This is a genomic window from Arthrobacter sp. B1I2, assembly GCF_030816485.1.
Classification (GTDB): Bacteria; Actinomycetota; Actinomycetes; order Actinomycetales; family Micrococcaceae; genus Arthrobacter.
On the sequence record NZ_JAUSYC010000001.1, the window covers coordinates 2151308 to 2207285 of the forward strand.

Sequence of the window (55978 nt, forward strand, 5' to 3'; positions counted from 1 at the left end):
AGGCACACCACTTCACCGGGAGCAACGTCCAGGCTGATGCCTTTGAGGACCTCGTTCGAGCCATAGGACTTCCGCAGGCCGGTGATGGACACGCCCGCCGCGTGGACGGTTGCCGTTCCCCCGCGGGGATTGTTGACGACGTCGTTCATTGCTTTCCCTGCCTATCGCTTGGTCCGCGCGGAGCGGCTTTCGAACTTCCGGGCCAGGAGGCTCAGCGGGATGGTGATCACCAGGTAGAACGCGCCGGCGACCAGAAGCGGCGTCAGGCCGGCACCGAGGCTGGAAATACCGTCGCGGCCGAACTTGGTGAGTTCGTACTGCGATGCCGTCAGGCCCAGGACGTAGATCAGCGAGGAGTCCTTCGTCAGCAGGATGACCTCGTTGGTCAGCGGAGGAAGCACGATCTTGAAGGCCTGGGGGATCACGATGGTGACCATGGCACGCCAGTGCGGCATGCCCAGGGACCGGGCCGCCTCGAGCTGGCCCTTGGGTACCGCCTGGAGGCCTGCGCGCAGGGTCTCGGCGATGTAGGCCGAGGCCACCATGCCCAGGGAGATCATGACCACGATGGTCACGTTCCACTGCACGCCAAACGCCAACGGAACGCCGTAGCCGAAAGCGATGAAGACCAGCAGTGCGGGGATGCCGCGGAAGAACTCGATGTAGCCGGTGGCGATCCAGCGGTAGAGCGGGAAGCTGGACAACTTCATGAGTGCCAGCAGCAAGCCGCCGGAAAGACCGACAACAAAGCCCAGGAAGGTGTAGATGAGGGTGTTCTTGAGGCCGGACAGGAAGATGTCCGGGAACATCGGACCGATCTTGCCGAAGTTGAAGACGCTGGTGCCGATGGTCTTCCAGTCCACGGCCAGGATGATGGCAGCGAGGGCCACTACGAAGATCCCGCCCTGGACGTAGAGGCTTACCCTGGCCCGTTGGCGTGCGGTCATTGCCATAAATAGCTCACATTTCGTTGTGCGTGGCTGAGGCCCCGGACGGACTGGCTACAGCCTGTCCGGGGCCCCAACGGCGTCAATAGTGCGCAGACCTACTTGGTGGTCTGGCCGAACCAGGTGGTCTTGAACTTCTCCAGCGAGCCGTCATCGGTCAGGCGCTTGAGGGTTCCGTTGACCTTGTCCAGCATGGCCGTGTTGCCCTTCTTGACGGCGATGCCGAGCTTCTCGCCCGTAGCGAAGTCCTCAACGCTCTTGAACTTGGCATCATCCTTGGTTGCGTAGCCCAGAACCGACTGGTTTCCCAGGGCGGCGTCGATGGTACCGGCCTGGAGGGCCTGGACCAGGAGGCCGGTGTCCTCGAACTGCTGCGCCTCGATGTCCTTGTCCTTGGCGTACTGGGCGCCGGTGGTGGCCTGCTGGACGCCGACCTTCTTGCCCTTGGCGTCATCCAGGCTCTTGATTCCCGAGCTGGAGCTGGCCACCAGGGTCAGGTCGTCGTCCAGGTACGGGGTGGAGAAGTCCATGACCGACTTGCGGGTGTCCGTGATGGAGATCGAGGAGATGGACACATCGCACTGGGTCAGCGCAGTTCCGGTCTCGATGGCTTCAAAGGAGCTGTCCACGGTGTTCAGTTCCGCACCGAGATCCTTGGCTACCTCGTTGGCGATGTCGATGTCGAAACCGACGGTCTTGCCGTCCTTCTGGAATTCGAACGGCTCGTAGGGGATGTCCGAGCAAACGGTGAGCTTGCCAGCGTTGATCAGCTTGATGCCGCCTTCGGAGGCGGCGGGGGTGGAGCTTCCGCCGCAGGCCGTGAGGGTGAGGGCACCGGCGGCCAGGAGTGCTGCTGCCTTGGCTGACATTTTGGCCGCGGCCAGGGACTTGAGCTGCATATTTCTTACCTTTTGTTGCAGGGGTATGCGGGACTAAACCGGTTCATAGTGTAGCTCCGATACAGAGATGTGCATCACAGAAAACTAATATTGATTATTGGATAACTAAACCACAACAAGATTCAAGCCTTCCAAGCCCGCCGTTGTCTGTCATCCCGGACTTTCGGTCCCGCGGCGTCAGCTGCTGATGCCCAGGGACTCCAGCATCGGCCGGAACTTGGCCCAGGTCTCGGCCAGTTCCGCCTCGGGCTGGGAGCCATCGACGATGCCGCAACCGGCATACAACCGGACCGTTTCCGGCGACTCGATCACGGCCCCGCGCAGGGCGATACCCCACTCGCCGTTGCCCGCCGCATCCAGCCACCCCACGGGGCCGGCGTAAGGGCCGCGGTCCAGACGCTCCAGCTTGCGGATCAGCTCTCCAGCCACCAGGGTCGGGGTTCCGCAGACGGCCGCGGTTGGGTGCAGCGCGTTGATCAGGGCCAGGCAGGTGGGCACGTGGCCTTCCACCTCGGTGAGTTCGGCCTTGACGTCCGAGGCCAGGTGCCACACGTTGGGCAGTTCCAGGATGAAGGGCTCATCGTGCGCATTCATCGCCTCGGAGAACGGTGCAAGCTGCCTGGTCAGCGACTGGATGGCAATCTCATGCTCATGCCGCTGCTTTTCAGAGCCGGCAAGCACACGGGTTGCGTACTCCATGGGAGCCCCGTCCTCGCCGTGCGCGTCCCGGCGGTCCAGGGTGCCGGCCAGCACCCGCGCCTGGGCCGTGCGCCCTTCCACCTGGATCAGCATTTCGGGCGTGGCCCCCACCAGCCCGTCCACCCCGTACGTCCAGCACTCGCGGTACCTCGCCGCGAGTTCGCGCAGCACATCTGCGGCATGTACGCCGGAGGGAATAGTCGCCACCACGTCCCGCGCCAGGACCAGCTTCTCCAGGGCGCCGGTACGGATCTCGGCCACGCCTGCCGCCACGGCGTCCATCCAGGCTTCCTCGCTGAGGGAGCCGGTGTGCAGTGTGGCGCCGGCAGCCAGGGGGAGTGGACGTACGACGGCGCCGCCCCCTGCGCCGGGCACGTCGCCCGGGGGAGCGTTCCCGGCGGAGTCCGCTGCCGCCGTCGTGCTTCCCGCAGCGGAGGCGCCGGCGGAACCAGGGCTCAGCCAGCGGTCCAGCGCGGCGAGGGCCGTCTCCTCGGTGAGCAGGCCGTCGTCGAACGTTAACTGCGTGAGCCACACCTGGTTGTCCCGCACGCCCACCACGATCTCGGGCACGATCAGGCGGGACTCATGGGCGGAGGTTTTCGAAAAGGCGAAGGAGCCAAAGGCCACGGGCCCGGTGCCCGGCAGCTCCACGGAGTCGGTGACGTCGGCCTCCAGGACCAGGTGCCGCCACCAGATGTCCGCCTCCAGGAACCGGTCCGGCCCCGTGGCGGTGAAGCGCGCGATCTCGCCGAACCCGGCCAAGCCGGCTTCCCGGCGGGTCCAGCACAGGATGTCGTCCCGGACCAGAAACGACGGCAGCCCCCCGGGGAACGCTTTGCCATCCAGGGGGACTGTCAAGGTGCGGAACGTGCTCGTCATGATGAGACAACACTACTCCCGCGTAGACCGGGGCCTTCCCGGCGCTTTGAGCAGGCCAAAGGCGGCGAACCCGCCATGGTCAGCACCTTCGGGAACATTTGAGACAATGTCATGGTGAACCGAGCATCCTTGGATAAGCGTCCGGACGAAGTAGCCACGATGTTTGACGACGTCGCACCGAAATACGACGTCGTCAACGATGTCCTCTCCATGGGGCAGACCCGCCGCTGGCGGAAAATCGTGGTGGACGCGATGGAAGTCTCCAGGGGCCAGCGGGTCCTGGACCTCGCGGCCGGAACGGGTACCTCCAGCGAGCCATATGCCGACGCCGGCATAGATGTAGTGGCCTGCGACTTCTCCCTCGGCATGCTCAAGGTGGGCAAGCGCCGCCGCCCCGACATCGACTTCATCGCCGGTGACGCCACCAACCTGCCGTTCGCGGACGACACCTTCGACGCCACCACCATCTCCTTCGGTCTGCGGAACGTGAACGAGCCCAAGAAGGCGTTGCAGGAGATGCTCCGCGTCACCAAGCCGGGCGGACGCCTGGTCATCGCTGAATTCTCGCAGCCCGTGGTTCCGCTGTGGCGCACCATGTACACCGAATACCTCATGCGGGCGCTGCCGGCCATCGCCGTCAAGGTCGCCTCCAACCCGGACGCCTACGTCTATCTGGCCGAGTCCATCCGCGCGTGGCCGGACCAGGACCACCTGGCCGCCTGGCTGCAGGAAAGCGGCTGGGAGAACGTCACCTACCGCAACCTCACCGGCGGCATCGTGGCGGTCCACCGTGCGTTCAAGCCCGCCTCCCCGTCCAACGGTGCTGCTGCCGCCATCGCCGCGCACAAGGGCCCGGTGGCCAAGCTGCGCCGCAACATCGTCCGCTGACCTGTGAACGTACTGATTGTCGGTGCGGGTCCGGCAGGATCCACCGCCGCGTACTACCTCGCCAAGGCCGGCCTCGAGGTCACGGTGTTGGAAAAAACCAGCTTCCCGCGCGAGAAGGTCTGCGGTGACGGGCTGACGCCCCGCGCCGTCCGCGAGATCCAGAAGCTCGGCCTGCCGCACCTGGAGAACGACGGCTGGCGCCGGAACAAGGGCCTCCGCCTGATTGCCGGCGGCCGCACCATCGAACTGCCCTGGCCCGAGGTGTCCGACTTCCCGCAATACGGCCTGATCCGCACCCGGCTGGGCTTCGACGAGGAATTGGCCCGGCACGCGCAGGCCGCCGGTGCCACCATCCTCGAGCGGCACAGCGTCACCGATGCCCTCCGGAACGACGCCGGCCGCGTCACCGGGGTCCGCGCAGCGCTCCTCGACGAGTCCGGACGCAAGACGGGACAGACGCGCGAGTTCAGTGCCGACGTCGTCCTCGCTGCCGATGGAAACTCCACGCGCACCGCAGTGTCCCTGGGAATCCAGAAGCGTGACGACCGCCCCCTCGGGGTGGCCGTCCGCACGTACTTCACCTCGCCGCGCACGGATGACGACTGGATGGAAGGCTGGCTGGAGCTTCCCGGGCGCGACGGAAAACTGCTCCCCGGCTACGGCTGGGTGTTCGGCGTGGGCGACGGCACCTCCAACGTGGGCCTGGGCATCCTGAACTCCTCCCAGGAATTCGGCAAGCTCGACTACAAGCAGGTGCTCCGCGAATGGACCGCCGGCATGCCCGCAGAGTGGGGCTTCACGCCCGAAAACCAGGTGGGGGAGATCCGCGGTGCGGCCCTGCCCATGGGCTTCAACCGCACTCCGCATTACTCGCCGGGCCTGCTCCTGCTGGGCGACGCCGGCGGCATGGTCTCCCCCTTCAACGGCGAGGGCATCTCCTACGCCATGGAGTCCGCGCGCTTCGCCGCCGAGTTCATCATCGACGCCTCCTCGCGCGCGGCTGCTTCGGGCGGGACGTACGACGCCGATGCGCACCTTTCAACGTACGCGGACTATGTGCGGGACCAGTGGGGCTCGCACTTCACGCTGGGGCGGGCTTTTGCCGCGCTCATCGGGAAGCCGGCCGTCATGAAACTCGCGCTGCGCACGGGCATGCCCATCCCCGTGCTGATGCGGTTCGTGGTCCGGCTCCTTGCCAACCTCACGGACCCCGCCGCCAAGGGATTCGAGGACCGGGTAATCCGCGTCCTGGAATCGCTGGTCCCGGCCACAACCAATACATCCAATGCCCCGTCAGCTCCGAACCAGCGGTATCCGCAACAAAAAGTTAGGGTTAACCCGTGACCAAATCCGCAGACCACAGCTGGACGCACGCCGGGCACGGCCTGCCGGACTCCGAACCCAGCCTCAACACCACCGCTATCGCCACGGGCCTCCAGCTGCCGGCAGGCTTCGCGGCCATCGCGGGGGATGCTGAACTGGGCCCGGCCATCACCAACAACCTGGCCAAGGTGGAGAAGAAGCTCCGCGAAGCCATCGCCAACTCGGATCCCCTGGCTGACGCAACGTCGCGGCACCTGGTGGAAGCCGGCGGCAAGCGCATCCGGCCGCTGCTGACCCTGCTCTGCGCCCACCTCGGCGACGCGTCCCTGCCCGCAGTGGTGCAGGCCGCCGTCGTGGTTGAACTGACGCACCTCGCCACGCTGTACCACGACGACGTTATGGACTCGGCCCCCTTCCGCCGCGGCGCCCCCACCGCCCACGAAGTATGGGGCAACTCGGTTGCAGTGTTGACTGGCGACCTGATCTTTGCCCGGGCCTCAATCCTGGTATCCGAGCTCGGAGGGCGTGCCCTGGGAATCCAGGCCCGCACCTTTGAGCGGCTGTGCCTGGGCCAGTTGCATGAAACTGTGGGACCCCGCCCGGACGAGGACCCGGTGGAGCACTACCTCTCCGTGATCGCGGACAAGACCGGGTCGCTGGTGGCGGCCTCCGGACAGTTCGGCGCCATCTTCTCCGGCGCCGATGAAGCCTTCGAGGACATCCTGGTGGAATACGGCGAGAAGGTCGGCGTGGCTTTCCAGCTGGCCGACGACGTCATCGATGTCACCGGTGTGAAGGTCAAGTCCGGCAAGTCCCCGGGAACCGACCTGCGCGAAGGCGTTCCCACCCTGCCCGTGTTGCTGCTGCGCAGGGCTGCCGCTGATGGTGACCGGTCCGCCGTCGACCTTTTGACACTGATTGACGGCGACCTGTCCTCCGACGAAGCCCTTGCCGCTGCCGTTGCCGGGCTGCGTGAGCACCCTGTTACGGCCGAGTCCTGGGTGGTGGCACGCCGGTGGGCCGACGAGGCGATTGCTGCCCTGGCTCCGCTGCCTGAGGGTGTGGTCAAGGAGTCGCTGTCCAACTTCGCGCTGGCTGTGGTGGACCGCGCCAGCTGATCCAGAGTTTGTGGGGAGTCCGGTTCCTCTGGTTGATCCAGCCGTGAGGTGCCGGGCTTCTTCTTTGCCTGCTTAACGGGACAGCCCCGGTCCGCAGCAACCGAAGCTGCTGTGAACCGGGGCTATCTCTCCGTTCGCATCAGACCCGCCGGAGGCGTTTAGCGGATCCGTGAATAGCTTATGACAGCTTTGTCACAATGTGCAAGTCCTTTGTTACTGCCGCTGTCAAAGATTCTTCAGCGGGCACTGTCTTGCCGTGGCGGGGCACTTTGCGGCCTTTCCGCTGCTGGCAGGGCACATGTCTCGGCGAGTCCGTGTCGAAGTGCCCAGCGACCGCATTGTCCACATAACGGTGGCTGGCACTACTGCCTGCGGACGGGCCCGCGTCACCGTGAAGGCATGGATATTGAGGCTTTTCTCCGCCGCCGCGGAGGCGTGGCACGCACTGAAACACTCCGCAGGGCCGGATTCGCGAGGACGCGCCTGGACAAGGCTGTAGCAGCAGGATGCATCGTCCGGGTCCGGCGGGGTGTCTATGGCCTGCCGAATGAAGCCGGCGTGCTCGGTTTTGCTCTGCAGCACAATGCGTTATTGACCTGCCTGTCCGCCGCGCCTGCCTACCAGCTGTGGACCGTGGAAAAGGCCGGCGTGGTCCATCTGAGCCCTGGGCACAGGAAGGCAGTGCCGGGAACCGTAACCCACGGCCGGATCCTCCATCCTGTCCACCCATGGCTGCCGGTGGCGGGTTTGGCGGACGTCCTCATCCATGCCCAGCATTGCCTGCCTGTGCTGGAAGCCCTGGTCATGGTTCAGTGTGCGGCGCAGCGGGGTGATGTCACCCTGGAATTCCTGCGCAGCAAACTTGCCGGGAACCGCAACGCCCGCGCCAGGGCCGTGCTGAATCACGTGATTCCCCGGGCGGATTCAATCCTGGAGGTGCTGGCCAACTACCACTTCCGGAACGCCGGCCTCCATGTTCGCAGGCATGTAGAGCTCCCGGGCGTGGGCGAGGTGGATTTCCTGATTGAGGACTGCCTTGTGGTGGAAACCGACGGGGCCACCCATTTGGAAGCGAAGCAGGTCAAAAAGGACCGCACGCGCAACAACGCCACAGTCATAGGAGGACGTCTGTGCCTGCGGTTCGGCTATGACGACGTAGTCCATCATCCGGAGCGGATGGTGGCCCAAGTGCTGGCGGTGCTGGAGCAGAGCCGTCAGGGGGCCTTCAGCGCTACATGAGTCCCGCGGTCGTGGGGCACTTTGCCGCTGCTGCAACGGTATAACTGGCTGGAGTGACGGGGTGTCCGTGTCAAAGTGCCCCACGAAGGGGTGCGCCCCCAAAAGCGGGAGAGGCCTTACTCTTCCTCTTCGTCCTCGAACGCCCACTCGAACATGTCGAAGACGAACTCGGAGAAGGTGCCTTCCTCCGACTTCCACTGGCCGCGGGCGTTGTTGCGGCGGTAGACAATGGGGTCCGGGACGGTGAGGTCGCCCACGCGGAAGCCCCAGGTGAACTGTTCCTCTTCATCCTCGAGGAACATGAGGAAGCCCTCGTCATCGACCTCGAGCTCTTCCGGATCCCAGAAGTAGTGGTACGCCTCCATCAGGTCCTCGCAGCCGCCCAGGGCGAGGTAGAACTCCCGCAGGACCAGGGGGATCTGGAACTGGTGCTCCGCGAGGGCCTTGTCCAGTTCCTCGGGAGTCAGGCCGTCCGCTTCCTGCCATTCATCCTCGAGATACTTCGGAACAAGCGCGCGGAACTTCTCGAGGAACATGTCAGTCATGTTCATATCCTAGCCAATCCGGAGCCACCCAAAATGACATCCGGGACAACCCTCACAGGCCTGTATCCGCGGCCCTGCGGTGCCACCCGCGGACGGCAAGCGGCGCCTGCCAGGACCGCCGCCAGGCCAGGACCCGGAAGGTGAAAACCACTGCCGCGATACCCGCTGCCGTCAGCACGTTGAACACGCCGAACACCCACAGCACCGCCGTCAGCGAAGAACCCAAGAACGCGGGCAGCGCATAGATATCCTTCGGGTTGAACAGCTCGGGAACCTCATTGGCGGTGATGTCCCGCAGCAGTCCGCCGCCCACCGCCGTCGTCACCCCCAGCAGCACGGACGCCACCGGGTTGAGCCCGGTGGCGAGTGCCTTGAGCGTGCCGGTCATGCAGAACAGGGCCAGGCCGGCGGCGTCGAACAGGACCAGCAACGACGTGTACCGCTGGACGCTGGAGAACAGGAAGAACACCAGCACGGTTGCCAGCAGCGGCGGGGCCAGGTATGCCGGGTTGGTGAAGGCCGCCGGAACAATGCCCAGGATGATGTCGCGGATGACGCCGCCGCCCAGCCCCACCAGGGAAGCCAGCAGCAGCGACCCGACAATGTCGATTTGCTTGCGTGCCGCCAGCAGGGAGCCCGAGACGGCAAAGAAGAACACGCCCAGCAGATCCAGCCATACCGGGGAGTTGTCAAAGGCGAATGTCATGGGGCATCCCGGTATTTCAAAGAGGGCGGACAGGGCGGCTCCAACGTTACGCTAGCCCCTATGAACAGCCCCATCATGATCGCCTGTGCCCATGGGACGTCCAACACACAGGGGGCCGCGGAGGTCAACGCCCTGCGTGCCGCCATCGCTGGGCTGCGGCCGGGACTTGATGTCCGGGAGGCCTACGTGGACGTCCAGCAGCCGGACCTGGTGGATGTGGTGGCCGGACTGCCCGAGGGCGAGCCCGCCGTCGTGGTTCCGTTGCTGCTCAGCGTTGGCTACCACGTGAAGGTGGACATCGCGCGGGCCGTGAAGAGCCGGCCGGGCAGTGCGGCCGCCGCGCCGCTCGGCCCCGACCCGCGCCTGGCCAAACTGCTGGACCAGCGGCTGCGCGAGGCCGGCACCACGGACAACGACGTGATCGTCCTTGCCGCGGCCGGCTCGTCCAACCCCAACGCCGCCGTCAGCGTCGAGGAACTGCTGGGCCAGCTGCGTGAGCTGCGGTCCAACCGCATCGTGGCCGCCTATGGTGCCTCGGCGAAGCCGTCCGTGCCCGACGCCGTTGCCATGCTTCGGGAGGAACTGGCCGGGGGTGCCGGGGCGGGGGAGTCCGCGGGCGCAGTGGACGTGGGCGGCCGCGTCGTGATTGCCTCCTATCTCCTGGCCCCGGGCTTCTTCCATGACCAGCTGGCCAAGGCGGGGGCCGACGTCGTGACCGAACCCCTGCTGCCGTCCCCGGTGCTTGCTGGGATTGCGCTGGACAGGTATGACGCCGCCGTCGGCAAAGCCCGTGAAGCCGCCACGCAGGGGCGGCCCGAAACAGCCGCGGAGGCCCTTGCGAAAGCCCCGGAAGAAGTCCCCTCGGAACCCGCGGCGGATGCACAGGGAGGTGGCTTCTTCAAGGCCGTCCGGCGTTTCGTGACGAAATATTTCCCTAGGTGACTTAGCGTTTCCGGTCCTTTGTGACGCAAATCGGCGGCGACCTACAGTCGATGCATGACTGATACAGCTCTTGCCGGAGCGTCTGCGGACTCCGCTGCCCCCAAGCGCCCCGCACGCCCGTCCCGCCCCGCTGCGAAGCCGCACGGCCAGTGGAAGGTGGACGGCAAGACGCCGCTGAACGCCAACGAAACCTGGAAGCAGGAAGACGACGGCCTTAACGTCCGGGAGCGTATCGAGTCCATCTACGCCAAGGAGGGCTTCGACGCCATCCCCGGCCAGGACCTGCACGGCCGGTTCCGCTGGTGGGGCCTCTACACCCAGCGCAAGCCCGGGATCGACGGCGGCAAGACCGCAACACTTGAGCCGCACGAGCTCGAGGACAAGTACTTCATGCTCCGGGTGAGGATCGACGGCGGCGCGCTCACCACCGAGCAGCTGCGGGTCATCGGCCAGGTTTCCGTGGACTTCGCGCGTGACTCGGCCGACCTCACCGACCGCCAGAACATCCAGCTGCACTGGATCCGCGTGGAGGACATCCCCGAGATCTGGAACCGGCTGGAAGCTGTTGGCCTGTCCACCACCGAAGCCTGCGGCGACGTTCCCCGCGTCATCCTGGGCTCGCCCGTGGCCGGCATCGCCAAGGACGAGATCATCGACCCCACCCCGCTCATTGAAGAGCTGGGGGAGCGGTTCATCGGCAACCCGCTGCTGTCCAACCTGCCGCGCAAGTACAAGACCGCCATCACCGGCCACCCCAGCCAGGACGTGGTGCACGAGATCAACGATTTCGGTTTGGTGGGCATGATCCACCCTGAACTCGGCACAGGCTACGACCTGTGGGTGGGCGGCGCGCTCGCCACCAACCCGATGCTGGCCAAGCGCCTGGGCGCCTTCGTCACGCCTGAGCAGGCCGCCGACGTGTGGCTCGGCGTCACCAGCATCTTCCGCGACTACGGCTACCGCCGCATGCGCACCAAGGCCCGCCTGAAGTTCCTGCTCGCCGACTGGGGTCCGGAGAAGTTCCGCCAGATCCTCGAGGACGAATACCTGGGCTACAAGCTGGCCGACGGTCCGGCCGCGCCCAAGCCCACCACCCCCGGCGACCACATCGGCGTCCACGAGCAGAAGGACGGCAAGTTCTTCATCGGCGCCACCCCGCTGGCCGGGCGCCTTTCCGGTGCCCAGCTGGTCAAGCTCGCAGACACGCTCGAGGCCCGCGGTTCCCGGCGCCTGCGCACCACACCGCACCAGAAACTGGTGGTCCTGGACGTGGAGAAGGACCAGGTGGAGCCGCTCGTGGCCGAACTGGACGCCCTGGGCCTGTCCGCCCGCCCGTCCGTGTTCCGCCGCGGCACCATCGCCTGCACCGGCATCGAGTACTGCAAGCTGGCCATCGTGGAGACCAAGTACACCGCCGCCACCGCCGTGGCAGAGCTGGAACGCCGTTTGGCCGACCTCGCCGACTCGGGCCAGCTGCCGCAGGCACTGTCGCTGCACATCAACGGCTGCCCCAACTCCTGCGCGCGCATCCAGACGGCGGACATCGGCCTCAAGGGCATGATGCTGCCAACGCCCGACGGCGACCCCTCCCCGGGTTTCCAGGTCCACCTGGGCGGCGGGCTGGCTTCCAGCGACCGCGAGGAAGCAGGCCTGGGGCGCACCGTCCGCGGCCTGAAGGTGTACGTCGATGACCTGCCCGACTACGTGGAGCGCGTAGTCCGCACCTTCGTTGCCCAGCGGGCCGAGGGCCAGACCTTCGCCGAATGGGCCCACGCAGCAGACGAGGAGGCACTCCAGTAATGCCAAAACACGTGGCACCTGCACCTGCCAAGCGCCCTGTCGAGGAGCTCAAGGCCCTCGCCGAAGCCGGTGCTGCCGAGCTCGGCTGGGACGCCCCGGCCCGCGATGTGATCGCGTGGGTGGAGCGCAATTTCGAACTGCCCGCCGTCGCCGTCGCCTGCTCCATGGCCGACGCCGTCCTGCCCGCCCTGGTCGCGGACCAGATACCCGGCGTCGACGTCCTGTTCCTGGAGACCGGCTACCACTTCCCGGAAACCTACGCCACGCGTGACGAGGTGGCCGCAAACCTCCGCGTCAACGTGGTGGACGTGCTCCCGGAAACCACCGTGGAGCAGCAGGACCGGCTGCTGGGCAAGGACCTCTTTGCCCGCGACGCCGCCCAGTGCTGCGCCCTGCGCAAGGTGGCCCCGCTGCAGCGCACCCTGGCCGGCTACGAGCTCTGGTTCACCGGCGTCCGCCGCGACGAGGCCCCCACCCGGACTAACACGCCGCTGGTGACGTGGGATGAGAAGAACGGCCTGGTCAAGGTCAACCCGATGGCCGCCTGGACGTTCGACCAGCTGGTCCAGTACTCGGACGACAACCTCCTGCCCGTCAACCCGCTGCTTTCCCAGGGCTACCCCTCCATTGGCTGCCAGCCCTGCACCCGCAAGGTGGCGCCCGGCGAGGATCCCCGCGCCGGCCGCTGGGCAGGATCCGACAAGACAGAATGCGGACTTCACGTATGAGCACTTACCTATCCGAGGAGACTCCCCAGGTGACTGACGCCGCCGTTTCCACGCGCCTCTCCAGCCTGGACACGCTCGAGTCCGAGGCCATCCACATCATCCGCGAGGTGGTCGCCGAGTTCGAGAAGCCCGCGCTGCTGTTCTCGGGCGGCAAGGACTCCGTGGTGATGCTGCACCTGGCCACCAAGGCGTTCTGGCCCGGCAAGGTGCCGTTCCCCGTGCTGCACGTGGACACCGGGCACAACTTCCCCGAGGTCCTCGATTTCCGCGACCGCACGGTGGAGCGGCTGGGCCTGAAGCTGGTGGTGGGCTCCGTGCAGGAATTCATCGACCGCGGCGAGCTCGCCGAGCGCGCCGACGGCACCCGCAACCCGCTGCAGACGGTTCCGCTGCTGGATGCCATCCAGCAGAACAAGTTCGACGCCGTCTTCGGCGGCGGCCGCCGCGACGAGGACAAGGCCCGGGCCAAGGAGCGCATCCTGAGCCTGCGCGACGAATTCGGCCAGTGGGACCCGCGCAACCAGCGTCCCGAGCTGTGGAACCTGTACAACGGCCGCCACACCGTGGGCCAGCACGTCCGCGCGTTCCCCATCAGCAACTGGACCGAGCTGGACATCTGGCGCTACATCGAACGCGAGAACATCGAGCTGCCCGGCCTCTACTACGCCCATGAGCGTGAGGTCTTCGCCCGCGACGGCATGTGGCGTGCAGTGGGCGAAGTGTCCCAGCCGCGCGAGGGCGAGGCAGTCATCACCAAGACCGTCCGCTACCGGACCGTGGGGGACATGTCCTGCACAGGTGCCGTTGAGTCGAACGCGTTCAGCGTGTCCGACGTCGTGGTTGAAGTCGCCGCCTCCACCCTGACCGAACGTGGCGCCACCCGTGCGGATGACCGCATCTCCGAGGCCGCCATGGAAGACCGCAAGAAGGACGGGTACTTCTAATGACCACGATTTCTGAAATTCCGACAGGCTCAATCAACGAGGCCCTGCCCACCACGCTCTTCCGGTTCGCCACGGCAGGATCGGTCGACGACGGCAAGTCCACTTTGGTGGGCCGCCTCCTTCACGATTCCAAGGCCATCCTGGCCGACCAGCTCGACGCCGTCGCCCGCACCTCGGCTGACCGCGGCTTCGGCGGGGAAAAAGGCGGCATCGACCTGGCCCTCCTGACCGACGGCCTGCGTGCCGAGCGCGAACAGGGCATCACCATCGACGTGGCCTACCGCTACTTCGCCACCGACCGCCGCAGCTTCATCCTGGCCGACTGCCCCGGGCACGTCCAGTACACCAAGAACACGGTGACCGGCGCGTCCACCGCGGACGCCGTCGTCGTGCTCATTGACGCCCGCAAGGGTGTGCTGGAGCAGACCCGCCGGCACCTGTCCGTACTGCAGCTGCTGCGTGTGGCCCACGTGATCGTTGCCGTGAACAAGATCGACCTGGTGGGCTTCAGCGAATCCGTGTTCCGCGACATCGAAGCCGACGTGCAGCAGGTGGGCCGCGAGCTGGGCCTGGGCCGTGACGAATTAAATGCGGGCGGCATCACTGATCTGACCGTCATCCCCGTGTCTGCCCTCGACGGCGACAACGTGGTGGAGCGCTCCGAGCGCACCCCCTGGTACATCGGACCTGCCCTGCTCGAGGTCCTCGAGACCCTGCCCGCCGCCGACGAGCTCGAAAGCCACCTGGAGAGCTTCCGCTTCCCGGTGCAGCTGGTCATCCGGCCGCAGGGCGCCCTGGCTCCCGATGCCGTCGCCGCCGGGCTGGACGTGGAGGCGTTCCGTGACTACCGCGCGTACGCCGGCCAGATCACCGAAGGTTCCGTGAAGGTGGGGGACCAGGTGTCCGTGCTGACCCCGGGCCAGTCCCCGCGCACCACCACCGTGGCGGGCATCGACTTCGCCGGCGCCTCGCTGGGGGAAGCCGCCGCCCCGCAGTCGGTGGCCATCCGCCTGGCAGACGAGTTCGACGTCGCCCGCGGTGACACCATCGCCGCCGCCGGCACCGTCCGCGAAGCCTCCGCCGACCTGTACGCGGCCCTCTGCTGGCTCTCGCCCAAGCCGCTGCGCGAAGGCCAGAAAGTGCTGGTCAAGCACGGCACCCGCACCGTCCAGGCCATGGTCCGCAATGTCACCGGCAAACTGGACCTGGCCTCCTTCAAGCTGGAGCCGGCATCCAACCTTGAACTGAACGACATCGGGCACGCGCAACTCCGGCTCGCCGCGCCGCTGCCGCTGGAGAACTACCTGCACCACCGCCGGACCGGTGCGTTCCTGGTCATCGACCCGCTGGACGGCAACACCCTTGCCGCCGGCCTGGTCAAGGACCACCCGGGCGACCACGAGGACGAGCGCTACAGCATCTAGCGCCCACGAAACCGCGGCTTGTTCGCAAAACCTGACTATCAAGGACTGGTTTTGCGAACAAGCCGCGGTTTTGTCGTTTCGTATTCCGGGTAGGAGGCGAAGCATGGAGACCATCAGCCCAAAACTCCTCAACTGGGCCTCGATCCTGGATGAGAAGACCCGCGAGCAGGCAGTCAAGACGGCCAGCCTGCCGTTCATCTACCCGCACCTGGCGCTGATGCCCGACGCACACCTGGGCAAGGGGGCCACTGTGGGTTCGGTCATCCCCACGCTGCGCGCCATCATCCCCGCGGCAGTTGGCGTGGACATCGGCTGCGGCATGATCGCGGTCCGCACCCAGTACTCCGTGAAGGACCTGCCGAAGGACCGGAAGAGGCTCCGCGAGGACATCGAGCGGGTCATCCCCTTGTCCGCAGGGCACAACAACAGGAAGGTCCTTCCCACGGCCGAGCCGCGGGTCGCCGAGCTGAAGGCTCTGGCAGCCAGGGCCGGTTTCAACCCGGCCCAGTATGTTGCCAAGTGGGAGCTGCAGCTGGGGTCCCTGGGGTCGGGCAACCATTTCATCGAGATCTCAGCAGATGAGGACGACGGCGTCTGGCTCTTCCTGCATTCGGGCTCGCGGGGCATCGGCAACAGGATCGCCCAGCACCACATCGGTGTGGCCCAGAACGTTACCCGCAAAAACCAGATCTACCTGCCGGACCCGGACCTGGCGTACCTGGACGAGGGCACGCCGCAGTTCGATCGGTACATCGCCGAGCTGCGCTGGGCCCAGCACTTCGCCCTGCTGAACCGGGAGGAAATGATGGACCGCGTGGCCGCCCAGTTCAGCCGCTGGGTGGGCGGTCCGGTCCGGGAACGCGAGCGGATCAACTGCCACCACAACTTCACCGAGCAGGAGACGCACTACGGCAAGCCGGTATGGGTGTCCCGCAAGGGGGCCATCAAAGCCGGCAACGGCGATCCCGGACTGATCCCCGGGTCCATGGGGACGGCGTCGTACGTTGTGGAAGGGCGGGGCAACCCGGCGTCGCTGAACTCCTCCCCGCACGGGGCGGGGCGCGAATACTCCCGCAACGCCGCCCGGAAGACCTTCACGCTGGAGGAACTGAAGCGGGCCATGCGGGGGATCGAGTTCCGGGCGTCGGAGGCCTTCATTGACGAAATCCCGGCCGCGTACAAGCCGATCGACCAGGTGATGCAGGACGCCGCGGACCTGGTGACCGTGCGGCACAAGCTGCGGCAGTTGGTCAACGTCAAAGGCAACTGAATCTGCGAAACCGGGCAGCAAGGCGGCCAAATGTGACGCTAGATGAACGTGCGTGACCCCCCGTTTCCGCTTCATTGAACGGGTCTGGGCCACTCCTTATGGTGAAACAATGACTAGTTCCAAGCCCGGGATGACCCGCATCGTGGCAGGCGAACGCGCAGTCCCCGCGCGCAAACGCGCCGTCGAGGCTGCCCTGGCCATCGGGCTGGTCCTGCTGATCGCCGTCGGGGCCATAGTGGCCTCAAATATCTCCCGCAACACGGAGGCCCAGGCTGCTGAGCCCAGCCCGGCCGCGGAACTGAAGCTGGGCTACTTCGGCAACGTCACCCACGCCCCCGCCCTGGTGGGCGTCAAGAAGGGGATCCTGGCCGACGCGCTGGGCAGCACCAGGCTCAGCACCCAGACTTTCAACGCCGGCCCCGCTGCCATCGAGGCCCTGAACGCCGGCGCCATCGACGCCGCCTACATCGGCCCCAACCCGGCCATCAACTCCTTCGCGAAGAGCCAGGGCCAGTCCGTGCGCGTGATCGCAGGTGCCGCGGCCGGCGGCGCCCAGCTGGTGGTTAAGCCGGGGATCAACTCGGCCGCGGACCTCAAGGGCAAGACCCTGGCAACCCCGCAGCTGGGCGGCACACAGGATGTCGCGTTGCGCGCCTGGCTCACCAGGCAGGGGTACAAGACCAACGTGGACGGCAGCGGCGACGTTGCCATCAACCCCACGGAAAACGCGCAGACCCTGAAGCTGTTCCAGGACGGAAAGCTCGACGGCGCGTGGTTGCCTGAACCATGGGCGTCCCGCCTGGTGCTCCAGGCCGGAGCCAAGGTGCTGGTGGACGAAAAGGACCTGTGGGACGGTTCCGGCACCGGCAAGCCCGGCGAGTTCCCCACCACCATCCTGATCGTGAACCAGAAGTTCGCCGCGGAGCACCCGGCAACCGTCAAGGCACTGCTGAAGGGCAACGCGGAGTCGGTGGCATGGCTGAATGCGGCACTGCCCGACGAGAAAGCCAGCCTCCTCAATGCCGCCCTCCAGGAATCCGCCGGGGCGGCACTGCCCGGTGACGTCCTCGCCAGGTCACTCGCGAACATCACCTTCACCCTTGACCCGCTCGCCGGCAGCTACCCCAAGCTGCTGCAGGACGGCGTGGAGGCCGGCACCACCAAAAAGGCCGACATCAACGGCCTCTTCGACCTCCGTGCACTGAACCAGGTCACCGGCGGAACCGACAAGATTTCAGCGGCCGGCCTCGGCCAGGACTGACCCACCCTCTACCTAAAGGACGGCACCATGCCAGTCGTACTGGAACACCTGGGCAAGCGCTTCGGCGACGGCGCCCCGGTACTGGACGACGTCAACGCCAACATCAAGCAGGGCGAGTTCGTTGCCCTCCTCGGTGCCTCCGGCTGCGGCAAATCCACCCTCCTGAACATCATCGCGGGACTGGAGGCGCCGACGTCGGGCGCCCTGGAAGTGCCCAGCGACGGTGCCGCCTTCATGTTCCAGGACGCCGCCCTCTTCCCGTGGCTGACGGCACGGGAGAACATCGAGCTGGCCCTGAAGCTGCGCGGCGTGGGCAAGGCCGAGCGGCGGACCAAAGCGCAGGAGCTCCTGGACCTGGTCCACCTGGGCACGGCGGGGGACAAGCGTCCGCACGAGCTCTCCGGCGGCATGCGGCAGCGCGTCTCCCTTGCCCGTTCGCTGGCCCAGGACCGGCAGTTGCTGCTCATGGACGAGCCGTTTGCCGCGCTGGACGCCATCACCCGCGACCTGCTGCACGACGAGCTGGAGCGCATCTGGAAGGAAACCGGGCGCACCATCGTCTTCGTGACCCACAACGTCCGCGAGGCTGTGCGGCTGGGCCAGCGCGTGCTGCTGTTGTCCTCCCGGCCCGGCCGCGTGGTCCAGGAATGGGCCGTCACCGAGGAACACCGAACCGACGCCGGGCTTGCCGGCCAGCTGACCGGGGTCATCACCGCCCGGCTGCGGGAGGAGATTCGCCGCCATGCCAAGTAAGTCCGCACCCCTCGCAGAAGCGCCGTCCGAACCGGCCGGGTCCCAACACGTCTACGCCGCACTTACCCGCACCTCCACCGGGCACGAGGACCTGCGGGAGCTTGAATCCGGCCTGGACTCGCTGCAGTCCGACGCTGACCGCAAGCACCGCATCGACTGGAGCCGGATCCTCCTGCCGGTGGCCGCCCTGGTGGTCCTGGTGCTGGCCTGGCAGTTCTACGTCTCGCTCGGAGTCAAGCGCCGCGACCTGGTGCCGGGTCCGCTGGACGTGGTTGCTCAGATGGGCCTGCTCTGGAGCGACGGCAAGCTGCAGGAGTCTGTGTGGACTTCATTGCAGCGCGGGGTGGTGGGCTTCCTGATTTCGGTGGCCATCGCAACTCCTGTCGGCCTGCTGCTGGCCCAGGTTGCACCGCTGAGGCGCGCCTTCGGCCCCCTGATCTCGGGCCTGCAGGTCCTGCCCTCCGTTGCCTGGGTGCCGGCGGCCATCATCTGGTTCGGCCTGACCGACGCCACCGTGTACTTCGTGGTGTTCATGGGCGCCATCCCGTCCATCATCAACGGCCTGATCTCCGGCGTGGACCAGATCCCGCCGCAGTACCGCCGCGTCGGCACCGTCCTGGGCGCCTCCCGGCTCCAGATGGCGCTGCAGATTGTCCTTCCCGCCGCGCTGCCGGGTTACCTGGGCGGGTTGAAGCAGGGCTGGGCCTTCTCCTGGCGGTCGCTGATGGCTGCGGAAATCATCGCGGTGGGCGGCACTATCGGCTTCGGCCTGGGCTCGCTGCTGGACCAGGGCCGGACCTTGTCCGACATGGCCATCGTCATGGCCGCGATCCTGCTCATCCTCGCCGTCGGCATCCTGATCGAACTGCTGGTGTTCGGCCCGATTGAGAAGCGCCTCCTCCGCCGCCGCGGCCTCCTGGCCGGCAGCACCCGCTGACCCGCCCCGCACCCAAGGCACCTTCAGAGCTCGACGGCGACCTCCCGCCGTCGGGCTCTCTGCTTTCCCGGCGTTTGCCCTGGCCAAGCCGGGGCACTTTGACACGGACACGCCGCCAAGTATCCACGCGGGAGGCAATTACGGGACCAAAGTGCCCCTCGACCGCGCCTGCTGCGGGGAGAACCCGTGGCAGACTGGCGCCATGACAGCCAGCTTCGTATGCCGCACCGAATCCCCGCTGCCGGTGGAGCGGCTCTTCGACCTGGCCCGCAGCATCGACGTGCACGTGGAATCGCAGCGGACGGCAGGAGAGAGGGCCGTGGGCGGCGTAACCAGCGGTCTCATCGGGGAAGGCCAGGACGTCACCTGGCGGGCCAGGCACTTCGGGATCCCGCTCACCATGACCAGCCGGATCACCCGCCTGGACTTCCCCCGCAGCTTCACCGACGAACAGGTGAAGGGCCCTTTCAAGGTCTTCAGGCACATCCACGAGTTTGAGCAAACACCTACGGGGAGCACCATGGTTGACCGGGTGGAGTTCATCGCCCCGCTGGGTGTGCTGGGCCGCGCCGTCGAACGCCTCTTCCTGGCCCGGTACCTGGAACGCCTCATCATCCGCAGGGGCCGGTTCCTAGCCGAAGGTCGGATTCCCGGAAACAGCTAGCCGCTGCGGCTACACGAAGGGCGGCGGCCCAATGATTTCTATCCCGCCGTGGGCCTGGCCGGACGCCCGAATCCGGCTGAAGTCCACCACGCCTGAACCGTTCGGGGCATCGGCATCTGTATCGGACAGTGGTTCGCTGGCGCCGTCGTAGAAGGACTGGGCGCTGCCGGGCGTCTGCAGGCACAGTATCCGGGTGCCCTCCTGCAATACTTTGAAGGCATGGGGGAGGCCCCGCCGCGCCATGGCCAGGCCGCCGGCGGCGATCCGGTGCTCTGTGCCGTCCAGGTTCACCAGGATCTCGCCCGCCAAGACGTAGAGGGTTTCGTCAGAATCAGGGTGGGTGTGGAGCGGGGTGACCTTGTTCAGGGCCATCTCATCCTCGAACAGCAGGAACGCGCCGCCCGTCTCCTCCTGCCTGGCCTTCCACGTGTGGACGCCGCCGCCGTAGAACCAGCGCCTTGGTCCTTCGCCGGGCTGCCGGACCAGGGATGATGCCGCATTTTTCGTTTCCATGCTGCTCGCCTCGATGCCTTGGGAAACTTTGTGGGACGCATGTCCCATAACAAGACTGGTGTATCATGAAAGGCGTGTCAAGACCCTATGCGGACAGTGGGCGAACCAGCCAGAAGCGCCGAACCATGGACGCCCTCGTAGCGGCAGCCAGGACCCTCGTTGCCGCCGGCAAGACGCCTACAGTGGACGACGCCGCGCAGGCAGCAGGGGTGGCCCGGAGTACTGCCTACCGCTATTTCCCAGGCCAGCGGGAGCTGCTCGCTGCGGCGCATCCCGAGACCGCACGCACCTCAATGCTGCCGGACACTCCGCCCCAGGACGCGGCCGGGCGGCTCGACGCCGTGGTGGTGGAGTTCACCCGCATGATCCTGGAGACCGAGGCGCAGCAGCGGACCATGCTGCGCTTGTCGCTCGAGTCCCTGGACGGTCCTGACCGGAGCCTGCCCCTGCGCCAGGGACGCGCCATTGGCTGGCTCACAGAAGCGCTGGTGCCGCTGCGGGGAGAGCTGACCGATCAGCAGATCCACAAACTGGTGCTGGCCATCCGCAGCGCCATCGGCATCGAAGCCCTGGTCTGGCTCACGGACGTGGGCGGTCTGGGCCGGGAGGAAGCCATCGAGTCGATGCGGTGGACCGCCAACGCTTTGCTGGCCAAGGCACAGACCGCCGGCCTGTGGAGCTGACCGCCCGCAGCACTTTGTGACGCAGCGTTACCTTGCGTGAACTGGTGTTGCTCGGCCTTTGTTGGCGAATGTGACGCGGACCTACCGTTGATTCATGGCAATTCAGGACATTTACCCCACGGCGCTGCGGCTGCTCGGCCGCCCGGTGCTGGTGGTGGGCGGCGGCCCCGTGGCTGCCCGCCGCGCCAAGGGACTGCTCGACGCCGGTGCCGTGGTCACCGTCGTGGCCCCGGTTGCCTCACCCGCGCTCCAGGAGATGGCCGACGCCGGCCTCCTCACCTGGGAGGCGCGCACCTACCTTTCAACCGATGTCGACGGCGTCTGGTTCGTCCAGACCGCCACCGGCGACCAGGAGGTGGACGCCCAGGTATCGGCCGACGCCGAGGCGCAGCGGGTTTGGTGCGTCAACGCCTCCAACCATGAGGCTTCTGCCGCCTGGACCCCCGCCGTCGCAGAGGTGGACGACGTCAAGATCGCCGTGAACGCCGGGGGAGACCCGCGCCGCGCCATGGCCGTCCGGGACGCAGTGGCCACCGCCCTCGAAACCGGCGACCTTCCATTGCGCCGGCGCCGCGCGCACCAGGGCTCAGTTGCCCTGGTTGGCGGCGGCCCCGGCGACACCGGCCTCATCACGGTCCGCGGCCGGCGGCTCCTGGGCCAGGCCGACGTCGTCGTCGCCGACCGGCTTGGCCCCCGCGAACTCCTCAACGAACTCGCCCCGGACGTCCGCATCATCGAAGTGGGCAAGACCCCCGGCCACCACCCCGTCCCGCAGGCGGAGATCAACCGCATCCTCGTCCGGGAAGCCCTGCACGGCCACCGCGTGGTCCGGCTCAAGGGCGGCGACCCGTACGTGCTGGGCCGCGGCGGCGAGGAAGCCGAATACTGCCGGCAGCACGGGGTTGAGGTCGAGGTCGTTTCCGGCGTCACGTCGGCCATCTCCGTCCCCGCAGCGGCCGGCATTCCCGTCACCCACCGCGGCCTGGCCAAGGGCTTCAGCGTGGTCACCGGCCACGAGGAACTTTCCGAAGTTCCCGCCCGCCCGGACCACACGATCGTCCTGCTCATGGGCGTCGGCCAGCTGCGCGAATCCGCGTCCGCGCTGGGCGAAGCCGGCCTGCCGCAGGACACCCCTGTTGGTATCGTGGAAAACGGCTATTTGCCGGACCAGCGCGTCACGATTGGCACGCTCGGTTCCATCGCCGACCAGGCCCAGGCGGCCGGCGTCGCAAATCCTGCCGTGATTGTCATCGGTGACGTGGTGCGCGTAAGCCCCTTCGCGCCGTCGCACTTCAAAACCGCTGACTACAGCACCACCAGCCCGAACAGCCCCCGCAAGACCGTCCTCACCCCCTAGTCCGCACACCGGAACGAAGATAAAGGAACACAGCCGTGTCATCCAGCACCACCGTAGGATCTGCTGCTCGTCCGCTGCGCGTCGCCGTCGTGGGCTCCGGCCCGGCCGGCGTCTACGCCGCCGACATCCTCACCAAGAGCGAAGCCGTCAAGAGCGGCGAGCTGACCGTCAGCATCGACCTCTTTGACCGCTACCCGGCACCCTACGGCCTGATCCGCTACGGCGTGGCCCCGGACCACCCCCGCATCAAGGGCATCGTGAACGCCCTGCACAAGGTGCTGGACCGCGGCGACATCCGCTTCTTCGGCAACGTGGACTACGGCACGGACCTGACCATCGAGGACCTCCGCACCCACTACGACGCCGTCATCTTCGCCACCGGCGCCATCAAGGACGCGGACCTGAACATCCCCGGCATCGAGCTGGAGGGCTCGTTCGGCGGCGCCGACTTCGTGTCCTGGTACGACGGGCACCCGGACGTCCCGCGCGAATGGCCGCTGGAGGCCAAGGAAATCGCCGTCATCGGCAACGGCAACGTGGCCCTCGACGTGGCCCGCGTCCTGTCCAAGCACGCCGACGATCTCCTCGGCACCGAGATCCCGGACAACGTCTACGCCGGACTGAAGGCCTCGCCCGTCACCGACGTGCACGTCTTCGGCCGCCGCGGCCCCGCACAGGTCAAGTTCACCCCGCTGGAGCTGCGCGAACTGTCCCACTCCAAGGACGTTGACATCATCCTGTACCCGGAGGACTTCGAGTTCGACGAGGAATCGGACCGCCAGATCCAGACCAACAACCAGACCAAGACCATGGTGGGCACGCTCACCAACTGGATCGCCGAGCAGCCCGAGGACCTCTCCGAGCTCAAGGCCTCCCGCCGCCTGCACCTGCACTTCCTGCACAGCCCGGTGGAGATCTATGACGACGCCGGGACCCCGGGCAAGGTGGCCGGCATCAAGTTCGAGCGCACCGAGCTGGACGGCACCGGCAACGCCATCGGCACCGGCGAGTACGTGGATTACCCGGTCCAGGCCGTGTACCGCGCCATCGGCTACTTCGGCTCCGCCCTGCCGGACGTGGAGTTCGACCACAAGAGGGGCGTCGTGACGAACGACGGCGGCCGCGTCCTTGACGCCTCCGGCACCCATGTGCCGGGCATCTACGCCACCGGCTGGATCAAGCGCGGACCGGTCGGACTGATCGGCCACACCAAGGGCGACGCCCTGGAGACCGTCACCTACCTGCTCGAAGACCGCGAGAACCTTCCCGTCGCTTCGGCACCGGAGGAGAGCGCCGTCGTCGAGCTCCTCGACGCCCGCGGCGTGAAGTTCACCAGCTGGGAAGGCTGGCTGGCCCTGGACTCCCACGAGCTCGCGCTCGGCGCTGCCGCCACCGAGGCGGGCGGTTCGCACGGCATCGAGGTCAAGCGTGAGCGCATCAAGGTGGTGCCGCGCGAGGACATGGTCACCATCTCCCGCGACGGGGTCACCGCCCAGGTCTGAAGCCACGGATAGGGAAGGAACCGCGGGACCATTGGTGCCGCGGTTCCTGCTTTAACGTGCGTTAACCCGTCTGCGCTATTTCCCCGCGCCCCCGATGGCCATCAGCTCCAGGCGCCGCAGCGTCTCCCGGTTCCGGGCCGAAATCAGCGGATCCCGCAGGAATTTCGGCATGAGCTTGCCGGGCCCGCGGATGGCGTCCTCGGCAATGGTCACCAGGCACTGGTTGCCGCGGTCCTCCAGCTTTACCTCCACCTTGGCCTCGCCCATCGGCCAGCCGCGGGCAACGAGTTCCAGTGAGCGCCCGGGCTCGACGGCGGTCACGCGGGTGCTGTCGTCAATCACGAACGGCCAGGCGCCCACGGAGTGGTGGAGTTGGGCTCCCGTTTGGGGCCATTCGGCATCCACGTCCCTGATCCGGGACGCGCCCACCACCCAGCCGGAGTACAGCCAGCCGTCGGCAACGACCCGCCAGACGTCGGCCGCGGGGGACTTGAACAGCTGCGAGACGGTGGACATGGAGTTCCTTCCGGTTTCGGTGGTGCTTTCCTGGCGCCTGGCGGCGGCTTTCGATGGACGTGCGGCTTTCGTTGGGCGTCCGACGGCGGGAGGTGCCGGACGGCGTGCGGCTTGGTAGGACGGCTTCCGCAGGCGCCGGGTCCACCCGTAGGTTTGGGCGCCGGGCGGCTGGTTCTCGAGCGGATCGAAACGCAGCGGGATATCCGCGGGATTGGCGCCGGCCTGAAGCCGCAGTTCACCGCACTCCCGCCACGGTCCGCCCGGGCTGGCCCAGTACAGAGCCAGCACCCACTCCCCGGAGGCCAGCGAACCCGGGAGCAAGCTCCGCGTCCGCAGCCCCAACAGCACCGGGCCGCGCCGGCCGCGGTAGGGCATGAGTGTTGTCATGGTGGCTCCTGCGACATCCAGCCGCGGCATCAGCAGGAACCGGCCGGGCAGTCTCCAGCCGGTGGAGGCAAACAGGACATCTGCCGGGTTGGATCCAGGGGCCGCAGCAGCGGATGTCGTAACCCGGAGGGCCAGGCCCAGGATGTCCGGCAGCGCCTGCGGCAGCCCCACGGAACGGGAAAAGCGGGCCACAAGCTGGTCAGTGCCGGGGGAATCGAGCCAGTCGATCCCACTGGGTTCGGCCGGGTTGCCGGTCCTGCTGAGCTCTCCGGCCAGTCCCAGGCCCTGGGGATGGATCGGCCGGTCGGGACGGGCAAGTTTCAGGAGCCGGAAGAGGGCAGCAAAGGCCTGCCCGGCACTCCCTGTGACGGCGGAATCTACGCGCAACTGCTGGGTCATACTTCCTTCCTACCCACAAACGGGAGGACTACATGCGCCCGAACCGGGCCCGGATCAGCGCGAAGATCCCGTAAGCGATGAAGCCTGCGCCGATCGCCACCAGCAGGGTGGGCCCGAAGGGGTGGTCCTGCAGTGCCTTGAGGCTGCCGTCCAGCCCGGTCGACTCCTCGGGCCGGTGCTTGGCGGCGGCGATCACGAACAACAGGCCGGTGAGGTCCAGTGCTATCCCTTTGGCCACGTGGCCGGTGACGCCCAGGGTGTCGATCAGCCTGCCGCGCCGGGTGCCATCGAAATGGAACAGCTCCTCCTTGAAGCCGCGCCGGAACCCTTTGACCATGAAGTAGATGCCGATGCCCAGGATGGTCAGGCCGAGGGCAACCAGGACCCAGGGTCCCAGCGGATGGGCCATCAGGCTGGCACTGAAGTCGCGGGTGTTGTCCCCTGAGTCGCTGCGCTGCCCCAAGGCAAAGCCCGCAAAGGTGGCACCTACACTGCCGTAGGCGATGGCCAGGAACCCTGAGGAGACCAGTTTGGCCAGCCGTTCCTTGTGGGGGAGGCTGCGGGCGCGCAGCGTCGCTTCGCTGGCCTGCCACAAAGCAAGGCCCAAACACGCCGCGACAGAGGCCCACATGACAACCGTTCCCCACGGGTTGTCCGCCAGTTGGGCGATGGCTCCGGTGGGTTCGGCGTCGCCCGGATGACCGAAGGCGATGGCAATTGCGATGGCCCCAATGATGACGTGGAGCAGTGCCATGACGGCAAATCCAGTGCGGGCCAGGACGTCCAGGGCCTTGTGGTTGGACGCTTCCTCGACAGCGTCCGCTGCCTGGCTGAGGGTGGAATCGCCGTCGGACATGGTTCAGCCGTTCATGGGCCCTTCGGCCCGCAGCTTCTCTGCGCCCGGCCCCTCGACGTGAACGGTGCAGCGGACCACCAGCTGGCCGGGGGCGTTATCCAGCTCCACCAGGGAATCGTCCGCGCTGAGGACGGTGAACACTTCGGAGCCCGTTACAGCCTCCACGCCCTTGGCTTTCGCGGTTTCCCGCGCATTCCTGAGCGCCTCGCGCTGCAGGCCGTCCACGTAGCCGCCGTCACTTTCACGGGCGGGGTCCCCGAAGGCCCAGCCGAACAATGTTCCTGTATTTCCCATGGCGACGATATTACGCGGTTGCCCCGGTCCGGGACGGGCTTTCGTAATATTAGTAAGTGTGCTTACCATGGGCGGACCATACCTCGATGGGACACGGCAAGTGAAGTCCGCAGCACAGCGGCAATCTGGAAACCAGTTCACAACGTTAGGAATGCACATCATGGCAGGAAATCTCATTGCCCGTTCAGTTCACGACCTGACGGCAGCAGCATGGTTTGGCGGTTCCCTGATGGGCGCCATCGGGCTCAACGGCGCAGCGGCCCAGGCCAAGGACCCCGCGGAGCGCACCCGGCTTTCCAGTGCAGGCTGGATGAAGTGGGCTCCGTTCCAGACTGCGGCCTTTGCCTCCCACCTGGTGGCCGATCTCGCCATTGCCTGGGAGAACAAGGGCCGCATCGCCAAGCAGGAGGGCGTGGCCCGCGACACCGTCATCAAGACTGCCGTGACCGTGGTGGGCGCTGCGGTGACACTGTACTCGGGCATCGTGGGCAAGAAAGTGGAAAAGCTCGCCGGTGAAGGCGCCGAAGGCGCAACGGAGCCGCACGGCGCGGCCTCGGACGAACTGAAGGCGGCCCAGCAGCAGCTCAAGCTCCTGCAGTGGGCCGTCCCCGGCTTCGCAGCCCTGGTGATCATCCTCGGCGCCAAGCACGGCGAGATGCAGCGCCCCAAGAACGTCTTTGCGGGCCTGCGCGAAAAGTAACCCCGCGCGGCGAGTAGCCCACAAAAGCCGTACGACGGCGGCCCGGCACCAAAGTGCCGGGCCGCCGTCGCGTCTCGCGGGCTTTCGCCCTGCGCAAACTTGGCTAGACGGGCTGGGTGTTGGGTGGGGGCAGGTCCGGGTTCATGTCCTTCAGGTTCGGGTCCTCTGCGGTCCAAACCTGGATGATGGCCCATGCCACCGCAGCCAGCGGCACGGACAGCACGGCGCCCACGATTCCGGCCAGGATGGTGCCGGCGGTCAGCGCCATCAGGATCACCAGGGCGTGGAGCTGCAGCGACTTGCCCATGACGATCGGCTGCAGGAGGTCACCCTCCAGCTGGTTGACCGCGACGACGACGGCCACCACGATCAGCGCCACCACCGGGCCGTTGGCCACCAGGGCCACCAGGGCCGCGAGGATCCCGGCGAGCGTTGCACCGACCAGCGGGATGAATGCGGTGATGAAGACGACGATGGCGAGCGGGATGGCCAGCGGCACCTGCATGATCAGCAGCGCCGCGCCGATGGCCACAGTATCCACCAGGGCCACGATCGCGGTACCCCGGACATAGCCGCCCAGGACCTCAAGGGTGCGGCTGCCCACCCGGCGCAGTTTCGCTTCGCGCTGGCCGGAGAAGGGGCGGAGGAAGAAGTTCCAGATCTTGGCGCCGTCCTTGAGGAAGAAGAACAGGATGACCACCATGAGGCTGGCCCCCGCGATGAATTCCGTCACCATGGACAGTCCCGTTACGGCGCCGGAGCGCACCTGGCTGCTGGTGGCGAACTGCACCACGGCTTCCCGCGCCTGGTCAAGCTGCCCCTGCTCAATGGGGATGGGCCCGGTCAGGAGGAATTTCTCCAGCTCATCAAGGCCGGATGAAGCCTGGGCTGCCAGCTCGGCCCACTGGTTCCGGACTGAAAAGTAGATCACGGTGGAGACGCCGGCCAGAATCACCAGCAGCGCCACGAATGCGATGGCGGTGGCCAGTCCGCCGCGTATCCCCCGCCGGCGGAGCATGTTCACGAACGGACCAATGGCCGCCGCCAGGATCAGTGCTATCAGCATCGGAATGACCAGCAGCTTGATCTGCATCAGGGCAAAGACGGACACGGCGGCGACTGTCAGGATCAGCAGGACCTGGGCGGCCCTGCTGCCCACCCTGCCCAGCCCGTCAGCCCAAACGGCCCCCGCCCCTTTGGGCGCCGGTGCTGCCGCTGGCGTGCTGGATCGCGGCAACACGGTCTTGCCGGGTCCGGCCACGCCATCGCCGTCATCCCGGGACTCCTGCGGCGGCCAGCCGGCCCGCTGTTCTTCGGTAGAGCGTGCTGGTTTGGCCATGGGAACTCCTCAATCATTGCCGGTGCCTGTCGGGCGCCGGCAGGCACTGATACATCGGTCAGATAGTAAGCCTACTGATTGATTTCGCCAGGGGTAACCGGCGGGCCCGCCCACCCATGGAGTTTTTGGACAGATACCGCGACCTCCGCGGCGCTCAAGCCGTGATATCTGTCCAAAAACTCCACGGGGAGGGGGGCTACTCCGCCAGCCACTCCGGGCAGGAGTTCAAATTCCGGTTCACGGTGGCCACGGCGGCATCCTCGTCACGGCGCTCAATGGCTTCGAGCAGGGTTTCATGGCCGTCCCGGGGGAGTCCGTTGAAGCCCGGCCGGCGCTGCTGCTTGAGGAGATCCTGGTGGAACACCGTCCCAAAGCTGGCGTAGAGCTCATGCAGCAGCGGATTGCCGGAGGCATTTGCGATGCCCAAGTGGAAACGCCAGTCGGCGTCCGCCCAGGCCTCGAAGTCCCCGTTCCTCCAGGCCTGGTCCCGGGCGGTGAGGAGCCCACGCAGGGAGGCGGCGTCGTCGTCCGTTGCATTCCTGGCCGCCAGCCGGGCAGCCTGCGTGTCCAGGGCCAGCCGGACCTCCAGGATGTGCTGCTCCGTGTGGTCCTGGTACATCCGGCGGGCGGCGCCGGACATCTCGCTCGTGGCGCGGACGTAGGTGCCGTCCCCGCGCCGCACCTCCAGCATGCCGCCGTGCGCAAGGGCCTTGACCGCTTCGCGCAGGGTCCCGCGGGAAACGCCCAGGCGGGCCATGAGTTCGGGCTCGGGCGGGATGCGCTGGTTCAGGGCCCATTCGCCGGAGTGGACCATGTTCCGCAGCTTGGCCGTGACTTCGGCGGCGAGCGGCGTGCGGACTGAAGGGCTCAGGGACATGGGTGTTAGTTCCTTCCCGTTGCGGCGGTTCCGGGCATGGCGCGGCCGGTGATCAGGTGGGACACCACGATCTGGACCAGGGCCAGTGCCAGCAGCAGCACCAGCGGCACGGTCCAGCCGCCGGTGGCGCTGTGCAGCAGGCCCATGCCAAACGGACCCGCCGTTGCCAGCAGGTAACCCGAGGACTGGGCCAGCGTGGACAGTGCAGTGGTTTCGGCGGTGCTGGTGCCGCTGCGGCTGATCATGACCATTACCAGGGGGAAGATGCCCAGGCCAAAACCCAGCAGGACGGCGGGAATGACCGCCAGGCCCACGGGCAGGAACAGCAGCGCCAGGATCCCCACGGCCATGGTGATGCTCACCAGGTAGAACGCCGGGCGCAGCATCCGCGGACGGGAACCGACGGCAATCAGCACCATGCCCGCGGGGACGGAGACCAGCTGCATGAGCCCGAACATCAGCCCGCTGTCCGAGGCGCTCAGGCCCATGGTGGTGAGCATGTACGGGAACCAGCTCAGGAGGGCATAGGCGAGCAGTGCCTGCAGCGTGAAGATGGCGGTGAGGAGCTGGCCCTTGCGCGTCCGCAGCAGCGGCCAAGGGGACACGTGGCCGGCCGTGCTCCGGACTGTGTGTCGGTGGGCGTGCAGTGCCACGGGAAGGAAGCCCAGGAAGGCCAGCACTGCGGTGATCCCCACGGCACCGACGGCGGCGGACGGGGACCCGAGTGCCTGGGCCAGCGGCACCACCGCGACCGCAGTGACGGTGGCCCCGGTGGTCATGGTGACCGTGTAGACGGCGGTCATGAGCGAGGTGCGGGATGCGAAGTGCTCGCGGATGAAGGATGGCATGGCCACATTGCAGATCGCCAGCCCGGACATGCCGACCACGCTGCCGGCCACGAGCATGCCGGTGGAAGGGATGCCGCGGAGCAGCAGCCCGCCGGCCAGGAGGGCCAGTGACAGCAGGATCGCTTTCTCCACGCCCACCTTGCCGCTGAGCCAGGAGGTGGCGGCGCCCGCCACGGCGAAACACAGCGTGGGGATGGACGGGATGATGGCCGCCACCAGGGTCCCGTAGCCCAGCACGGCCTGCAGGTCGTGCAGCAGGGCGGACGCTCCGGTGATGCCCGCCCGCAGGTTCAGTCCGATCAGCACCAGCGCAATGACACCGAACACGACGGCGGAGCGCGGCTTGGCAGGAGCCGTCCCGGTTGCCCGGGCGGTGGGGGCTGCGGTGGCTGCGGTGGTTGCCGGGGCGGCAACGGGCGCGGAAGCGGGGGGAGTGGCGGGCATACTCTCCACTGTAAAGGTTAGACGTTTGATGTTTGCCGTTCTGTGGCCAACCTCTCCGCGCCGGCAGCCCCTGCAATAGACTGCCAAAGGGACTGTCGGAGGGCCTGGTGCAGACCAGGTGGTGCGGAAGGACGGCTGTGGAAGCTTCCCGGGGACTTGAAATTGAGAAGAAGTACGACGTCGACGCCGGCGCCGTCGTGCCCGCCCTCGAGCATGCTGCCGGGGTGGCCCGTACGGGCAAGCCCCATACCGACCTCCTGGAGGCGGTGTATTTCGACACCCCCGACCATGCCCTCGCCGCGCGCCGCATCACACTCCGCCGCCGCACGGGCGGGAAGGACGCCGGCTGGCACCTGAAGCTGCCGCCACAGGCTGCCGTTTCGGGTGAAGGCCCGCAGCAGCGGACGGAGCTGCATGCACCCCTCGGCCGCCCCGACGCCGTCCCGGACACCCTGCTCAACCACCTTCACGCCTACCTCAGGGGTGCCGTCCCGGTGCCGGTGGTCCGCCTGGAAACCCGGCGCACCACATACCCCTTGTACGGGGACGACGGCGTGCACCTCGCCGACCTCGCCGACGACCAGGTCACCGCCGAAAGGCTGGAGGACGGGGATAAACCCAGTCAGCAGTGGCGTGAGTGGGAGCTGGAACTGGTGCACGGCGCCCCCAGCCTCTTTGGGCCGGTGGAGGAACTGCTCGCCACTGCCGGTGCCCGGCCAGCCGGGCACGCCTCCAAACTGGCGCGCGCACTGGGCGATGACAAAAGAGCTGGCAAGGCGGCCCGGAAGCGCGCCCCGGCCGGCGGTGAAGCCGGCGGCCCTGCCGCCGCTCAAAGCGCCCCCGCGCTCCTGGCCGGCAAACGCGCCCCGGCTGCCGCCGTCGTCACCGTCTATGTCAGCGGGCAGATCGAGCAGATCCTCGCCAAAGACGCCGCTGTCCGGGGAGAGGAACCCGAGGCAGTACACGCCATGCGCTCAGCAGCCCGCCGGATCCGTTCGATCCTGGGTGCTTACGGCAGGCTTTACCGGGCATCACCGGTGCGCAAGCTGCGGGCCGAGCTGAAGTGGCTGGGACAGCTGCTGGGCCAGCCGCGTGACGCCGAAGTCCTGCGGGTGCAGCTCCGCGGACAGCTGGCCGCACTGCCGCCCGGGGAAGGCGTTGCGGGGGCAACAACGCAGCTGGAACAGCGCACGGGCAGCGATTACGACGCCGCCTACCGGCTCCTGCAGGAAGCCCTGCTAACTGACCGCTACTTCCGGCTCCTGGACAAACTCGAGGATTTCCGCGACAACCCGCCGGTGCGCGCCCAGGCGGTGAGGTCCGGGCGGCGGGCGGCGGCGAAGGCCGTGGACAAAGCCGCCAAACGGCTGCGGCGCTCGCGCAAGGCTGCCAAGCGCGCGCGGCGCGGCAGGGAGCAGGAGCTTGCCCTCCACCGGGTGCGCAAGGACGCCAAGCGGCTGCGCCATGTGGCTGAATCAGCGGCGCTGGTGCACGGCAAGCGCGCCGGCAAGGTGGCCAAGGCGGCACGCCGGCAGCAAAAGATCCTGGGCCTGTTCCAGGACGCCGCGGTGGCCCGCGACCTGCTGGCCGCCGTTGCCGGTGATGGCACCGACATGGCCACCGCGGGCATCTATGCGCAGCTGCTCAACCAGCAGGAGGAACGCATGCTGGCGGCCCAGGCCGACTTCCGGAAGGCATGGAAGAAATCGCGCGACCTGCTGGGCCACGGCGTCATCTGAGCCCGGCGGCCGGAAGTTCCGCCTACTTGCCCTGCCGCGCCGACAGGCGGGCAACGGCCAGGGCGAGCCACAGCTGCACCCGGTCGGCGGTCACGGCGGGGTCGTACCCGGTCAGTTCGGTGATCTGGGCCAGCCGGTACCGCACGGTGTTGCGGTGCAGAGTGAGTTCTTCCGCCACCGCGGCCACCGAGCCGTTGTTGTTCAGGTAGCTCTCCAGCGTGGCCATCAGCTCGGAGCCGTGCGCGGCATCGAAGGACCTCAGCGGGTTCAGTGACTCATGCGCCATATCCGCCAGCGGCACATCCTCGCTGGCCAGCAGCAGCGAGGTCAGGCTGAGCCGCTCCGGTTCGTTGACGGGCAGGCCGTGGCCGGCGGCGTCCCGCGCCTCGAAGTAGCTCCAGCGGAGGCCGTTCGGCTTGGTGTACGCGCCTCCGATGCCGATCGTGGCGTGGATCCCGGCTTCGGCGAGGTGGTCGCTCAACTTCCGTGCCAGTGCAGGCGCGGTCCCGCCGTCGTCATTGAGCACCAGCACCAGGTCCTTGCCCACGACGGCGGCAACGGCCTTCTCCAGTTCCTGCGGCACGGAGGTGCTTCCCAGTGCCTTGCCGTGGGCTGCCGAGACGGCCAGCAGCACCACGTTCTTGCGGGTGCTGTTCACGCCCACCCCGGCCAGGCGGCGCTGCGCCTCGCTGGTCTCCAGCGCACCGTGGATCACGTCCTCCAGCACCTGGCCGCACAGGGCGCGCTGGGCCTGCCGCTGCTTGACCATGTTGTTCAGCTCCACGCTGATCAGGTTCTGCGCATAACCGATGATGCCCGTGTCCTCGAACGGCTGGCGCACCCACAGCGTGCAGGCATCGCGCCGCCCTGTGGGCACGGGGTAACTGGACCAGGCGTCCGCCGAGGGGCTGGCCTTGCTGCTGTTGTACAGCTGCGCCGTGAACTGGGTGAGGGCAATGTCCGTGCGCAGCATGCCGCCCAGGTTCTTCAGCAGCTCGGCCAGCCCGCCGCCGGTCAGCAGCGCCCGGGCCAGCACCTGGTGCCCGGCGATCAGCCGTTCCAGCTTGGCGTAGTGGTCCGCCGACTGGGCATCGGCCACCAGCTTGGTGATGGCGATGAACGGGGTCTCGTACGGCACTTCCACCACCGGCAGGCCCCAGCGGTTGGCCTCCGCCAGGAGTGCCGGCGGCACCGCCTCATGGGACAGGCCCACGCCGAATCCGATGCCCACGGCCCCGGCCCGCTGCGCCTGGCGGACAAAACGGCGCTGCTCAGGGGCGGAACGCAGCCGCAGGCCGGTGGTGAGGACCAGCTCCCCGCCGTTGAGGAACCGCTGCGGATCCTCCAGTTCCGTGACGGCGACCCAGTTGATGTCCTGGTTCCAGGTAGTCTCGGCCACGCCCGCCTTGGACAGCTTCAGGGAGGACACGCCCACCAGGGCAGCAAGGGAAATGGCCATGAAGCAAGGATAAACGTGAGCTGGGCAACCGCACTAAACCTCTTTGAGAAGGGTGTGCAGGTGGCTATTCACCCCGCTTGGGTGCTGGCATAGGCTCAAGGCAGTTCCATCCATCCGTCCTGGTTTCCGCCCGGCCGCCGATGGCCCTTACGAAAGAGGTTGCACACCGTGGTCCAAACCTTGCAGAACTTCATCAACGGGAAGTTCGTCACCCCCGCCGGCACCACCCTGCTCGACGTGGTCAACCCCACCAACGGCGAAGTGGTGGCGCAGGCCCCCGTCTCGGTGCAGGCGGACGTCGATGCCGCCATGGCGGCAGCCAAGGACGCCTTCAGGACCTGGAAGCATGTCACCCCGGGCCAGCGGCAGCTGATGCTGCTCAAGCTCGCCGACGCCATCGAGGCCAACAGCGACGAACTCGTCGAAGCCCAGCACCGCAACACTGGCCAGGTCCGCTCGCTGATCGCCTCGGAGGAAGTGGCGGCCGGCGCCGACCAGCTCCGCTTCTTCGCCGGGGCCGCCCGCATCCTGGAAGGCAAGTCCGCCGGCGAGTACTTCGAGGGGCACACCTCCTACGTCCGCCGCGAACCCATCGGGGTGGTGGCCCAGGTGGCCCCCTGGAACTACCCGTTCCTGATGGCTATCTGGAAGATCGGTCCCGCGCTTGCCGCCGGCAACACAGTGGTCCTGAAGCCGTCGGACACCACCCCCGAATCCACGCTGGTCCTGGCCCGCCTTGCCGGCGACATCTTCCCGGCCGGCGTGCTGAACGTGGTGCTCGGCACCGGCGAGACCGGCGCCATGATGGTGGAGCACAAGGTCCCCGGCCTGGTGTCCATCACCGGCTCGGTCCGCGCCGGCATCGCTGTTGCCTCCGGTGCCGCCAAGGGCCTCAAGCGCGCCCACCTGGAGCTGGGCGGCAAGGCCCCGGCAATCGTGTTCAAGGACGCCGACATCAAGAAGAGCGCCGCGGCCATCGCCGAGTTCGCCTTCTTCAACGCCGGCCAGGACTGCACCGCTATCACCCGCGTGCTGGTGGAGGACTCCGTGCACGACGACGTCGTGGCCGCCATGGTGGAGCACACCAGGACCCTGCACACCGGCTCGCAGAACGACGAAGACAACTACTTCGGCCCGCTGAACAACGTGAACCACTTCAACGCCGTCACTTCCGTGGTGGAGAACCTGCCGGCCAACTGCCGGATCGAAACCGGCGGCCACCGCGCAGGGGAAAAGGGCTTCTTCTTCGAACCCACCATCATCACCGGCGCGAAGCAGACCGACGACGTGGTGCAGAAGGAAACGTTCGGCCCCGTCATCACGGTGCAGAAGTTCAGCACCGAAGAAGAAGCCGTGGCCCTGGCCAACGACGTGGACTACGCCCTGGCTTCGAGCGTCTGGACCACCAACCACGGCACCGCCATGCGGCTGAGCCGTGACCTGGACTTCGGCGCCGTCTGGATCAACACCCACATCCTGCTCACCGCTGAAATGCCGCACGGCGGATTCAAGCAGTCCGGCTACGGCAAGGACCTCTCCATGTACGGCGTGGAGGACTACACGCGCATCAAGCACGTGATGAGTGCGCTGGATGCCTGACATTTCCCCGCTGGTTGAGCCTGCCGAAACCCTGGAATCGTAGAAAGAAAGAACCATGACCACCACCGCATCAGACATCACCTTCCGCCTGGAGCAGAAGCGCAACATCCACGCCGACTTCCCCGGCCCCAAGTCCGTGGCACTGACCGAACGCCGCAAGTCCGTGGTGGCTGCCGGCGTCGCCTCCAGCGTCCCGGTCTACGTTGCAGACGCCGATGGCGGCATCATCCATGACGTCGACGGCAACTCCTTCATCGACCTGGGCTCGGGCATCGCCGTGACCAGCGTGGGAGCGTCCGATCCCGCCGTCGTCGGGGCCGTCAAGGAAGCCGTGGAGCACTTCACCCACACCTGCTTCATGGTCACCCCCTACGAAGGCTACGTGGCGGTCGCCGAGCAGCTGAACCGCCTGACCCCGGGCGACCACGAAAAGCGCAGCGTCCTGTTCAACTCCGGCGCGGAAGCCGTGGAGAACGCCGTCAAGGTGGCCCGCCTGGCAACCGGCCGGGACGCCGTCGTCGCCTTTGATCACGCCTACCACGGCCGCACCAACCTGACCATGGCGCTGACCGCCAAGGCCATGCCGTACAAGACCAACTTCGGCCCGTTCGCGCCCGAGGTCTACCGGATGCCCATGAGCTACCCGTACCGGGAGGAAAACCCCTCCATCACGGGTGCCGAGGCCGCCAAGCGTGCCATCACCATGATCGAAAAGCAGATCGGCGGCGACCAGGTCGCCGCGATCATCATCGAGCCCATCCAGGGCGAGGGCGGCTTCATCGTCCCGGCCGAAGGCTTCCTGCCCGAGCTGGCCGCCTGGGCCAAGGAGAAGGGCATCGTCTTCATCGCGGACGAGGTCCAGTCCGGCTTCTGCCGCACCGGCGAATGGTTCGCCGTCAACCACGAAGGTGTTGTGCCGGACATCATCACCATGGCCAAGGGCATCGCCGGCGGCATGCCGCTGTCCGCCATCACCGGCCGCGCCGATCTGCTGGACGCCGTGCACCCGGGCGGCCTGGGCGGAACCTACGGCGGCAACCCGGTGGCCTGCGCCGCCGCGCTGGCCTCCATCGGATCCATGGAGGAGCACGACCTGAACGGCCGTGCCCGCCACATCGAGGAACTCGCGCTGGGCCGGCTGCGTGACCTGCAGGCCGAACTCGCCGGTGCCGGTACCGCCGTGATCGGCGACGTCCGCGGCCGCGGTGCCATGCTCGCCGTCGAACTTGTCCAGGCCGGCTCCAAGGAACCGAACCCGGAACTGACCAAGGCCGTTGCCGCCGTCTGCCTGAAGGAAGGCGTCATCATCCTCACCTGCGGCACCTACGGCAACGTCATCCGCCTGCTGCCCCCGCTGGTCATCACCGACGAGCTGCTGAACGACGGCCTCGAGGTCCTCGCCGCCGCCATCAAGGCCCACGCCTAACCGGAACGACTCCCTCCGGCAACGCAAAGAAGGCGGGCTCCCAGTTGGGAGCCCGCCTTCTTTGTTGGTCGGTGCGTCAGGCGGCCTGGCGGAGCGCAGCCCTGCGGGCCACCGAGTTCCGGCGCGCTGTCCGCAGCATGTCCAGGGTCAGCAGAAGCAGGGCCAGCCACACCACTCCGAACCCGATCCAGCGCGCCATGGTCATGGCCTCCCGGAATACCAGCAGCGCCACCAGGAATTGCAGCATGGGAGCGAAGTACTGCAGCAGCCCGATGGTGGTCATGGGCAGCCGGCGCGCGGAGGCGCCGAAGAAGAGCAGCGGGACGGCGGTGATCACGCCCGAGGCCAGCAGCAGCCAGAAGTGGCCTGCACCCTGGGAGGTCAGCGTGGAACTGCCGCTTGCTGCCAGGACCACCATCGCCACGGCCGCCAGCGGGGCCAGCACCATGGTCTCCACACTGAGGCTGGTGATGGCGTCCACTCTCGATCCCACCCGGTTCTTCACGAAGCCGTACAGCCCGAAGCTGAACGCCAGTGTCAGGGCGATCCAGGGCAGCTTCCCGTAGGAGTAGGTAAGGACGCCCACGGCCACGAAGCCCACGCCAACGGCGGCCCACTGAAGCGGCCGCAGCCTCTCCTTCAGGACGAGCACGCCCAGCAGAACCGAGACGAGCGGGTTGATGAAATAGCCCAGGGACGTTTCCACAGCCTGGCCTGTGGTCACGCCGTAGGTGTAGGTGAGCCAGTTGATGGCGATCAGGAAGGCCGCCAGCGCCAGGGAACCAAAGACCCTTCGGTCCTTCAGGGCCGCCGCCAGCATGCCCCAGGCCCTGGTCACCGTGATCAGGAGGGCGCAAAACAGGAGTGACCACACCACGCGGTTGGCCACGATTTCGACGGCGCCGGCGGGCATCAGGATGAAGAAGTACAGCGGGAGCAGCCCCCACAAGACGTACGCGCCGATGCCGAACAGCATTCCCGCCGTCGTATCCGTGGCGAGTGGTTTGGGACCCGGGGCCGCCGGGGCTGCGGAGTGTGACCCCGCGGAAGAGGTGGCTGCGGGGGCGGCGGGAGTTCCTTCTGGCATGGGCACGATGTCAATAACAGCATCCCCCGGGCGGGTATTCCAGCAGGCGGGCGGAAATCCGGAAAATAATCAGTAGGCTTGCTTTCATGACACGTGGCCGTATCAAGGAGTCCGCCCGATGAGGCTCCGGCGCAGCAACGCCTCGGGCCGCGGCTACCGCAGGGTGGCTGCCGGCAAGGGCTTCAGTTACCGGGACCTGGACGGCTCCACGCTGCCGCCCGGTCCCGTCCGGGACCGGCTGGAAAGCATCGGCATCCCGCCGGCATGGACCGATGTCTGGATTGCACCGTTCGAGAACGGCCATATCCAGGCGACCGGCGTGGACGCTGTGGGCCGACGCCAGTACATTTACCACCCGGAGTGGCGCGAGCGTAAGGACCGGTTGAAGTTCGACCGGTCCCTCCAGTTGGCCGAATCGCTGCCCGCAGCCCGCCGCCGGGTCACGATGGACCTGCGCAGCGAGGGCTTCACCCGCGAGCGGGTCCTGGCGGGGGCGTTCCGGATGCTGGACAGCGGATCCTTGCGCGTGGGCTCCGAACGGTACACCAACGAGAATGGCAGCCGGGGCCTGGCCACCCTGCTCTGCGCCCACGTCCAGGTGCGCAAGGACCGCATCCTGCTGCGCTTCCCGGCCAAGAGCGGCAAGGACTGGGAATCGGAAATCCGCGACCCCGATCTCGCCGTCCTCCTCCGCCTGCTCAAGCGCCGCGGGCCCAACGCCCGGCTCCTGGCCTACAAGGAGGGCAGGACCTGGCGGCCGGTGACGAGCGCAGACATCAACGCCTATGTGAAGGAGCGCACCGGGTCGGACTTCACCGCCAAGGACTTCCGCACCCTCCGCGGAACGGTGGCGGCGGCGGCAAGCCTGGCGCGCACCGGTCCCCAGCGCACGGCGGCCAAACGGAAGCGGGCCATCAGCAGGGCCATGCACGATGCCGCTGAGACGCTGGGAAACACTCCCTCCATTGCCCGCAAGAGCTACGTGGATCCCCGCGTCCTGGACCACTACCACGGCGGCGAAACCATCGATCCGAAGCGCCTGGACTCGTCCGAGGCCGAGCTCCGGGCGCTCCTGTACCGCGAAGGCAAGCTGGTGGCCCTGGCCGCCAACTAGAATGGGGGACTGTGCGCGGCACCATGCTGCGCACCCTCATGAAACATGAGCAGGACCAGTTCAGAAGGGCTCCCGGTGTCCAATCACAGCGAAACCGCCGCCAACCGTCCCCTCCGCGTCGCCATCGTCGGCGCAGGACCGGCGGGAGTCTATGCTGCGGACATCCTCACCAAGTCCAGCGGGGTCAAGGACGGCGACTTCCAGGTCAGCATCGACCTCTTTGAGGCTTATCCGGCGCCCTACGGACTGATCCGCTACGGGGTGGCCCCGGACCACCCCCGCATCAAGGGCATCGTCAACGCGCTGCACAAGGTCCTGGACCGCGGGGACATCCGGTTCCTGGGCAACGTGACCTACGGCCGGGACCTCACGCTGCACGATTTCCGGGCCTTCTACGACGCTGTCATCTTTTCCACCGGCGCCATCAAGGACGCGGACCTGGACATTCCGGGGATCAACCTGCACGGCTCGTTCGGCGGCGCCGACTTCGTGTCCTGGTACGACGGCCACCCCGATGTCCCCCGGGAGTGGCCGCTCGAAGCCAAGGAAATCGCCGTCATCGGCAACGGGAACGTGGCCCTGGACGTGGCGCGCATGCTGGTCAAGCACCCGGAGGAGCTGCTGAGCACCGAGATTCCGGACAACGTCTACCAGGGACTGAAGTCCTCGCCCGTGACGGACGTGCACGTTTTTGGCCGCCGCGGCCCGGCCCAGGTGAAGTTCACGCCACTGGAGCTGCGCGAGCTCAGCCACATGGATGACGTCGACATCGTCCTGTACCCGGAGGACTTTGAATTCGACGAGGCCTCGGACGAGGCCATCCGCAGCAACAACCAGGTCAAGACGATGGTGAACACCCTCACCAACTGGCTGGTGGAGGAGCATGCGGAGTCAGAGAACCCCTCTTCCCGCAGGCTGCACCTGCACTTCCTGCACAGCCCCGTTGAGGTGCTCGACGACGGCACGGGCAAGGTGGGCGGCATCAAGTTCGAGCGCATGCAGCTGGACGGGACCGGCAACGCCAAGGGCACGGGGGAGTACGTCGAGTACCCCGTCCAGGCCGTTTACCGCGCCATCGGCTACCACGGCTCGGCGCTGGATGAACTGGAGTATGACGCCAAGCGCGGCGTCATCCCCAACGAAGGCGGCCGTGTCCTGGACGCCGAGGGCAACCCGGTGCCGGGCATCTACACCACGGGCTGGATTAAGCGCGGACCGGTGGGACTGATCGGGCACACCAAGGGCGATGCCCTGGAAACCATCGGCTTCCTGCTGGAGGACCGGCCGAACCTCCCGGCGGCTCAAAACCCGGATCCCCAGGCCATCATCAACCTGCTCGAGGAACGCGGCATCGAATACACCACCTGGGAAGGGTGGAACAAGCTTGACGCCCACGAGGCAGGCCTGGGTGCCGCGTGGACCGGACCTGAGGGCCTGGACCACGTGGTGCGTGAACGGATCAAAGTGGTGCCGCGCGAGGACATGATCCGCATCTCCCGCGGCTGAGGAGTTTTTGGACACATACCGCGAGTTGAGGGCCGCCAAAGTCCCCGTATCTGTCCGAAAACTCAAGCCACTGTGGCTGCCGACGCCGAAGTGGATGCGCTGGAGCAACTGGTCCGGCTAGACTGGCCGCTCCAGACGCGTGCAATTCCCGGGAGTTCGATGACGAACCTGCTCCAGCCTGAACCGCTCCAGCGCGCGGCGCTGGCCGGGCATGAGCATTTGGGCGGCACCTCCGGGGGCACCGCCGAGCTGCCCGGCCTGCGCAAACTCATCAAGGAGTCCTGGCAACGGTCCGCACGCTTCAAAGCCAATCCGGACAACGCGGCCGCACCGCTGGCCTTCGACTGGGACGAGCTGGAGGACTACCGGCGGCAGCACCCCCTGGCAGCGATCATGCCGGTCATCGACAAACTCCTGGTCCAGCCCAGCCACGACAGCGGGCTGCTGGTGGCGGTGGGGGACGAGGTGGGCAGGCTCCTGTGGGTCGACGGGGACCCCGCCCTCCAGCGCCGGGCCGAAGGCATGATGTTCGTTCCCGGCGCCGACTGGTCCGAGGCCAGTGTCGGCACCAGCGCGCCGGGCACCGCCCTTGCACTGGGCAGGGGAATCCAGATCGCCGGCGCCGAGCACTACCAGCGCGCGGTGCACCCCTGGAGCTGCACCGCCGTCCCCTTCCACGATCCCGACTCCGGCGCCGTTCTCGGCGTCGTGGACATTACGGGTACGGCCACCGCGGTGGCGCCGCACACGCTGTCGCTGGTGGAGGCAACTGTGGCTGCCGCCCAGGCGCAGCTGCGGGTGGAGCGCCTGCAGCATGCGGCGGAACTCGCCAGGAAGCCCGCACGACGACGGTCCCCGGCTGCCGCCGGCAGGCAGGACCAGGGTGCCAAGGAAGGCAGCCTCTACCGGAACAGCCTGCAGCTGCTGGGCCGGGACCAGGCACTGCTCAGCCTGGGTGGCAGGACTGTTTCCCTCTCCGCCCGGCACAGCGAGATCCTTGCCCTGCTCAGCATGCATCCGGACGGGCTCACTGCGGAGGAACTCAGTTCGCTGCTGTATCCGGGCGAAGGGTCCACCATGACGCTGCGGGCCGAGATGGTCCGCCTGCGCAAAGTCGTCGAGCAGCTCAGCCCCGATGCTGTTCCCGGTTCGCGCCCCTACCGGCTGCCGGTGGATCTGGTGCCGGATACGGGCCAGGTGCTCAGTTGCCTGCAGCGCGGTGCGCACCGGATTGCCCTGGAGATTTACCGGGGCGCGGTGCTTCCGCGTTCCGAAGCGCCGGGCATCGTCGAGCTGAGGAACAGGGTCTCGTCCCTGCTCCGGGAAGCGGTCCTCACGGACGGAAGTGCCGAGTCCCTGCTTAAGTACGCCGCACTTCCCGAGGCAAGTGACGACGTCGGAATCCGCCGTGCCGCGCTCCGCCTCCTGCCGCCGCGCTCACCCAAGCGGGCCGCCGTCGTGGCCGACCTGGAACGACTGGAAGCAGAACTGGGCGCCTGAATTGTTTTTCGGGTTGTGAGGGTGGGTCCACGCCTGCAGGTTCCCTGGCCGAGCTTGCGAGGTTAGGGGGGGCAGGTGGGGCGCAACCTTGCTGCAACCTCCCCGCGCCTACGCTGTCTCCAACGGTGAGCGCCCTTGTGGCCCGCCTACTGCACAGCAAAGGAGCTAAGCACATGACCGTTTATGCACAGCCGGGAACCGACGGGTCGAAGGTCACCTTCAAGGACCGGTATGAAAACTGGATCGGCGGCGAATGGGTGGCCCCCGTGAAGGGGCAGTACTTCGAGAACATCACCCCGGTGACGGGCAAGGCGTTCTGTGAGGTGGCCCGCGGCACGGCGGAGGACATCGAACTGGCCCTGGACGCGGCGCACAAGGCGGCACCGTCCTGGGGCAAGACCTCCGTGGCGGAGCGCGCGGCCATCCTGAACAAGATTGCCGACCGCATTGACGAAAACCTTGAGATGCTTGCCGTTGCCGAAACCTGGGACAACGGCAAGCCGGTCCGCGAAACCCTCAACGCGGACCTGCCGCTGGCCTCGGACCACTTCCGCTACTTCGCCTCGGCCGTCCGGGCCCAGGAGGGCAGCCTCTCCCAGCTGGACGACAACACCACCGCGTACCACTTCCATGAGCCGCTCGGCGTGGTGGGCCAGATCATCCCCTGGAACTTCCCCATCCTGATGGCCGTCTGGAAGCTCGCCCCCGCCCTCGCCGCCGGAAACACCGTGGTGCTCAAACCGGCGGAACAGACGCCAAGCTCCATCCTGGTCCTGATGGAACTCATTGGGGACCTGCTCCCTGCCGGTGTCCTGAACGTGGTCAACGGATTCGGCGTGGAGGCTGGCAAGCCGCTGGCGTCCAGTTCCCGGATCCGGAAGATCGCCTTCACCGGCGAGACCACCACCGGCCGGCTGATCAGCCAGTACGCGAGCCAGAACCTCATTCCCGTCACCCTGGAACTGGGCGGCAAGAGCCCCAACATCTTCTTCAACGATGTTGCCCAGGAGAACGACGCGTTCTACGACAAGGCCCAGGAGGGCTTCGCGCTGTTCGCCTTCAACCAGGGTGAAGTCTGCACCTGCCCCTCGCGGGCGCTCGTCCAGGAGGACATCTACGAGTCCTTCATGGCGGACGCCGTGGCCCGGGTGGAAAAGATGATCCAGGGCAACCCGCTGGACACCGAAACCCAGGTAGGTGCGCAGGCCTCGAACGACCAGCTGGAGAAGATCCTGTCCTACATCGACATCGGAAAGCAGGAGGGCGCCAAGATCCTCACGGGCGGTGCCCGCGCCGAACTTCCGGGCGACCTGGCCGGCGGCTTCTACGTCCAGCCCACCGTGTTCGAGGGCCACAACCGGATGCGGATCTTCCAGGAGGAGATCTTCGGCCCTGTGGTGGCGGTGACGAAGTTCAGTGACTACAACGACGCCATGGGTATCGCCAACGACACCCTCTATGGGCTGGGCGCGGGTGTCTGGTCGCGCAACGGCAACGTGGCTTACCGGGCAGGCAGGGAGATCCAGGCCGGCCGGGTCTGGGTCAACAACTACCACGCCTACCCGGCGGGTGCGGCCTTCGGCGGGTACAAGTCATCCGGCATCGGCCGTGAAAACCACGCCATGATGCTGGACCACTACCAGCAGACCAAGAACCTGCTGGTCAGCTACGACGAAAACAAGCTGGGCTTCTTCTAGGCCATGGCTTCCACCAGGCTCGATGCCGCCGTGACGCTCCCCGGGGAAGACTTTTCCCGGGTGGCGCTCGCGCCGGCCGCCGTGGACCTGCTGCGGATGCTGTGGGACCGGCATGGCCCGCTCATGTTCCACCAGTCCGGCGGCTGCTGCGACGGGTCCTCTCCCATGTGCTACCCGGCAGGGGAATTCATTACCGGGGAGTCGGACGTCCTGCTGGGGCTGTTCGACCTCTCCGACGGGCTGCAGCCGCTGCCGCTGGAGTTCTGGATGTCCCGGGAGCAGTTCAACTACTGGAGCCACACCCACCTGACCGTTGACGTTGTGCCGGGCCGGGGGAGCGGCTTTTCGGTGGAAGCGCCGGAAGGCAAGCGCTTCCTGATCCGGTCTGCGCTGATGGACTGGCCAGGCTGAGAAGTTCGGTCCACAACCACCCGGGGCTCTCCATGCGGAGGGCCCCGGGTGCGTTAACGGAAGAATATTCGGCGTACGGGCCGTCTCACTATTCGGGACGATTGGGGCCGTCCAGTGGATGGACACTATCGTTGATAGGTCTGTTTCCCTCGCAAACCAGGATTGTGACCCCTTATGAATCTTCTGCGGACAAAATCCATCGAGCAGTCGATTGCCGACGCCGATGAGCCCGGACGCAAGCTTAAGCGTTCCCTCAGCACCTGGGACCTCATGATCATGGGCGTCGCCGTTGCTGTCGGCGCCGGTATCTTCTCGGTGGGCGCCAAGGCCGCTGCCAACTTCGCGGGCCCCGCCGTTACCGCCTCCTTCGCGATCGCCGCAGTCACCTGCGCGCTGGCCATCATGTGCTACGCCGAGTTCGCCACCGCCATTCCCGTGGCCGGCTCGGCCTATGTTTTCACCTACGCGACGATGGGCGAACTCCTTGCCTGGATCATCGGCTGGAACCTGATCCTGGAACTGTTCACGGCCGCCGCCGTGATCGCCAAGTACTGGGGCATCTACCTCAGCAAGGTGTTTGCCCTCACCGGCCTTGACATTCCGCCGGCCATCTCGCTGGGCGGCGTTGACCTTTACTGGGGCGCCTTCCTGATCGTGGCCATCTTCACCGTGCTGCTGGTGCTGGGCACCAAGCTGTCCGCCCGCGTGGGCAACATCTTCACCCTGATCAAGATCGCCGTGGTCCTGTTCGTGATCGTGGTGGGCTTCACCTACGTGAAGTTCGAGAACTACACCCCCTTCGTTCCCGCCTCCGAGCCCACGGCCGGCACCGGCGCTGCGGATGTCCTGAAGCAGTCGTTCTTCGGCTTCCTGACCGGTGCTGCCCCCGCCCAGTACGGCACCATGGGCATCTTCGCCGGTGCGGCCCTGGTGTTCTTCGCGTTCATCGGTTTCGACGTGGTGGCCACCTCCGCCGAGGAAGTCAAGAACCCGCAGAAGACCCTGCCCCGCGGCATCTTTGGCGGCCTGGCCCTGGTGACGCTGCTCTACATCCTCGTTTCCCTGGCCCTGACCGGCATGGTGTCCTACACCCAGCTGGCCGAAGCCAAGAGCCCTACCCTCACCACCGCCTTCGAAGCAGTGGGTGACACGTCCGCCGCCAAGGTCATCGCCTTCGGTTCCCTGGTGGGACTCACCACCGTGATCATGGTGCTCCTCATGGGCCTGTCCCGCGTGGTCCTGGCCATGAGCCGCGACGGCCTGCTGCCCCGGTCGCTGTCCAAGACCAGCGAGAAACGTTCGACGCCGGTGCGCCTCCAGGTCATCTGCGGCGCCGCGGTTGCCCTGGTGGCAGGCCTCACCAACGTGGACCTGCTCGAGGAAATGATCAACATCGGCACGCTTTCCGCGTTCGTGGTGGTCAGCCTGGGCATCCTGGTGCTCCGCAGGAAGCGCCCGGACCTGAAGCCCGCCTTCCGCGTCCCGTTCGGCAAGGTGCTGCCGGTCGTCTCCGCAGTGCTCTGCCTGTACCTGATGACCAACCTTGCCGTGGAGACCTGGATCTTCTTTGCCTTCTGGCTGGTCATCGGCCTGGCGATCTACTTTGCCTACGGGCAGCGGCATTCGCGGCTCAATGAGCGCTTCGCTGAAGCCAGCGCCTCCGTCAATGGCACCCTTGCCGCCGGTTCAAGTGCAGCCACCCAGCATGATGACGAGGACGAGCTGAGCCGGACCTGACGGCCCGCCGCTCCAGCTGTTGAACTGCCCGTCCGGCCTGTGCCGGGCGGGCAGACCCGTTTCCGGGACAGATGCGCGAAGCAGCCGCCAGTGCAGGAGTGTAATGTCAGGGCGCCGCGTAACGGCCCACCCACTCAACCAGCGGACGCAGCTGCCGCAACCGCGTCCCGGGCTGCCGCCGAGGCCACCCAGTCCGGCGTGCCCAGTTCCATACCGGCGGACAGCGTCTTGTGCTTGAGGAGATCACCGCGCGGGTGGTCCGTGTTGAAACCGCGGGGAACGGTCTTGAGCTTTTCACCGTCAAAGCTGAAGCCCGCCGCGGCAATGGAATCCACGATCTCCTGTAGCGCGGCACCGCTCGCCGAGGCGTCGACGGCCGACCGGAACCTGGCCAGCTGAGCCGGCGTATGGGAGCGGTACCCGCCTCCCACCAGCAGCCCGTCCGCGCTGACCTGCAGGTAGTAGCCCACGCCTTCCTGACGGGTGGCGAAGGCGCCCTGCGCGGTTTTGTAGGGGGACTTGTCCTGCGCGAAACGGATGTCGCGATAGGGGCGGAAGAGCCTGGCCGGGCCGAACTCCGGTTCAAGTTCGGCCAGGAGTTGCGTCAGTGGTTCCTTGACCGCTGCATCGTAGGTGTCCTTGTGCCCGAGCCACCACTCGCGGTTGTTGTTGTCTTCCAGCTCCGCGTAGAACCTGAAGGCTTCCGGGGGAATGCCTGAAAATGTGTCCATGACCGGAGCCTAGGGCGGCGGCGGGTTGTGGAACAGGGGAAACGAAGTGTATGTGCATAACGCAGAACACCCCGCCCGTGGCAGGCACGGGCGGGGTGTTTCTTTATGGGTGTCTCCGGGCGGAGGCGGAAGAAGGCATTAGCCGATCTTGTTGGCTGCCTCTGCGTCGGAAAGCGCCGCCACGCCAAGGTTGGCGCGCAGCTTGGCGCCCAGTTCGGCGTCAACGTTGGTCCAGTACTGGATGGCACGTTCCTTGATGCCGGGGCTCTTCACGCCGCCCACGGCACCGGTGATGGTCTCCAGGAAGCGGGCCTTCGCCGCTTCGTCGTAGACCTCGCGGTACAGCGTGCCGGCCTGGATGAAGTCGCTGTCCTCGGCGTGGAGGGAGTGCGCGGCAAGGGTCAGCCCGCCGTCGTTCTCCCAGCCGCCGGCCGGGTTCTGCGGCTCAACTGCAGCCGGACCGCCCACCGAGTTCGGTGCGTAGACCGGAACCGAGGGGGCGTTGAACAGGTAGCGTCCCTGGCCGTCCTGGCTGTAGTTGTTGACCTGGTTCTTGGGCTGGTTCACCGGGATCTGGGCGTGGTTGGTGCCAACGCGGTAGCGGTGTGCGTCGGCGTAGGAGAAGATGCGGGCCTGCAGCATCTTGTCCGGCGAGGCGGCAATGCCCGGAACGAAGTTCGACGGCGCGAAGGTGGCCTGCTCGATCTGCCCGAAGTAGTTCTCCGGGTTCCGGTTCAGCTCCATGGTGCCCACCTTGATCAGCGGGTAGTCAGCGTGCGGCCAGACCTTGGTCAGGTCGAACGGGTTGAAGCGGTAGGTTTTGGCGTCCTCGTAAGGCATGACCTGGACGTGCAGGTCCCAGGACGGGAAGTTGCCGGCCGCGATGTTCTCGGACAGGTCGCGGATGTAGAAGTCCGCGTCGGAGCCGGCGAGCTGCTCGGCCTGCTCGGAGCTCATGGAGTTCACGCCCTGGTTGGACTTGAAGTGGTACTTGACCCAGAAGCGCTCGCCCTCGGCGTTGATCCACTGGTAGGTGTGCGAGCCGTAGCCCTGCATTTCACGCCAGGAGGCGGGCAGGCCGCGGTCGCCCATCAGCCAGGTGACCTGGTGCGCGGACTCGGGGGACAGGGTCCAGAAGTCCCACTGCATGTCGGCGTCGCGCAGGTGGGTTCCCGGCAGGCGCTTCTGTGAGTGGATGAAGTCCGGGAACTTGATGCCGTCGCGGATGAAGAACACCGGGGTGTTGTTGCCCACGAGGTCGTAGTTGCCCTCGGTGGTGTAGAACTTCACGGCGAAACCGCGGGGGTCGCGCCAGGTGTCCGGGGAGCCGTTCTCGCCCGCCACCGAGGAGAAGCGGATCAGCATTTCGGTCTCGACGCCGGGCTGCAGGAACGCGGCCTTGGTGTACTTGGAGATGTCCTCGGTGGTCTTGAACGTGCCGAATGCACCGCCGCCCTTGGCGTGCACTACGCGCTCCGGAACCCGCTCGCGGTTGAACTGGGCGAGCTTTTCAATGAGGTAGTGGTCGGTCAGGATGATGGCACCATCGGCACCAACTGACTTCGAGTGTGCGTCGGATGTAACCGGCGCACCTGACTGGGTTGTGGAAACGGCAGTCATTGTTCTCCTATTTCTCTTTTTCTTGCAAGGGACTATGGGAAGGAAGTTGCTGGGCCTGCTGGCAGTCCTGGCAGATGCCCTGGTACATGACGTCCGCGATCTGGATGGTCATGGGCTTGGCGTCCGGGTTCCAGTGGGGTGTGAGGCAGGGGGCGTGGCCGACGGCGCAGTCAACGTCCTCCACGCGGCCGCAGCTGATGCAGATGGCGTGGTGGTGGTTGTCGCCCACGCGCGTTTCATACAGGGCGGGGGAGTGCGGCGGCTCGAAGCGGCGCAGCATGTGCAGGTCCGTCAGGTCGCCGAGGACAACGTAAACGGACTGGGCCGTCAGTTCCGGCAGCTCCGCACGGGCGGCGGCAAGGATACTTTCGGCAGCGGAATGCGGGTGGCGTTCGACGGCGGCCAGCACGGCCAGCCGCTGCTTGGTCACCCTGCGGCCGTGGGCGCGCAGGGCTGCAGCCCACGCTTCCTGGCCCTCAAAGTGCTCCGTCATGGCACCATTGAAACACTTATTTTGATGAACTCACAATAAGGCGCGGCTTACCTCATCGTGTCGGCCGCTAGTGTTACGGGGTGGGGAAAATACTTGCCGATGTCACGCCACTCAAGGAAAGCCCCGCATTCCGCCGGCTGTGGCTCGGATCGGCAGTGTCCGCCGTCGGCAGCCAGCTCACCCTGGTGGCCGTGAGCCTCGAGGTGTACCGCCTGACCCAGGACAGCTTCTACGTGGGACTGTTGGGCATCTTCGCGCTGGTCCCCCTGGTGGTGGGCGGCCTGATGGGAGGCTCCATCGCCGACGCCCACGACCGCAGGCGCATTGCCCTGCTGGCCACCACCGTGCTGTGGCTGACCACCGGCCTGATCGCACTGCAGGCCTGGGTTCAGCTGGGGAACGTTTGGGTGCTGTACCTGCTGGTGGCGCTGCAAAGCGGGGCCCAGGCCATCAACCAGCCGGCCCGCAGCGCCATCATTCCCATGCTCATCCGCAAAGAACTCCTGCCGGCCGCCAACGCCCTGAGCATGCTGTCATTCGGCCTTGCCATGACCGCCGGGCCGCTGCTGGCCGGGCTCCTGGTTGCCTGGCTTGGCTTTGGCTGGACCTACACCATCGACTTCGTGAGCTTTGCCTTCGTCCTGTGGGCTGTCTACCGGCTTCCACCCATGGCACCCACCGGGGGCCATAGCAAGGCGGGGATCCGCTCCGTCATCGAGGGGTTCAGGTTCCTTGGCACGCGGCCCAACCTCCGCATGACCTTCATCATCGACCTCGTGGCCATGATCCTTGCCCAGCCGCGGGCGCTGCTGCCCGCCGTCGCAGCCCTCATGATCGGCGGCGGCGAGGCAACGGTCGGCATCCTGCTGGCCTGCACCGCCGTCGGGGCTTTCCTGGCCGGCCTGTTCTCCGGGCCGCTGGGAAGCGTGCACCGCCAGGGGACCGCCGTCGTCGTTTCCGTGATGGGCTGGGGCGCATCCATCGGGGCGTTCGGGCTGGTGGTGCTGCTGGCCGGCCCCGCGCCGGACGGGGCGGTGACCCTGTGGCTCCTGCCCGCGGCTTTCTGCTGCGCCCTGGCCGGCATCGCCGACTCCGTCAGCAGCGTCTTCCGCAACACCATCCTGCAGGCAGCCGCGCCTGACCACCTCCGCGGGCGCCTGCAGGGCGTGTTCATCGTGGTGGTGGCCGGCGGCCCCCGAATCGGCGACCTGCTGGCGGGCGGCGCGACTAGGATTCTGAATGAGGGCTGGGTCCTGCTGTTTGGCGGTGCGCTGTGCATCGCGGGGGTATGGCTGGCGGCGAAACTGCAGCCGGGCTTCCGGAAGTACGATGCGCGGAACCCGGTTCCCTAGCAAGCCGTTTCTTTAGCGAGGAGGAAGCGTGCACAAACATCACAACGGCCTGAAGACTGCGGCACTGTTCGGGGTGCTGTGGGCGGTGCTGCTGGGCCTTGGCGGGCTCATCGGGGTGGGGACGCGCAGCTCGGCGCCCATCTGGATCATGGCCCTCATTGGCGTCGGGACCACGTTCTACGGCTACTGGAACAGCGACAAGATCGCCATCCGGTCCATGCAGGCCGTCCCGGTGTCCGAGGCCCAGGCGCCGCAGCTCTACCAGATCGTCCGCGAGCTTTCGATCCGTGCCAACCAGCCGATGCCGCGCATCTATGTGTCGCCCACCATGAACCCCAATGCGTTCGCCACCGGCCGCAACCCCCGGAATGCCGCGGTTTGCTGCACCGAAGGCATCCTGCAGCTGCTGGACGCGCGCGAGCTCCGCGGCGTCCTGGGGCACGAACTCATGCACGTCTATAACCGCGACATCCTCACCTCATCCGTGGCCGCCGCCGTCGCCGGTGTCATCACCTCGGTGGGGCAGATCGCTGCTGTTCTTCGGCGGCGGTGACCGGCGCAACGCCAACCCGCTGGCCATGATCGCAATGGCCCTGCTAGCGCCGTTCGCGGCGTCGCTGATCCAAATGGCCATCTCCCGCACCAGGGAGTACGACGCCGACGAGGACGGTTCGCAGCTCACCGGCGATCCGCTGGCACTCGCCTCAGCCCTGGCCAAGATCGAGCGCGGCGTCAGTATTGCGCCGTTACCGCAGGACCAGCGGCTGGTCAACGCCTCGCACCTGATGATCGCCAACCCGTTCCGCGGCGGTGCGATGAACAAGCTCTTCGCCACCCACCCGCCCATGCGCGACCGGATCGCCCGGCTGGAGCGGATGGCGGGCCGGCAGCCGTAGCACGGGGCCGCGTCCTGGGTTCCGTCGTGGAAGGTTCCCGTGCCCGACGCGCAAATTCGCCCGCGCCGCACAAAAAGGTTGGCGCACGTGATATGTCCGGTGCGCCGGCCTGGATGCGTGGCGTGAAACTCTTTGCGCGTCGAAAACGACGGCGGGGGACTAGCTGCGGAAATTCACAAACTGCAGGTCGGCCTCGTCGAAGTCCTTCAGCAGCGCCATGGTGGCCTGCAGGTCATCGCGGGACTTGGACGTAACGCGCAGTTCGTCACCCTGGATCTGGGACTTGACCGACTTGGGGGCCTCGTCGCGGATCAGCTTGTTGATCTTCTTGGCCAGGTCCTGGGCAATGCCCTCCTTGATGGACGCTTCCAGGCGGAACTCCTTGCCGGACGGGTAGGGCTCGCCGGTATCCAGCGATTTCAACGAAATCCCGCGGCGGATCAGCTTGGACTGCAGTACGTCCAGGACGGCCAGGACGCGTTCCTCGGAGTTGGCCTTCATGAGGATCTTTTCTCCACTGAAGTCCACCTCGGCGCCGACGCCCTTGAAGTCGTAGCGCTGGGCGAGTTCCTTCTGGGCCTGGTTGAGCGCGTTGGCCACTTCCTGCTTGTCCACTTTGCTTACGACGTCGAACGTTGACTCGCCTGCCATGACTCTCCTTTGTTGATGGGAACCCTGTGGGACAGGGCCGGGATCACTGGCATCCAGCCTAGTACGGATGCCCCGGCTGGTGGGGGCGCTGGATTCACAGTTCCCTCTCAGCGGACGTACCGGTGGAATGAAGGGGATCTGGCCAGAGTTGGAGCAGTTGTACTGCAGTTCGAAGGGAACACCATGCACCGCAAAGCCGCCCGTTACGTCACCCGGACCACAACCGCAGCAGCGGGGGCGGTGGCCACGGCGGCGACGTCGGTGGCGGCCGCAGCGGTGGCTGCCTCCATCATCTTCAGTCCCGTGGCGGATGCCTCTTCCCGGATGGACGGCGTGCGCGCGGACCTCCAGCGGGCTGTGCAGTTGAACCAGATCACCCAGGAGCAGGCGCTGAGCTTCGAGGCCAAGCTGGCCGGGCGCATCATGGGGGAGGCATGAACACGCGGTTTTACTGCCCGGTTTCGGGGCTTCCGGGGCAGCGCAGGGCCCGATTCGATTCTTCGGCGGAAGTTCTGTAAAGTTGTCTTGCCCGCGGTTACTGAAGCGGAACGGACCGGAAACGGACGCTCCGAACACTGCATCAGCGGGTACTTCTTTTGAAGTTCGGCAGATTACCCGAGCGGCCAAAGGGGGCTGACTGTAAATCAGCTGGCAACGCCTACGGGGGTTCGAATCCCTCATCTGCCACCCAAGGAAAAGCCTCCGGAACCATCAAGGTTCCGGAGGCTTTTTCGTGTCTCCAGGCAGGTTCAGAGGTCGCCTGCAAACGGGGCCAAACCGCCGTCGACACCCTGTTGGTGCGGGCGTAGTCTGGCAGCATCGGCGCACTCGCCCCCGATGCCCGGCGTCGATATTTCCATCGATGAAGGAGAATTCCCAATGAGTGCTGTACGTGAATTCATGACCACTGATGCGCGATGTATCCGTGAAAACGAGTCCCTTGTGGATGCAGCCCGGATGATGATGGACCTGGACTGCGGAGCTCTTCCGATCTGCGGGGATGACGGCAAGTTGAAGGGGATGATCACCGACCGCGACATTGTGCTCAAGTGTGTTGCCGCCGGCCGTGACCCGGGTCAGATGATGGCCCGCGCCCTCGCCTCCGGCAAGCCGTACTGCGTTGATGCCGACGCCAACGTTGATGCAGCCATCGACATGATGGAGAAGCACCAGGTCCGCAGGCTCCCGGTGATCTCAGACCACAAGCTGGTGGGCATCATCAGCCAGGGCGACATTGCGCGCAACTACTCCGAGCAGCGCGTCGGCGAACTGGTGGAACACATCTCCGGGCGCCACGCGATGTAGGTCCACTGGCGCGTCATGGCCTTGTCCGCGGATCCAACCCTTCAAGGTTCGGACCCGCGGACAAGCTTTGGAGAATTCAGTTCAGTGCGATCAGGAGCATGGTGCTGGTGCCCGGAATGCAGGTCTGCAGGATCGCCCGGGGGAAGCCGCCGAAGACCGCAACCACGTCGTTGGTGGTGCCGGGATTGGGGACCGTCCCGCGGCCCGTCACCGTGTAGGTTCCGTAGCCCGGGATGCTCACCGTCTCACCCACGCCTATTCCGGAGAACCTGGCCCACCCGCCGCAGAAATCGTGTTCGGTGATGAACAGCGAATAGCCGTCGTTGGGGGTGAAGTGGATGGGGCCGATGCAGGCGTCCACCATGGACTGGCCGCCGGAGCCTGCGACATAAATGGTCCGGATTGCAGGTGCCGCAGGCACGGCCGCGGGAGCCGGCGCAGGTGCCGGTGCGGCGGCGGGAGCCGGTGCCGCAGCGGGGGCAGGGGCTGGTGCGGCAGCCGGAGCAGGCGCCGCTACGGCGATGGCCGGGCCGGTCAGCAGGAGCGTCTGGCCCGGGTAGATGATGCTGTAGGCATTGAGTCCGTTGGCCGCGAGCATGGCAATCATGTCCACGCCGTGCCCCGCGGCAATCGCACCCACGGTGTCACCCGGCACCACGGTGTAGAGGTTGGGGTCACCTGCCGGGGCCGGTTCAAGGGCCGGCGTTGGTGCTGGGGCCGGCGCCGGGTCGGCCGGGGCCGGAGCGGGTTCGGGCGGCGCCGGCGCTGCCTCGGCCGCCGCCCCGGGCGCAGGCACGGCATCCGCGCCGCCCTGCACGCCGGAACCGGCGGCTGCTGACTCGGCCGCGGTGCTTTGCGACGGCGGTGCGGCGGCCTCTGCAACCTGGGCCGCCGCCGTCGTGCCTCCGCTGAGGAAAGCGGGCGGTGCTGCCATGGCGCCCACGCCTACCGCGGCCACAACGGCCGCCGTGGCCATGCCGGCCCATAACTTGTTGCTGATGACCGGGCGGCCGGTGTTGAGATCCGTCCGGGGTTCGTCGGTGGCGAAGCTTCTGCTCGTGCCGTCGGGGGAGGTTGGTTCTTTCTGCTTCATGGGTAGCCCATCCGGGGGACGGTCCGGCCAGGCGGTGCTGTGGAAGGCACGCCAGGTCACCGGACGGATCGAGATGTGGTTGCGCCTCCGGCGCCGGCAACTGCCGGCGCCGCAGGCGGCACAGGTTGGAGGAATCCGCATACCCAGAAAATGCGGAGCTCCGCGTGAAGGCGGGCATCCCCGGAAGCTACCCGGGGGACCTGCCAGTGCATGTTTGGTCCTAGGAATCCCGAGTCTAGGAATCCCGCCCGGGCCGGGGCACCAGTAGGAATTACCCGAGTTTTCGGGGCCGGTACCCGGCCGCGGCAGCCCGGCTACTCAAGCAGGGCGGGTCGACTACTTGCCTTGGGGCCGGCCCTTAACGCGTCCGGCTCTCCCGCAGCTGCAAGATGTTACTGGCGGGTAACATTAGGGCATGCACCTGCTCCTGAGAACCCTCCTCATGCTCTTCCGCTCCGCCCGCCGTCCGCCGCTGGCCGTGTGGGAGCCGTCATCCCTGCCGCTGCGCGTCCTGCCCACGGACATTGACATTGCGATGCACGTCAACAACGGCATGTACCTGTCCCTGATGGACCTGGGCCGGTTCGACCTGATGGTCCGCAGCGGTGTCTGGAAGCGGATGCGCCGCCGCGGCTGGACCCCTGTGGTGTCGGCGGAGACCATCTCCTTCCGGAAGTCGCTGCAGTTGTGGCAGGAATACACCATCGAGACCCGCATCATCGGGCTGGACACCAAGGCGATCTTCTTCGAGCAGCGCATGGTGGCCGACGGCGAGATATACGCGCGTGCCTACATCGCCACCCGGCTGGTCACCAAGGCCGGCCCGGTCAGCCAGGAGGACATCGTCGCGGAATTCAGCGCCCCGCCGGCAGACCTGGTGCTCCCCGAATGGATCCACGAGTGGCGCGCCTCCAGTGCCCTCCCCGGCAGCCGCACAGAGGCCCCGCACCTGTGGGATGCCAGCCACTGAACCCGCCTTCCGCCGGCGTATGTCCGCCTATTCCCGATGACGCGGGGAGCGAACAGGCGCGACAGCCGCCGCCGGAGGCGCGTAGCGTGGACACATGGCTACCGTTGACATCACAGGTGAACAGTTCGCATCCACGATCGAAGGCAACGACATTGTCCTGGTCGATTTCTGGGCAGAATGGTGCGGCCCCTGCAAGCAGTTCGGCCCCACGTACTCGGCCGTCTCGGAGAAGCACCCCGACGTCGTCTTCACCAAGGTGGACACCGAAGCTGAGCAGCAGCTGGCAGCGGAGGCAGGCATCACCTCCATCCCCACGCTGATGGCCTTCCGCGAAAAGGTGCTGGTGTTCTCACAGCCCGGAGCGCTGAACGCACAGCAGCTGGAACAGGTGGTGGACGCCGTGAAGGCGCTGGACATGGAAGAGGTCCATGCCCATGTGGCCCGCCAGCGGGAGGAAGCAGCCGCGGCGGCCGGCAAACCCGCCGCCCAGAGCGGTCCGCAGGACGGCACGCAGATCCCCGACTTCTAAGACTCATCAAATGAAAAATGCGGGACCTCCGGTGGGAGGTCCCGCATTTTTTGCGTTAAGGCTGCGTCAGACGCGTTCCAGCTTGACCGGTTCGGCCAGCAGTGCGCTCAGGGATTCGTTCAGGTCCTGCACGGCGGTGCCCTTGGAGTGCTTGTCCAGGTCCTCCTCGGATGCCCACTGTTCGGTCAGGACCAGCTTCTCCTCCGTGGCTTCGGTCAGCTCATAGCGGATGCAGCCTTGCTCGTTCACCACCTCATCGATCGCGATTTCCAGGGCCAGCTTGACGCGGAAGAACTCGCCTTCGTTGGGGATGAACGTTGCTTTCAGATCAATGGGTGCACTCATGGATTTCACAATACCGGGCGCCGCAGGGCCGCCCCGT

Annotated in this window: 52 protein-coding genes, 1 tRNA gene and 2 pseudogenes (1 of these 55 only partly in view); 34 read left to right on the forward strand and 21 right to left on the reverse strand. The window is 66.8% G+C overall.

Translation table 11 applies throughout. The features are described from left to right. From QFZ57_RS10005 to QFZ57_RS10020, 4 genes are all read right to left on the reverse strand, one after another. A protein-coding gene (locus QFZ57_RS10005) for an amino acid ABC transporter ATP-binding protein (RefSeq protein WP_306630284.1) crosses the window boundary here: on the reverse strand, positions 1–149 show its 5' end (the start). It extends 655 nt beyond the left edge of the window; the window shows 149 of its 804 coding nt (coding positions 1–149); its start codon is at positions 147–149; the stop codon falls past the left edge of the window. A 12-nt stretch (positions 150–161) separates the two neighbouring features. Continuing rightward, the gene (locus QFZ57_RS10010) at positions 162–953 is read right to left on the reverse strand and encodes an amino acid ABC transporter permease (RefSeq protein ID WP_306899933.1); all 792 of its coding nucleotides are present in this window, start codon (positions 951–953) and stop codon (positions 162–164) included. Between the two features lie 92 nt (positions 954–1045). Further along, positions 1046–1846 (reverse strand): ABC transporter substrate-binding protein, encoded by an 801-nt coding sequence (locus tag QFZ57_RS10015; RefSeq protein ID WP_306630286.1) that lies wholly within the window; start codon positions 1844–1846, stop codon positions 1046–1048. 177 nt (positions 1847–2023) lie between these two features. Continuing rightward, positions 2024–3424, reverse strand: coding sequence for an isochorismate synthase (locus QFZ57_RS10020; protein ID WP_306899935.1), 1401 nt, complete (start codon positions 3422–3424; stop codon positions 2024–2026). 114 nt (positions 3425–3538) lie between these two features. Between QFZ57_RS10020 and QFZ57_RS10025 the strand changes: the two genes are divergently transcribed. The 4 genes from QFZ57_RS10025 (at position 3539) to QFZ57_RS10040 (ending at position 7992) form a co-directional block, all read left to right on the forward strand. Then, the gene (locus tag QFZ57_RS10025; protein WP_306630288.1) at positions 3539–4312 is read left to right on the forward strand and encodes a demethylmenaquinone methyltransferase; all 774 of its coding nucleotides are present in this window, start codon (positions 3539–3541) and stop codon (positions 4310–4312) included. 3 nt (positions 4313–4315) lie between these two features. Then, on the forward strand, positions 4316–5656 hold the full coding sequence (locus tag QFZ57_RS10030) for a geranylgeranyl reductase family protein (RefSeq protein WP_306899939.1): 1341 nt from the start codon (positions 4316–4318) through the stop codon (positions 5654–5656). After that, the gene (locus QFZ57_RS10035; protein WP_306899940.1) at positions 5653–6753 is read left to right on the forward strand and encodes a polyprenyl synthetase family protein; all 1101 of its coding nucleotides are present in this window, start codon (positions 5653–5655) and stop codon (positions 6751–6753) included. The genes QFZ57_RS10030 and QFZ57_RS10035 overlap by 4 nt, the downstream gene beginning before the upstream one ends. A 399-nt stretch (positions 6754–7152) precedes the next feature. Next, positions 7153–7992, forward strand: a complete 840-nt coding sequence (locus QFZ57_RS10040) for a type IV toxin-antitoxin system AbiEi family antitoxin domain-containing protein (protein WP_306899942.1) — start codon at positions 7153–7155, stop codon at positions 7990–7992. 116 nt (positions 7993–8108) lie between these two features. Here QFZ57_RS10040 and QFZ57_RS10045 read toward each other — a convergent pair whose 3' ends face one another. Continuing rightward, positions 8109–8537, reverse strand: a complete 429-nt coding sequence (locus QFZ57_RS10045; protein WP_306899944.1) for a hypothetical protein — start codon at positions 8535–8537, stop codon at positions 8109–8111. Positions 8538–8589: 52 nt separating this feature from the next. Continuing rightward, a complete protein-coding gene (locus QFZ57_RS10050; protein WP_306899946.1) occupies positions 8590–9243 on the reverse strand; it encodes a trimeric intracellular cation channel family protein in 654 nt (217 codons plus the stop codon). A 60-nt stretch (positions 9244–9303) separates the two neighbouring features. Here QFZ57_RS10050 and QFZ57_RS10055 point away from each other — a divergent pair, with 60 nt between their 5' ends. The 10 genes from QFZ57_RS10055 (at position 9304) to QFZ57_RS10100 (ending at position 19966) form a co-directional block, all read left to right on the forward strand. Then, positions 9304–10185 carry a sirohydrochlorin chelatase gene (locus QFZ57_RS10055; RefSeq protein ID WP_306899948.1) on the forward strand — a complete coding sequence of 294 codons (882 nt, stop codon included), beginning with the start codon at positions 9304–9306 and terminating at the stop codon, positions 10183–10185. A gap of 54 nt (positions 10186–10239) precedes the next feature. After that, positions 10240–11985: a nitrite/sulfite reductase gene (locus tag QFZ57_RS10060; RefSeq protein ID WP_306899950.1), complete on the forward strand. Its 1746-nt coding sequence runs from the start codon at positions 10240–10242 to the stop codon at positions 11983–11985. Further along, complete coding sequence (locus QFZ57_RS10065; protein WP_306899951.1) at positions 11985–12713, forward strand: phosphoadenylyl-sulfate reductase; 729 nt, start codon at positions 11985–11987, stop codon at positions 12711–12713. Before QFZ57_RS10060 ends, QFZ57_RS10065 begins: the two co-directional genes overlap by 1 nt. Then, positions 12710–13657 (forward strand): sulfate adenylyltransferase subunit CysD, encoded by a 948-nt coding sequence (gene cysD / locus QFZ57_RS10070; RefSeq protein ID WP_306899953.1) that lies wholly within the window; start codon positions 12710–12712, stop codon positions 13655–13657. Before QFZ57_RS10065 ends, cysD begins: the two co-directional genes overlap by 4 nt. Continuing rightward, positions 13657–15081, forward strand: coding sequence for a sulfate adenylyltransferase subunit 1 (locus QFZ57_RS10075; RefSeq protein WP_306899956.1), 1425 nt, complete (start codon positions 13657–13659; stop codon positions 15079–15081). The genes cysD and QFZ57_RS10075 overlap by 1 nt, the downstream gene beginning before the upstream one ends. 103 nt (positions 15082–15184) lie before the next feature. Continuing rightward, the gene (locus tag QFZ57_RS10080; RefSeq protein ID WP_306899959.1) at positions 15185–16351 is read left to right on the forward strand and encodes an RtcB family protein; all 1167 of its coding nucleotides are present in this window, start codon (positions 15185–15187) and stop codon (positions 16349–16351) included. 130 nt (positions 16352–16481) lie between these two features. Next, positions 16482–17612 carry an ABC transporter substrate-binding protein gene (locus QFZ57_RS10085; RefSeq protein ID WP_306632478.1) on the forward strand — a complete coding sequence of 377 codons (1131 nt, stop codon included), beginning with the start codon at positions 16482–16484 and terminating at the stop codon, positions 17610–17612. A 27-nt stretch (positions 17613–17639) separates the two neighbouring features. Next, positions 17640–18365, forward strand: coding sequence for an ABC transporter ATP-binding protein (locus QFZ57_RS10090; protein WP_306630300.1), 726 nt, complete (start codon positions 17640–17642; stop codon positions 18363–18365). After that, on the forward strand, positions 18355–19302 hold the full coding sequence (locus QFZ57_RS10095; protein WP_306899962.1) for an ABC transporter permease: 948 nt from the start codon (positions 18355–18357) through the stop codon (positions 19300–19302). Before QFZ57_RS10090 ends, QFZ57_RS10095 begins: the two co-directional genes overlap by 11 nt. A 202-nt stretch (positions 19303–19504) precedes the next feature. After that, the gene (locus QFZ57_RS10100; RefSeq protein WP_306899964.1) at positions 19505–19966 is read left to right on the forward strand and encodes an SRPBCC family protein; all 462 of its coding nucleotides are present in this window, start codon (positions 19505–19507) and stop codon (positions 19964–19966) included. A 9-nt stretch (positions 19967–19975) separates the two neighbouring features. On the opposite strand, the gene QFZ57_RS10105 is transcribed toward QFZ57_RS10100, so the two are convergent. Continuing rightward, a complete protein-coding gene (locus QFZ57_RS10105; protein ID WP_306899966.1) occupies positions 19976–20479 on the reverse strand; it encodes a cupin domain-containing protein in 504 nt (167 codons plus the stop codon). A gap of 125 nt (positions 20480–20604) precedes the next feature. On the opposite strand from QFZ57_RS10105, the gene QFZ57_RS10110 reads away from it, so the two are divergent. The 3 genes from QFZ57_RS10110 (at position 20605) to QFZ57_RS10120 (ending at position 24021) form a co-directional block, all read left to right on the forward strand. After that, positions 20605–21162 carry a TetR/AcrR family transcriptional regulator gene (locus QFZ57_RS10110; protein ID WP_306899967.1) on the forward strand — a complete coding sequence of 186 codons (558 nt, stop codon included), beginning with the start codon at positions 20605–20607 and terminating at the stop codon, positions 21160–21162. A 94-nt stretch (positions 21163–21256) separates the two neighbouring features. Next, on the forward strand, positions 21257–22519 hold the full coding sequence (gene cobA, locus QFZ57_RS10115; RefSeq protein WP_306899969.1) for a uroporphyrinogen-III C-methyltransferase: 1263 nt from the start codon (positions 21257–21259) through the stop codon (positions 22517–22519). A 35-nt stretch (positions 22520–22554) separates the two neighbouring features. Continuing rightward, positions 22555–24021, forward strand: a complete 1467-nt coding sequence (locus QFZ57_RS10120; protein ID WP_306899972.1) for an FAD-dependent oxidoreductase — start codon at positions 22555–22557, stop codon at positions 24019–24021. 75 nt (positions 24022–24096) lie between these two features. Here QFZ57_RS10120 and QFZ57_RS10125 read toward each other — a convergent pair whose 3' ends face one another. The 3 genes from QFZ57_RS10125 to QFZ57_RS10135 are packed head-to-tail and all read right to left on the reverse strand — an operon-like array spanning position 24097 to position 26473. After that, complete coding sequence (locus tag QFZ57_RS10125) at positions 24097–25323, reverse strand: SRPBCC family protein (protein ID WP_306899973.1); 1227 nt, start codon at positions 25321–25323, stop codon at positions 24097–24099. A gap of 28 nt (positions 25324–25351) precedes the next feature. Next, the gene (locus QFZ57_RS10130) at positions 25352–26179 is read right to left on the reverse strand and encodes a DUF1206 domain-containing protein (RefSeq protein ID WP_306630308.1); all 828 of its coding nucleotides are present in this window, start codon (positions 26177–26179) and stop codon (positions 25352–25354) included. Positions 26180–26182: 3 nt separating this feature from the next. Beyond that, positions 26183–26473 carry a hypothetical protein gene (locus tag QFZ57_RS10135; protein ID WP_142032227.1) on the reverse strand — a complete coding sequence of 97 codons (291 nt, stop codon included), beginning with the start codon at positions 26471–26473 and terminating at the stop codon, positions 26183–26185. Between the two features lie 160 nt (positions 26474–26633). On the opposite strand from QFZ57_RS10135, the gene QFZ57_RS10140 reads away from it, so the two are divergent. Beyond that, positions 26634–27173: a hypothetical protein gene (locus QFZ57_RS10140; protein ID WP_306630309.1), complete on the forward strand. Its 540-nt coding sequence runs from the start codon at positions 26634–26636 to the stop codon at positions 27171–27173. A gap of 103 nt (positions 27174–27276) precedes the next feature. On the opposite strand, the gene QFZ57_RS10145 is transcribed toward QFZ57_RS10140, so the two are convergent. From QFZ57_RS10145 to QFZ57_RS10155, 3 genes are all read right to left on the reverse strand, one after another. Further along, positions 27277–28512: an AI-2E family transporter gene (locus QFZ57_RS10145; RefSeq protein ID WP_306899977.1), complete on the reverse strand. Its 1236-nt coding sequence runs from the start codon at positions 28510–28512 to the stop codon at positions 27277–27279. 196 nt (positions 28513–28708) lie between these two features. After that, a complete protein-coding gene (locus QFZ57_RS10150; protein WP_306899979.1) occupies positions 28709–29389 on the reverse strand; it encodes a FadR/GntR family transcriptional regulator in 681 nt (226 codons plus the stop codon). A gap of 5 nt (positions 29390–29394) precedes the next feature. Next, the gene (locus tag QFZ57_RS10155) at positions 29395–30681 is read right to left on the reverse strand and encodes an MFS transporter (protein WP_306899981.1); all 1287 of its coding nucleotides are present in this window, start codon (positions 30679–30681) and stop codon (positions 29395–29397) included. Positions 30682–30818: 137 nt separating this feature from the next. On the opposite strand from QFZ57_RS10155, the gene QFZ57_RS10160 reads away from it, so the two are divergent. Further along, entirely contained in the window at positions 30819–32420 is a 1602-nt protein-coding gene (locus QFZ57_RS10160) for a CYTH and CHAD domain-containing protein (RefSeq protein WP_306899982.1), read from the forward strand. A 22-nt stretch (positions 32421–32442) separates the two neighbouring features. On the opposite strand, the gene QFZ57_RS10165 is transcribed toward QFZ57_RS10160, so the two are convergent. Next, positions 32443–33879, reverse strand: coding sequence for a PucR family transcriptional regulator (locus QFZ57_RS10165; protein ID WP_306899984.1), 1437 nt, complete (start codon positions 33877–33879; stop codon positions 32443–32445). A 168-nt stretch (positions 33880–34047) separates the two neighbouring features. Here QFZ57_RS10165 and QFZ57_RS10170 point away from each other — a divergent pair, with 168 nt between their 5' ends. Further along, positions 34048–35478: an aminobutyraldehyde dehydrogenase gene (locus QFZ57_RS10170; RefSeq protein WP_306630315.1), complete on the forward strand. Its 1431-nt coding sequence runs from the start codon at positions 34048–34050 to the stop codon at positions 35476–35478. A 55-nt stretch (positions 35479–35533) separates the two neighbouring features. Next, entirely contained in the window at positions 35534–36904 is a 1371-nt protein-coding gene (gene gabT / locus QFZ57_RS10175; RefSeq protein WP_306899987.1) for a 4-aminobutyrate--2-oxoglutarate transaminase, read from the forward strand. Positions 36905–36980: 76 nt separating this feature from the next. On the opposite strand, the gene rarD is transcribed toward gabT, so the two are convergent. Beyond that, entirely contained in the window at positions 36981–37991 is a 1011-nt protein-coding gene (rarD, locus tag QFZ57_RS10180) for an EamA family transporter RarD (protein ID WP_306899988.1), read from the reverse strand. A 118-nt stretch (positions 37992–38109) separates the two neighbouring features. On the opposite strand from rarD, the gene QFZ57_RS10185 reads away from it, so the two are divergent. The 6 genes from QFZ57_RS10185 to QFZ57_RS10210 all read left to right on the forward strand — a co-directional run bounded on the left by QFZ57_RS10185 (position 38110) and on the right by QFZ57_RS10210 (position 45956). Then, positions 38110–39105 carry a DNA topoisomerase IB gene (locus QFZ57_RS10185; RefSeq protein ID WP_306630318.1) on the forward strand — a complete coding sequence of 332 codons (996 nt, stop codon included), beginning with the start codon at positions 38110–38112 and terminating at the stop codon, positions 39103–39105. A gap of 45 nt (positions 39106–39150) precedes the next feature. Continuing rightward, the gene (locus QFZ57_RS10190) at positions 39151–40611 is read left to right on the forward strand and encodes an FAD-dependent oxidoreductase (protein WP_373461229.1); all 1461 of its coding nucleotides are present in this window, start codon (positions 39151–39153) and stop codon (positions 40609–40611) included. Between the two features lie 159 nt (positions 40612–40770). Continuing rightward, entirely contained in the window at positions 40771–42111 is a 1341-nt protein-coding gene (locus QFZ57_RS10195) for a helix-turn-helix domain-containing protein (RefSeq protein ID WP_306899990.1), read from the forward strand. A 173-nt stretch (positions 42112–42284) separates the two neighbouring features. After that, positions 42285–43808 carry an acetaldehyde dehydrogenase ExaC gene (gene exaC, locus QFZ57_RS10200; protein WP_306899992.1) on the forward strand — a complete coding sequence of 508 codons (1524 nt, stop codon included), beginning with the start codon at positions 42285–42287 and terminating at the stop codon, positions 43806–43808. A 3-nt stretch (positions 43809–43811) separates the two neighbouring features. Beyond that, positions 43812–44219, forward strand: a complete 408-nt coding sequence (locus QFZ57_RS10205; RefSeq protein ID WP_306630321.1) for a DUF779 domain-containing protein — start codon at positions 43812–43814, stop codon at positions 44217–44219. A gap of 174 nt (positions 44220–44393) precedes the next feature. After that, the gene (locus tag QFZ57_RS10210; RefSeq protein WP_306630322.1) at positions 44394–45956 is read left to right on the forward strand and encodes an amino acid permease; all 1563 of its coding nucleotides are present in this window, start codon (positions 44394–44396) and stop codon (positions 45954–45956) included. 106 nt (positions 45957–46062) lie between these two features. Here QFZ57_RS10210 and QFZ57_RS10215 read toward each other — a convergent pair. From QFZ57_RS10215 to QFZ57_RS10225, 3 genes and pseudogenes are all read right to left on the reverse strand, one after another. Further along, a pseudogene (locus tag QFZ57_RS10215) lies at positions 46063–46687 on the reverse strand (DUF2461 domain-containing protein). Between the two features lie 138 nt (positions 46688–46825). Further along, complete coding sequence (locus QFZ57_RS10220) at positions 46826–48307, reverse strand: catalase (RefSeq protein ID WP_306630324.1); 1482 nt, start codon at positions 48305–48307, stop codon at positions 46826–46828. Positions 48308–48314: 7 nt separating this feature from the next. Then, positions 48315–48800, reverse strand: a complete 486-nt coding sequence (locus QFZ57_RS10225; RefSeq protein WP_306899995.1) for a Fur family transcriptional regulator — start codon at positions 48798–48800, stop codon at positions 48315–48317. An 80-nt stretch (positions 48801–48880) separates the two neighbouring features. Between QFZ57_RS10225 and QFZ57_RS10230 the strand changes: the two genes are divergently transcribed. Together QFZ57_RS10230 and htpX are read left to right on the forward strand one after the other, a co-directional pair. Beyond that, positions 48881–50152 carry an MFS transporter gene (locus tag QFZ57_RS10230; protein WP_306899997.1) on the forward strand — a complete coding sequence of 424 codons (1272 nt, stop codon included), beginning with the start codon at positions 48881–48883 and terminating at the stop codon, positions 50150–50152. Between the two features lie 28 nt (positions 50153–50180). Beyond that, positions 50181–51048 (forward strand): annotated as a pseudogene (gene htpX / locus QFZ57_RS10235) (zinc metalloprotease HtpX). Positions 51049–51207: 159 nt separating this feature from the next. Here the strand turns inward: htpX and QFZ57_RS10240 are convergent. Beyond that, positions 51208–51699: a YajQ family cyclic di-GMP-binding protein gene (locus QFZ57_RS10240; protein ID WP_306630328.1), complete on the reverse strand. Its 492-nt coding sequence runs from the start codon at positions 51697–51699 to the stop codon at positions 51208–51210. 183 nt (positions 51700–51882) lie between these two features. Here QFZ57_RS10240 and QFZ57_RS10245 point away from each other — a divergent pair, with 183 nt between their 5' ends. The 3 genes from QFZ57_RS10245 to QFZ57_RS10255 all read left to right on the forward strand — a co-directional run bounded on the left by QFZ57_RS10245 (position 51883) and on the right by QFZ57_RS10255 (position 53004). Next, entirely contained in the window at positions 51883–52137 is a 255-nt protein-coding gene (locus QFZ57_RS10245; protein WP_306900001.1) for a hypothetical protein, read from the forward strand. A gap of 167 nt (positions 52138–52304) precedes the next feature. Further along, positions 52305–52386, forward strand: a tRNA-Tyr gene (locus QFZ57_RS10250). Between the two features lie 192 nt (positions 52387–52578). Next, positions 52579–53004 (forward strand): CBS domain-containing protein, encoded by a 426-nt coding sequence (locus QFZ57_RS10255; RefSeq protein ID WP_306900003.1) that lies wholly within the window; start codon positions 52579–52581, stop codon positions 53002–53004. A gap of 76 nt (positions 53005–53080) precedes the next feature. Here the strand turns inward: QFZ57_RS10255 and QFZ57_RS10260 are convergent, their stop codons facing one another. Further along, a complete protein-coding gene (locus tag QFZ57_RS10260) occupies positions 53081–54097 on the reverse strand; it encodes a LysM peptidoglycan-binding domain-containing protein (RefSeq protein WP_306900005.1) in 1017 nt (338 codons plus the stop codon). Between the two features lie 415 nt (positions 54098–54512). Here QFZ57_RS10260 and QFZ57_RS10265 point away from each other — a divergent pair, with 415 nt between their 5' ends. Beyond that, on the forward strand, positions 54513–55067 hold the full coding sequence (locus tag QFZ57_RS10265) for an acyl-CoA thioesterase (protein WP_306900006.1): 555 nt from the start codon (positions 54513–54515) through the stop codon (positions 55065–55067). Between the two features lie 94 nt (positions 55068–55161). After that, positions 55162–55596, forward strand: a complete 435-nt coding sequence (locus tag QFZ57_RS10270) for a thioredoxin family protein (protein ID WP_306900008.1) — start codon at positions 55162–55164, stop codon at positions 55594–55596. Between the two features lie 66 nt (positions 55597–55662). Here QFZ57_RS10270 and QFZ57_RS10275 read toward each other — a convergent pair whose 3' ends face one another. Continuing rightward, positions 55663–55941 (reverse strand): putative quinol monooxygenase, encoded by a 279-nt coding sequence (locus QFZ57_RS10275; RefSeq protein ID WP_306630334.1) that lies wholly within the window; start codon positions 55939–55941, stop codon positions 55663–55665. Positions 55942–55978 lie beyond the last annotated feature (37 nt).

Coding starts and splice junctions, on each gene's coding strand:
- QFZ57_RS10090 (WP_306630300.1), top strand. CDS start 17,640: ATGCCAGTCGTACTGGAACACCTGGGCAAGCGCTTCGGCGACGGCGCC.
- QFZ57_RS10015 (WP_306630286.1), bottom strand. CDS start 1,846: ATGCAGCTCAAGTCCCTGGCCGCGGCCAAAATGTCAGCCAAGGCAGCA.
- QFZ57_RS10265 (WP_306900006.1), top strand. CDS start 54,513: ATGCACCTGCTCCTGAGAACCCTCCTCATGCTCTTCCGCTCCGCCCGC.
- QFZ57_RS10105 (WP_306899966.1), bottom strand. CDS start 20,479: ATGGAAACGAAAAATGCGGCATCATCCCTGGTCCGGCAGCCCGGCGAA.
- QFZ57_RS10100 (WP_306899964.1), top strand. CDS start 19,505: ATGACAGCCAGCTTCGTATGCCGCACCGAATCCCCGCTGCCGGTGGAG.
- QFZ57_RS10150 (WP_306899979.1), bottom strand. CDS start 29,389: ATGTCCCTGAGCCCTTCAGTCCGCACGCCGCTCGCCGCCGAAGTCACG.
- QFZ57_RS10255 (WP_306900003.1), top strand. CDS start 52,579: ATGAGTGCTGTACGTGAATTCATGACCACTGATGCGCGATGTATCCGT.
- QFZ57_RS10040 (WP_306899942.1), top strand. CDS start 7,153: ATGGATATTGAGGCTTTTCTCCGCCGCCGCGGAGGCGTGGCACGCACT.
- QFZ57_RS10050 (WP_306899946.1), bottom strand. CDS start 9,243: ATGACATTCGCCTTTGACAACTCCCCGGTATGGCTGGATCTGCTGGGC.
- QFZ57_RS10080 (WP_306899959.1), top strand. CDS start 15,185: ATGGAGACCATCAGCCCAAAACTCCTCAACTGGGCCTCGATCCTGGAT.
- QFZ57_RS10075 (WP_306899956.1), top strand. CDS start 13,657: ATGACCACGATTTCTGAAATTCCGACAGGCTCAATCAACGAGGCCCTG.
- QFZ57_RS10210 (WP_306630322.1), top strand. CDS start 44,394: ATGAATCTTCTGCGGACAAAATCCATCGAGCAGTCGATTGCCGACGCC.
- QFZ57_RS10125 (WP_306899973.1), bottom strand. CDS start 25,323: ATGACCCAGCAGTTGCGCGTAGATTCCGCCGTCACAGGGAGTGCCGGG.
- QFZ57_RS10270 (WP_306900008.1), top strand. CDS start 55,162: ATGGCTACCGTTGACATCACAGGTGAACAGTTCGCATCCACGATCGAA.
- QFZ57_RS10245 (WP_306900001.1), top strand. CDS start 51,883: ATGCACCGCAAAGCCGCCCGTTACGTCACCCGGACCACAACCGCAGCA.
- QFZ57_RS10220 (WP_306630324.1), bottom strand. CDS start 48,307: ATGACTGCCGTTTCCACAACCCAGTCAGGTGCGCCGGTTACATCCGAC.
- QFZ57_RS10155 (WP_306899981.1), bottom strand. CDS start 30,681: ATGCCCGCCACTCCCCCCGCTTCCGCGCCCGTTGCCGCCCCGGCAACC.
- QFZ57_RS10260 (WP_306900005.1), bottom strand. CDS start 54,097: ATGAAGCAGAAAGAACCAACCTCCCCCGACGGCACGAGCAGAAGCTTC.
- cysD (WP_306899953.1), top strand. CDS start 12,710: ATGAGCACTTACCTATCCGAGGAGACTCCCCAGGTGACTGACGCCGCC.
- QFZ57_RS10095 (WP_306899962.1), top strand. CDS start 18,355: ATGCCAAGTAAGTCCGCACCCCTCGCAGAAGCGCCGTCCGAACCGGCC.
- QFZ57_RS10045 (WP_306899944.1), bottom strand. CDS start 8,537: ATGACTGACATGTTCCTCGAGAAGTTCCGCGCGCTTGTTCCGAAGTAT.
- QFZ57_RS10205 (WP_306630321.1), top strand. CDS start 43,812: ATGGCTTCCACCAGGCTCGATGCCGCCGTGACGCTCCCCGGGGAAGAC.
- QFZ57_RS10110 (WP_306899967.1), top strand. CDS start 20,605: ATGGACGCCCTCGTAGCGGCAGCCAGGACCCTCGTTGCCGCCGGCAAG.
- QFZ57_RS10135 (WP_142032227.1), bottom strand. CDS start 26,473: ATGGGAAATACAGGAACATTGTTCGGCTGGGCCTTCGGGGACCCCGCC.
- QFZ57_RS10130 (WP_306630308.1), bottom strand. CDS start 26,179: ATGTCCGACGGCGATTCCACCCTCAGCCAGGCAGCGGACGCTGTCGAG.
- exaC (WP_306899992.1), top strand. CDS start 42,285: ATGACCGTTTATGCACAGCCGGGAACCGACGGGTCGAAGGTCACCTTC.
- QFZ57_RS10010 (WP_306899933.1), bottom strand. CDS start 953: ATGGCAATGACCGCACGCCAACGGGCCAGGGTAAGCCTCTACGTCCAG.
- rarD (WP_306899988.1), bottom strand. CDS start 37,991: ATGCCAGAAGGAACTCCCGCCGCCCCCGCAGCCACCTCTTCCGCGGGG.
- QFZ57_RS10195 (WP_306899990.1), top strand. CDS start 40,771: ATGACGAACCTGCTCCAGCCTGAACCGCTCCAGCGCGCGGCGCTGGCC.
- QFZ57_RS10060 (WP_306899950.1), top strand. CDS start 10,240: ATGACTGATACAGCTCTTGCCGGAGCGTCTGCGGACTCCGCTGCCCCC.
- QFZ57_RS10065 (WP_306899951.1), top strand. CDS start 11,985: ATGCCAAAACACGTGGCACCTGCACCTGCCAAGCGCCCTGTCGAGGAG.
- QFZ57_RS10140 (WP_306630309.1), top strand. CDS start 26,634: ATGGCAGGAAATCTCATTGCCCGTTCAGTTCACGACCTGACGGCAGCA.
- QFZ57_RS10275 (WP_306630334.1), bottom strand. CDS start 55,941: ATGAGTGCACCCATTGATCTGAAAGCAACGTTCATCCCCAACGAAGGC.
- QFZ57_RS10020 (WP_306899935.1), bottom strand. CDS start 3,424: ATGACGAGCACGTTCCGCACCTTGACAGTCCCCCTGGATGGCAAAGCG.
- cobA (WP_306899969.1), top strand. CDS start 21,257: ATGGCAATTCAGGACATTTACCCCACGGCGCTGCGGCTGCTCGGCCGC.
- gabT (WP_306899987.1), top strand. CDS start 35,534: ATGACCACCACCGCATCAGACATCACCTTCCGCCTGGAGCAGAAGCGC.
- QFZ57_RS10190 (WP_373461229.1), top strand. CDS start 39,151: ATGAGCAGGACCAGTTCAGAAGGGCTCCCGGTGTCCAATCACAGCGAA.
- QFZ57_RS10185 (WP_306630318.1), top strand. CDS start 38,110: ATGAGGCTCCGGCGCAGCAACGCCTCGGGCCGCGGCTACCGCAGGGTG.
- QFZ57_RS10085 (WP_306632478.1), top strand. CDS start 16,482: ATGACCCGCATCGTGGCAGGCGAACGCGCAGTCCCCGCGCGCAAACGC.
- QFZ57_RS10055 (WP_306899948.1), top strand. CDS start 9,304: ATGAACAGCCCCATCATGATCGCCTGTGCCCATGGGACGTCCAACACA.
- QFZ57_RS10240 (WP_306630328.1), bottom strand. CDS start 51,699: ATGGCAGGCGAGTCAACGTTCGACGTCGTAAGCAAAGTGGACAAGCAG.
- QFZ57_RS10225 (WP_306899995.1), bottom strand. CDS start 48,800: ATGACGGAGCACTTTGAGGGCCAGGAAGCGTGGGCTGCAGCCCTGCGC.
- QFZ57_RS10165 (WP_306899984.1), bottom strand. CDS start 33,879: ATGGCCATTTCCCTTGCTGCCCTGGTGGGCGTGTCCTCCCTGAAGCTG.
- QFZ57_RS10145 (WP_306899977.1), bottom strand. CDS start 28,512: ATGGCCAAACCAGCACGCTCTACCGAAGAACAGCGGGCCGGCTGGCCG.